Source organism: Aristaeella lactis (assembly GCF_018118585.1).
GTDB classification, from domain to species: domain Bacteria; phylum Bacillota; class Clostridia; order Christensenellales; family Aristaeellaceae; genus Aristaeella; species Aristaeella lactis.
The window spans coordinates 2357191-2414861 of sequence record NZ_CP069421.1 but is presented as its reverse complement, the minus strand read 5'-3'; the positions used below and the strand labels follow the sequence as shown (position 1 = coordinate 2414861).

46 protein-coding genes (2 of these 46 only partly in view) are annotated in these 57671 nt (G+C 55.6%); 24 read left to right on the top strand and 22 right to left on the bottom strand.

The features are described 5' to 3' along the window. The 3 genes from JYE50_RS11245 to JYE50_RS11235 form a co-directional block, all read left to right on the top strand. Positions 1-4 carry the end of an AEC family transporter gene (locus tag JYE50_RS11245; RefSeq protein ID WP_084097273.1) on the top strand. Its footprint begins 944 nt before the window's first position, so only the last 4 of its 948 coding nucleotides appear in the window; its start codon lies off the left edge, out of view; it ends in the stop codon at positions 2-4. A gap of 726 nt (positions 5-730) precedes the next feature. Continuing rightward, a complete protein-coding gene (locus JYE50_RS11240) occupies positions 731-1051 on the top strand; it encodes a hypothetical protein (RefSeq protein WP_084097271.1) in 321 nt (106 codons plus the stop codon). A gap of 224 nt (positions 1052-1275) precedes the next feature. Beyond that, complete coding sequence (locus JYE50_RS11235) at positions 1276-2397, top strand: GGDEF domain-containing protein (RefSeq protein ID WP_084097269.1); 1122 nt, start codon at positions 1276-1278, stop codon at positions 2395-2397. Between the two features lie 22 nt (positions 2398-2419). Here the strand turns inward: JYE50_RS11235 and JYE50_RS11230 are convergent, their stop codons facing one another. The 3 genes from JYE50_RS11230 to JYE50_RS11220 form a co-directional block, all read right to left on the bottom strand. Beyond that, positions 2420-2863, bottom strand: a complete 444-nt coding sequence (locus JYE50_RS11230) for a hypothetical protein (protein WP_084097267.1) — start codon at positions 2861-2863, stop codon at positions 2420-2422. Then, a complete protein-coding gene (locus JYE50_RS11225; RefSeq protein ID WP_084097265.1) occupies positions 2850-3065 on the bottom strand; it encodes a helix-turn-helix transcriptional regulator in 216 nt (71 codons plus the stop codon). The genes JYE50_RS11230 and JYE50_RS11225 overlap by 14 nt, the downstream gene beginning before the upstream one ends. 95 nt (positions 3066-3160) lie before the next feature. Further along, a complete protein-coding gene (locus JYE50_RS11220; protein ID WP_084097263.1) occupies positions 3161-4546 on the bottom strand; it encodes an MATE family efflux transporter in 1386 nt (461 codons plus the stop codon). 401 nt (positions 4547-4947) lie between these two features. Here JYE50_RS11220 and smc point away from each other — a divergent pair, with 401 nt between their 5' ends. The 3 genes from smc to JYE50_RS11205 are packed head-to-tail and all read left to right on the top strand — an operon-like array spanning position 4948 to position 11127. Continuing rightward, positions 4948-8514: a chromosome segregation protein SMC gene (gene smc / locus JYE50_RS11215; RefSeq protein ID WP_084097261.1), complete on the top strand. Its 3567-nt coding sequence runs from the start codon at positions 4948-4950 to the stop codon at positions 8512-8514. Positions 8515-8530: 16 nt separating this feature from the next. Further along, complete coding sequence (locus tag JYE50_RS11210; RefSeq protein WP_084097260.1) at positions 8531-9850, top strand: hypothetical protein; 1320 nt, start codon at positions 8531-8533, stop codon at positions 9848-9850. Positions 9851-9864: 14 nt separating this feature from the next. Next, entirely contained in the window at positions 9865-11127 is a 1263-nt protein-coding gene (locus tag JYE50_RS11205) for a diaminopimelate decarboxylase (protein ID WP_084097258.1), read from the top strand. Here JYE50_RS11205 and JYE50_RS11200 read toward each other — a convergent pair. Continuing rightward, positions 11100-12266 carry a radical SAM protein gene (locus tag JYE50_RS11200; RefSeq protein WP_084097256.1) on the bottom strand — a complete coding sequence of 389 codons (1167 nt, stop codon included), beginning with the start codon at positions 12264-12266 and terminating at the stop codon, positions 11100-11102. The two genes, JYE50_RS11205 and JYE50_RS11200, sit on opposite strands and share 28 nt — an antisense overlap. Positions 12267-12404: 138 nt before the next feature. Between JYE50_RS11200 and JYE50_RS11195 the strand changes: the two genes are divergently transcribed. Then, positions 12405-13424 carry an SH3 domain-containing protein gene (locus JYE50_RS11195; protein ID WP_084097254.1) on the top strand — a complete coding sequence of 340 codons (1020 nt, stop codon included), beginning with the start codon at positions 12405-12407 and terminating at the stop codon, positions 13422-13424. A gap of 81 nt (positions 13425-13505) precedes the next feature. Here the strand turns inward: JYE50_RS11195 and JYE50_RS11190 are convergent, their stop codons facing one another. Genes JYE50_RS11190 through murA form a run of 3 tightly spaced genes read right to left on the bottom strand, consistent with a single transcriptional unit; the run spans position 13506 to position 16540 of the window. Next, the gene (locus JYE50_RS11190; RefSeq protein WP_143763692.1) at positions 13506-14708 is read right to left on the bottom strand and encodes a PIG-L deacetylase family protein; all 1203 of its coding nucleotides are present in this window, start codon (positions 14706-14708) and stop codon (positions 13506-13508) included. 26 nt (positions 14709-14734) lie between these two features. Then, positions 14735-15259, bottom strand: coding sequence for a J domain-containing protein (locus JYE50_RS11185; RefSeq protein ID WP_084097250.1), 525 nt, complete (start codon positions 15257-15259; stop codon positions 14735-14737). A gap of 18 nt (positions 15260-15277) precedes the next feature. Next, a complete protein-coding gene (murA, locus tag JYE50_RS11180) occupies positions 15278-16540 on the bottom strand; it encodes a UDP-N-acetylglucosamine 1-carboxyvinyltransferase (RefSeq protein WP_084097248.1) in 1263 nt (420 codons plus the stop codon). A gap of 149 nt (positions 16541-16689) precedes the next feature. On the opposite strand from murA, the gene JYE50_RS11175 reads away from it, so the two are divergent. Together JYE50_RS11175 and JYE50_RS11170 are read left to right on the top strand one after the other, a co-directional pair. Next, entirely contained in the window at positions 16690-17775 is a 1086-nt protein-coding gene (locus JYE50_RS11175; protein WP_179138449.1) for an extracellular solute-binding protein, read from the top strand. Positions 17776-17951: 176 nt separating this feature from the next. Beyond that, positions 17952-18095: a hypothetical protein gene (locus JYE50_RS11170; protein WP_179138448.1), complete on the top strand. Its 144-nt coding sequence runs from the start codon at positions 17952-17954 to the stop codon at positions 18093-18095. A 2-nt stretch (positions 18096-18097) separates the two neighbouring features. On the opposite strand, the gene JYE50_RS11165 is transcribed toward JYE50_RS11170, so the two are convergent. Next, positions 18098-18232, bottom strand: a complete 135-nt coding sequence (locus tag JYE50_RS11165) for a hypothetical protein (RefSeq protein ID WP_283399255.1) — start codon at positions 18230-18232, stop codon at positions 18098-18100. Between the two features lie 291 nt (positions 18233-18523). Between JYE50_RS11165 and JYE50_RS11160 the strand changes: the two genes are divergently transcribed. Then, entirely contained in the window at positions 18524-19114 is a 591-nt protein-coding gene (locus tag JYE50_RS11160) for a rhomboid family intramembrane serine protease (protein ID WP_084097244.1), read from the top strand. An 80-nt stretch (positions 19115-19194) separates the two neighbouring features. On the opposite strand, the gene JYE50_RS11155 is transcribed toward JYE50_RS11160, so the two are convergent. Together JYE50_RS11155 and JYE50_RS11150 are read right to left on the bottom strand one after the other, a co-directional pair. Beyond that, positions 19195-20349: a hypothetical protein gene (locus tag JYE50_RS11155; protein WP_084097242.1), complete on the bottom strand. Its 1155-nt coding sequence runs from the start codon at positions 20347-20349 to the stop codon at positions 19195-19197. Then, entirely contained in the window at positions 20339-20857 is a 519-nt protein-coding gene (locus JYE50_RS11150) for an RNA polymerase sigma factor (protein WP_084097240.1), read from the bottom strand. The genes JYE50_RS11155 and JYE50_RS11150 overlap by 11 nt, the downstream gene beginning before the upstream one ends. Positions 20858-21093: 236 nt before the next feature. Between JYE50_RS11150 and JYE50_RS11145 the strand changes: the two genes are divergently transcribed. Beyond that, positions 21094-23148 (top strand): leucine-rich repeat protein, encoded by a 2055-nt coding sequence (locus JYE50_RS11145; RefSeq protein ID WP_084097238.1) that lies wholly within the window; start codon positions 21094-21096, stop codon positions 23146-23148. Positions 23149-23202: 54 nt separating this feature from the next. Here the strand turns inward: JYE50_RS11145 and JYE50_RS11140 are convergent, their stop codons facing one another. Further along, positions 23203-24591: an MATE family efflux transporter gene (locus JYE50_RS11140; RefSeq protein ID WP_084097236.1), complete on the bottom strand. Its 1389-nt coding sequence runs from the start codon at positions 24589-24591 to the stop codon at positions 23203-23205. A 681-nt stretch (positions 24592-25272) separates the two neighbouring features. Between JYE50_RS11140 and JYE50_RS11135 the strand changes: the two genes are divergently transcribed. Next, entirely contained in the window at positions 25273-27543 is a 2271-nt protein-coding gene (locus JYE50_RS11135; RefSeq protein ID WP_084097234.1) for an AMP-binding protein, read from the top strand. 213 nt (positions 27544-27756) lie between these two features. Here JYE50_RS11135 and JYE50_RS11130 read toward each other — a convergent pair whose 3' ends face one another. Beyond that, the gene (locus JYE50_RS11130) at positions 27757-29703 is read right to left on the bottom strand and encodes an EAL domain-containing protein (protein WP_084097232.1); all 1947 of its coding nucleotides are present in this window, start codon (positions 29701-29703) and stop codon (positions 27757-27759) included. A gap of 339 nt (positions 29704-30042) precedes the next feature. Here JYE50_RS11130 and JYE50_RS11125 point away from each other — a divergent pair, with 339 nt between their 5' ends. The 3 genes from JYE50_RS11125 to JYE50_RS11115 all read left to right on the top strand — a co-directional run bounded on the left by JYE50_RS11125 (position 30043) and on the right by JYE50_RS11115 (position 32929). Beyond that, complete coding sequence (locus JYE50_RS11125; protein ID WP_084097230.1) at positions 30043-31641, top strand: sensor domain-containing phosphodiesterase; 1599 nt, start codon at positions 30043-30045, stop codon at positions 31639-31641. A 185-nt stretch (positions 31642-31826) separates the two neighbouring features. Continuing rightward, positions 31827-31997, top strand: coding sequence for a hypothetical protein (locus tag JYE50_RS11120; RefSeq protein ID WP_179138447.1), 171 nt, complete (start codon positions 31827-31829; stop codon positions 31995-31997). Between the two features lie 173 nt (positions 31998-32170). Continuing rightward, on the top strand, positions 32171-32929 hold the full coding sequence (locus JYE50_RS11115; RefSeq protein WP_084097226.1) for a nucleoside/nucleotide kinase family protein: 759 nt from the start codon (positions 32171-32173) through the stop codon (positions 32927-32929). Here JYE50_RS11115 and JYE50_RS11110 read toward each other — a convergent pair. After that, positions 32904-34046: an MFS transporter gene (locus tag JYE50_RS11110; RefSeq protein WP_084097224.1), complete on the bottom strand. Its 1143-nt coding sequence runs from the start codon at positions 34044-34046 to the stop codon at positions 32904-32906. The two genes, JYE50_RS11115 and JYE50_RS11110, sit on opposite strands and share 26 nt — an antisense overlap. Before the next feature lie 229 nt (positions 34047-34275). Between JYE50_RS11110 and JYE50_RS11105 the strand changes: the two genes are divergently transcribed. From JYE50_RS11105 to JYE50_RS11095, 3 genes are all read left to right on the top strand, one after another. Further along, positions 34276-34695, top strand: a complete 420-nt coding sequence (locus JYE50_RS11105) for a PPC domain-containing DNA-binding protein (protein WP_179138446.1) — start codon at positions 34276-34278, stop codon at positions 34693-34695. A 104-nt stretch (positions 34696-34799) separates the two neighbouring features. Then, positions 34800-35024, top strand: a complete 225-nt coding sequence (locus JYE50_RS11100) for an aspartate dehydrogenase (RefSeq protein ID WP_436197991.1) — start codon at positions 34800-34802, stop codon at positions 35022-35024. A gap of 53 nt (positions 35025-35077) precedes the next feature. Then, the gene (locus JYE50_RS11095) at positions 35078-35260 is read left to right on the top strand and encodes a hypothetical protein (protein WP_084097218.1); all 183 of its coding nucleotides are present in this window, start codon (positions 35078-35080) and stop codon (positions 35258-35260) included. A gap of 65 nt (positions 35261-35325) precedes the next feature. Here JYE50_RS11095 and JYE50_RS11090 read toward each other — a convergent pair whose 3' ends face one another. Continuing rightward, on the bottom strand, positions 35326-37578 hold the full coding sequence (locus JYE50_RS11090; RefSeq protein ID WP_084097216.1) for a helix-turn-helix domain-containing protein: 2253 nt from the start codon (positions 37576-37578) through the stop codon (positions 35326-35328). Positions 37579-37901: 323 nt separating this feature from the next. Between JYE50_RS11090 and JYE50_RS11085 the strand changes: the two genes are divergently transcribed. The 3 genes from JYE50_RS11085 to JYE50_RS11075 all read left to right on the top strand — a co-directional run bounded on the left by JYE50_RS11085 (position 37902) and on the right by JYE50_RS11075 (position 41967). Then, complete coding sequence (locus JYE50_RS11085) at positions 37902-38855, top strand: ABC transporter permease (protein WP_084097214.1); 954 nt, start codon at positions 37902-37904, stop codon at positions 38853-38855. A 30-nt stretch (positions 38856-38885) separates the two neighbouring features. Next, positions 38886-39809 carry a carbohydrate ABC transporter permease gene (locus JYE50_RS11080; RefSeq protein ID WP_084097212.1) on the top strand — a complete coding sequence of 308 codons (924 nt, stop codon included), beginning with the start codon at positions 38886-38888 and terminating at the stop codon, positions 39807-39809. Between the two features lie 586 nt (positions 39810-40395). Further along, complete coding sequence (locus JYE50_RS11075; protein WP_084097210.1) at positions 40396-41967, top strand: extracellular solute-binding protein; 1572 nt, start codon at positions 40396-40398, stop codon at positions 41965-41967. 129 nt (positions 41968-42096) lie between these two features. On the opposite strand, the gene JYE50_RS11070 is transcribed toward JYE50_RS11075, so the two are convergent. From JYE50_RS11070 to ppk1, 6 genes are all read right to left on the bottom strand, one after another. Next, on the bottom strand, positions 42097-42789 hold the full coding sequence (locus tag JYE50_RS11070) for a hypothetical protein (RefSeq protein WP_084097208.1): 693 nt from the start codon (positions 42787-42789) through the stop codon (positions 42097-42099). A 142-nt stretch (positions 42790-42931) separates the two neighbouring features. Beyond that, complete coding sequence (locus tag JYE50_RS11065; RefSeq protein ID WP_084097207.1) at positions 42932-46945, bottom strand: hypothetical protein; 4014 nt, start codon at positions 46943-46945, stop codon at positions 42932-42934. A gap of 16 nt (positions 46946-46961) precedes the next feature. Continuing rightward, the gene (locus JYE50_RS11060) at positions 46962-48344 is read right to left on the bottom strand and encodes a sensor histidine kinase (protein WP_084097206.1); all 1383 of its coding nucleotides are present in this window, start codon (positions 48342-48344) and stop codon (positions 46962-46964) included. After that, positions 48341-48997, bottom strand: a complete 657-nt coding sequence (locus JYE50_RS11055) for a response regulator transcription factor (RefSeq protein WP_084097204.1) — start codon at positions 48995-48997, stop codon at positions 48341-48343. The genes JYE50_RS11060 and JYE50_RS11055 overlap by 4 nt, the downstream gene beginning before the upstream one ends. Before the next feature lie 150 nt (positions 48998-49147). Next, on the bottom strand, positions 49148-50107 hold the full coding sequence (locus JYE50_RS11050; RefSeq protein ID WP_084097202.1) for an ROK family protein: 960 nt from the start codon (positions 50105-50107) through the stop codon (positions 49148-49150). 151 nt (positions 50108-50258) lie between these two features. After that, the gene (ppk1, locus tag JYE50_RS11045) at positions 50259-52424 is read right to left on the bottom strand and encodes a polyphosphate kinase 1 (protein ID WP_084097200.1); all 2166 of its coding nucleotides are present in this window, start codon (positions 52422-52424) and stop codon (positions 50259-50261) included. A gap of 238 nt (positions 52425-52662) precedes the next feature. Between ppk1 and JYE50_RS11040 the strand changes: the two genes are divergently transcribed. The 3 genes from JYE50_RS11040 to JYE50_RS11030 all read left to right on the top strand — a co-directional run bounded on the left by JYE50_RS11040 (position 52663) and on the right by JYE50_RS11030 (position 56512). Beyond that, entirely contained in the window at positions 52663-54459 is a 1797-nt protein-coding gene (locus tag JYE50_RS11040) for a Na/Pi cotransporter family protein (RefSeq protein WP_084097198.1), read from the top strand. Further along, a complete protein-coding gene (locus JYE50_RS11035; protein WP_084097196.1) occupies positions 54456-56069 on the top strand; it encodes a sensor domain-containing diguanylate cyclase in 1614 nt (537 codons plus the stop codon). The genes JYE50_RS11040 and JYE50_RS11035 overlap by 4 nt, the downstream gene beginning before the upstream one ends. Before the next feature lie 173 nt (positions 56070-56242). Continuing rightward, on the top strand, positions 56243-56512 hold the full coding sequence (locus JYE50_RS11030) for a hypothetical protein (protein WP_084097194.1): 270 nt from the start codon (positions 56243-56245) through the stop codon (positions 56510-56512). Positions 56513-56813: 301 nt separating this feature from the next. Here JYE50_RS11030 and JYE50_RS11025 read toward each other — a convergent pair whose 3' ends face one another. After that, a complete protein-coding gene (locus tag JYE50_RS11025; RefSeq protein ID WP_179138445.1) occupies positions 56814-57473 on the bottom strand; it encodes a peptidoglycan-binding protein in 660 nt (219 codons plus the stop codon). 10 nt (positions 57474-57483) lie between these two features. Further along, a protein-coding gene (locus tag JYE50_RS11020; RefSeq protein WP_179138444.1) for a hypothetical protein crosses the window boundary here: on the bottom strand, positions 57484-57671 show its end. Its footprint extends 250 nt past the window's final position; 188 of the gene's 438 nt are visible here — the last part of the coding sequence; its start codon lies beyond the right edge, outside the window — the gene reads right to left on this strand; the stop codon is at positions 57484-57486.

Genomic DNA, 57671 nt, shown 5'->3' with positions numbered 1-57671 from the left:
CTGAAACTGAGCAGACTGAGAAGGGATACGATCTCCCGATACTGACGGTATGAACTGCCGTCAGTTTTTTCATACACACAGAAGAAAAAATGAAATTTTAAGGATTTGTACGGTCAAAATCTGTAAAAACCTCTGAAAAACCCTTGACACTCCTTTGTATACATTGTATAGTCTTCCCAATCTTTCAGAAAGGAGCCCTTTGTATGAAGACTGCATGGATTATGAACCAGAAGCTGATTACCGCAGAGAAGACTGCTGTTAAGGATATCCGTGTCGGGTGTGCGTCCGTCAGGCTGAAGGGCTCCGGTGTATAATTTCCGGAATTCTTTCAGTGATCACGGCCGCTTATCCGAATCGGACAAGCGGCCTTTTTCTATCCTTTTCTCCAGGGGTGGGGAGAAAGTGAAAGTATAACGGGAAAAACAAGAGGAAGAAATCCGGCGCGCGGCGCCAAAGGAAAGGAAATGATGAATTGAGAAAGATCAGGGCAGGACAGTTTCAGCGGATACCGGACAATGGTCCGGCAGGAAACTCCCTGGCAGCAGCATAAAGCGGAGAATTTTGATCCGGTCTGAAACAACATAATCCGCTGCAGCGGCAGCGGGAACACAGGCTGAAACCGTACCGGACGAAACCGGCAGGATCAGGCGGTGTGTTAAGGTTACCCAAAAAGCAACAGAAAAAAGCCCGGAAAGACGGGCAATAAGCAAAGAGAAAAGAGGAAACAGACATGAATCGCTGGGAATATATAGGACCTGTATGGAATACGGAAACGGTCTACCGCATCATTGAGATCTTCAGGGTTGAAAAAATCCCTTACAAAATGCCCTTCTCAGACGTATTTTTCACAAGCTATTTTCACCCGGTTTCCAAAGAAAGGCGCTGGGGGATCATGGTCAGGCGGAAAGACTGGGGAAAGGCGGTGGATGTGCTTGCGCGGGAAGGTCTGGTTCGCAGGGAAATGCTTCCGGCCGTGGAGCCGGAAACACCCGCGGCCGGCCGCGGACAGGAAAGCATGTCTTTCGCGGCGGCGCCGTCCGGGTGCAGATAAAACAGGGAGTATCGGCCTTTTGTACACACAGCCTGTTCATCAGGGCTGTGTTTTTTGCCGTTGCCGGAAGAGGTTTTTTCAAAAATGAAAACGTTTTAAAAACAGTATGCTCTTATTTGTCCCTTTTGCTTCCTGCAAACGCATGCTATAATATATAAATCGGAAAACTGTATCCGCTGCAGGCAACTGTATATCCGGATGACGGGGAAAGGAAGGGCCGGACAGTGACATATTTGCTTGATAAGCATTTTATCACGATCTTCCTGATCATCGGCTTTTCCATGAACATCTGGCGTCAAAGGCATGCGGGGGAAGAATACCGGATCTACTGGATGACGATCGTCAGCACGATCATCCTGATCGTGGCGGACTGCTTTGTGGTCTGGGCGGAGGGAGACCGCGCACGCTGGCTGTGCAGGATGATCTTCACGATTGTCGGCTATGTAATGCGGCCGGTGGCGGCGCTGAGCGTTACCCTGATCGTTTATCCCAAAGAGCGGAAACCCGTTTATCTCCAGATTCCGATTTATTTTAACCTGCTGGTTTACTGCACGGCGTTCTTTTCTCCGATCGCGTTCAGCTATCGGGATACAATTGATGGTGGCTATGAGATGGTCATGGGCCCCATGGGGTATACCGTGTTTTCCGTTTCCTTCTTCTATATCCTGTTCTCTGTCCTGACGGCCTGGGACCGGTTCAAGCATGAGGACCACGGCCGGGAACGGTATATCCTGTATATCTGCGCAGTGGCTTGTGTGATCGCGGCCATGATCGACGGCGTGGAGGACGGGGATCATGTCAACGCGGCCATCATGGTCAGCAGTATCTTCCTGTATATGTTCCTGCGGTTCTTTGACGCGAACCGGGATCCGCTGACCAACCTGCTGAACCGTATGGCGTTCTATGATGACTGCGACCGCTACAATTCGATCATCAGCGCGGTGGCTTCGGTGGATATGAACGGGCTGAAGAAACTGAATGACGCCAAAGGACACGAAGCCGGGGATGAGGCCCTGATCTCTATTGGAAAGAGCCTGAAGGCCGTCGCCGGAAGGAGTATCCTTCCTTACCGGATCGGCGGGGACGAATTCACGATGATTTTTATGCGCCAGGAGGAAACAGCCGTGCGTGATATCCTGGACAGGCTGAAAACACTGATCCAGGAGGCCGGCTATTCTGTTTCCATTGGCTATGCCATGCGGAGCGGCCGGGAGGAAACCGTTACGGAAATGCTCCGGAGATCGGATGAATGGATGTACACGGACAAGGCGGAATACTACCGGCAAAACGGCCGGGACCGGAGGATCAGGGAGCAGGATGATACAGAAAAAGGAGCGGATCAGTGATCCGCTCCTTTTTCTGTCAGCGTCAGTATTTTTTCCGGATATGTGCGACGGCAGCAATGCCGGCAACGACCTGGAGAATCAGCAGTCCGCCCAGAATGAGGATGGTAAAGGAATGCTTTTCGGCGATCCCGGCGGCATACAGCACCGTAAGGATGAGCATGGTGCAGACGATGAGCAACAGGCTGAAGTTATAGGCAATACGGCCGGCACGATCCATTATTATCCGGTTCAGTTCGTCGTGCTGCGCGATCTCCTTGTTCTCCTGCAGTTCTTTCAGCCTGTCTGCCTGCGCCGGGGAAGACCAGTGGAACCAGCTGATTACCCTGCCGACGCCAAGACACAGTCCGGCCCCGGCAATGCCCCAGAAGATGCCGTCAAAAGAGGTTTCAGTCAGGAGGGCGGCTATGAGGGCGGCGACTCCTGCCAGCGTCAGGATAATGCCAGATATCAGTTCACTTTTTTTCATGATTGTTTCCTCCGTCCCGTATAAAGATTTCCTCAATGGTCTTTCCGAAGAAGTCGGCTATGTCAAAGGCCAGATCCAGGGAGGGGTTGTACCGTCCTGTCTCAATGGAACTGACGGTCTGCCGGGATACGCGGATCGCACGGGCAAAATCCTCCTGGCTCAGTCCCTGTTCCTTGCGGAACTGTTCAACCCGGTTTTCCAACAGCTTTCACTCCTTTCACAAGATGTAAAGGTTCCTTTACATAAAGAAGCATAACATACCGACTTGAACATGTCAAGGTTCCTTTACATTTTTTTTTATTCCTCGTTGACCACGTTTTGGGCCCAGAAGTCGGATTTCAGCATCAGCAGGCCGATGAGGACCTTTACGATGTCAATGAACTGCACGCAGAAATAGATCTGTGTGATGGAAAGGTCTGTATACCGGGTGAGGATATAGGCCAGCGGTACGGCAATAACCCAGGTATAGACCGCGTCGAACAGGAAGGTGATCACTGTCCGGCCGCCGGAGCGGATGGTGAAATAGGTCACATGCGCGAAGGAATGGATCGGGATGGCAAGTCCGGCGATCATCAGCAGCTGCCGGGTCAGATCCCGGACTTCCCCGCTTACGTTATACAGCTGCGGGACCAGCGGGGAGCAAAGGATCATGGCCAGGCCGATGACAACATGGATCACTTCGGTCAGGAAGATCAGCTTGCGGTCCACGTCTCGGGCCTCATCGATCTTGCCGGCGCCGAGGCGCTGCCCCACCATGATGGATACGGCGGTGCCCATGGCGAACATGATCACGCAGAACAGGTTCCATACGGTGCCGTTGATGTTCAGCGCCGCCACGGCGTTCAGTCCGCGGGAGGAATAGAACTGGGTGATAAAGGTCATGCCCAGGGACCAGAGAATCTCGTTGAGCAGCAGCGGGGTTGCCGTGCGGAAGATCTTCGCTGCCAGTTTTCCGGGAACATACAGGCTTTTATAGGCGCCGGACAGGAACCGGTATTTGCCGGTGTGCAGGTGGGCATAAACCGCCGCGATCAGCAGCTCCACATACCGGGAGATCACTGTCGCGATGGCGGCGCCTTCCACGCCCATGGCCGGGGCGCCGAGGTGGCCGAAGATCAGTACCCAGTTGCCGAACAGGTTGGTCAGGATCGCGCAGATACCGGCGAACATCGGAACCCGGGTTTCCCCGGCCTCCCGCAGCGTGCCGGCATAGACCTGCACCAGCGCGAAGGGCGGAAGCCCCCACAGCATGATATACAGGTAGTTGCAGCCGCTGCGCAAGGTCAGGTCCAGGTCGCCGCCGTTGCTTTCCCCTTTCAGGAAGGAAGCAATGAAGTTTTCGCCGAAGATCAGGTAGATCAGAACGGCCGCGGCGCTGATGAGTACGCCGAAGTACATCTTGAACCGGAAGGTGTGGCGCATGCCGTCCATGTCGCCCTTGCCGAAGAACTGAGCGCCGTAGATGCCTGCGCCGCTCATGCCGCCGAACACGGCCAGGCAGAACACCATCATCACCTGGTTGGCGATGGAGGCAGCGGAGATAGCCTCTGTGCCGAGACTGCCCACCATCACGTTGTCCAGCAGGGAAACGAAGGAAGTGATGAACTGCTGGATGATGATGGGGATCAGCAGGGTCAGGACGCTTTTATAGAAGGCCTTGTTGCCGATATAGCGTGAAAACATAACAACCTCAGGATTAATTCAGAATTCAGGATTCATAATTCATAATTATGAATGGTTTGACGGGAATACGGCATATTGTACATGAACGGACATCACAGGTCAATCATATCTTTGGTATGGGTGGGCGGATTGAATTTTGCTACAGTAGATATAATTATGAATTGTTGAGGAGTCATCCGCACTTCAGTGTGGTTCATGACTCCCATGCTACAGCTGTCAAAATGCTGAAAGCATTTTGGTAACAGCGATCGCAGAATTATGAATTGACATTTGACACGGAAAAAACAGCAGTTTTTACGATTGTTTTTTCCGTGTCAAACGTTTGTCCCTGTGTTCCGTTCATGGTATAATAAACCGTTATTGCAAAAGGCAGGAGAGAGCCTGCCTGACCGGAGGAAATCATGCGCTTAAAGAAGCTGGAGCTTTACGGGTTCAAGTCCTTCGCAGAGCGGACTGAGATTGTCTTCAAGGAAGGCATCACCGCGATCGTGGGACCTAACGGATCCGGAAAAAGCAATATTGCCGACGCGGTACGCTGGGTGCTCGGGGAACAGAGCGCCAAAATTCTGCGCGGCGCCAGCATGCAGGACGTTATTTTCGGCGGTACCCAGCGCCGGAAGCCCCTGAGCTACTGTGAAGTTTCCCTGGTCTTTGACAATGAAGATAAAAGCCTTCCCCTGGATTACGCGGAGATCCTGGTGACCCGCCGGGTCTACCGCAGCGGGGAAAGTGAATATTTCCTGAACCGTGCCTCCTGCCGCCTGAAAGACGTTGTGGACCTGTTCCGCGATACCGGTATCGGCAAGGAGGGTTATTCCATTATCGGCCAGGGCCGTATTGACGAGATCCTGTCCCGCAAGGGAGAGGACCGCCGCCAGGTCTTTGAGGAAGCGGCAGGTATCGTTAAGTTCCGGGCCCGCAAGGAGGAAGCGGACAAGAAGCTTGCCCGCACCCAGGAGAATATCTCCCGGGTGGACGACCTGCTGGAGGAACTGAAAAACCGCCTCGGCCCGCTGGAAGAGGACGCGAAAAACGCCCGGGTCTACCTGGACCTGTCCGCCCGGCTGAAGGTGCTGGACCTGAACCTCTTCCTGGTTCGTTCTGAAAAGATGGAAACGAAACTGCGCGAAGCGGATCACGAACTGCAGAACATGCAGGCGGTCCTGGCGCAGAATGAGCAGACCATAGAAGAAAAGACCGGGGAACGGGATGCCCGCCAGGCGGAGATCCAGGACCTGGATGAAAAGATCACTTCTGCCCATACCGCCCTCATGGAGGGAATGGAAACAGTCCATAAGGCGGAGAATGCCGCCCGGGAGCTGGAGGACCGCCGGCAGCGCCGGCAGGAAGACCGCCAGCGGATCACGGAGGAACTGCGGGACGCGGAGGAACGGATCACCGAACTGGACGCCCTGGCTTCCGAATCCTCCGGAGGCAGCGAAAGCCGCAGCGCGTCCCTGGAGAAACTGACTGCCCGGCTGGAAGCCGCGAAGGCCGCGGAAGAGCAGGCCCGGACAGAGGAAGCTGCCAAAGAGGAAACGCTGGAATCCCACAAGAGCGCGATGCTGGACGAAATGAACCGCCGCGCCTCAGCCCTGAGCAACCAGACGCGCCTGACCACCATGCTTAATGCCATGGAGAGCCGCCTGGAGGAGGTGACCGCCTCCTGCGAGGTTATGCGTACTGAAGGGGAATCCCTGACCGCCGCCGTGACCGAAGCCCGCGAACGCCTGGAGAAGGAAACCGCTGAGCAGGACCGCCTGGCTGCTTCCCTTCAGGAAGCCCGCGCCGGGCTGGAAACCGCGGACGCGGAAGTGATCGGCGCCCGGGCTGCCTATGACAAAAAACTTGCCGAAATGCGGGAAATGGATGCCCGCCGGAAAATCCTGGAGGACCTGTCCCGTGAAATGGATGGCTATTCCCATGCCGTGCGGCGGGTTATGCGCCGCGCGGAGGAAAGAGGCGACAGCCGCATCCGCGGACCGGTCAGCCGGCTGATCTCCGTTCCGGAAAAATATGAAACCGCACTGGACATGGTGCTGGGCAATACCCAGCAGCATATTGTGACCGAAGACGAAGAAACCGCCAAGGAACTTATTGAGTACCTGCGGGAAAGGAACATGGGCCGGGCCACCTTCCTGCCCATGACCACCGTCAAACCCCGCCTGCTGACACCGCAGGAAAAGGAAGTCCTGTCCATGCCCGGCTGCCTGGGGGTGGCCTCGGATCTGGTTTCCTGCGATGAGGACTACCGGGGGATCGTGGAGAACCTGCTTGGACGCACGGTGGTGGCGGAGGACCTGTCCTCCGGTATCCCGATCATGCGCCGGGGCGATCATGCTTTCCGCCTGGTCACCCTCAAGGGCGACGTGATGCACTCCGGCGGTTCCATGACCGGCGGTTCCGTTGCCTCCGGAAACGTGAACCTTTTCACCCGGGAACGGGAACTGAAGGAACTGACGGAAAAACAGACTGCCGGCCAGGATGAACTGGAGAAGCTGCTGCGGCAGATGCAGGACGGCCAGAAGCGCAAGGACGAACTCAAGGCCCGTTCCGCTGACGCACTGGAACAGCTGCATCAGCAGGAGATCGCGGTGGCCCGTGAAACGGAGCGGCTGCAGAACGCGGAAGCGGACGCGGCGACCCACGACCTGCGCCTGCATGAATCTGAAGCGGCCCGGGAACAGCTCATGGAATCCATGATGCAGATCCGGGAGCAGCTGTCCATGGCTGCGGACAGTACAGAAAAGACAGACAAGACCCGGGAGGAGATGGAGGCGCAGGCCGCGGAACTGCAGCAGGCGCTGACCGAAGCCCGGAAACTGACCGCTGAAAAAGCGGATGAAACCCTGCGCCTGACGCTGGAAGTCAACGACCTGAAGCACGAGCTGGAAACCCTGCAGCGGGACCGCGCGCGCTATGAGCAGGACCGGAAACGGATGACCGCGGAGCAGGAACGCCGCCGCACACAGCTGGCGGATATGGAGAAAGCGGAAGAGGGCGACCTGGAAGCTTCCGCGGCTGCCATGAAGGACCTGGAACAGGGAAGGCTTGAACAGGCCCGCCGGGAGCAGATCTGCAAAGCCCTGGAAGAGGACCGCTCCGGAAAACAGGAGCGGCTGAAGGAGATCCTGGCGGAGATCGAGGGCCTGCATGAATCCCGGCAGCGGGATACAGACCGTGCCCACCGGCTGGAACTCAGCCGTGCCCGGACAGAGGGAGACCTCAAGGCCCTGCGGGACCGGATCTGGAATACTTACGAGATTACCGACGCCGGCGCGGAAGAATTCCGCATGACCGAAGGCTTCAGCCTGACCGAGGCGGACCGCGAGGCGGCACAGCTTTCCGCGGAGATCCGTGCCCTGGGTCCGGTGAACGTTCGGGCGGTGGAAGAATACGCGGATACGAAAGCGCGGACGGATGAGATTATCGCCCAGCGGGAGGACCTGGAAAAGGCGGAGAAGGACCTGAAGGACCTGATCACCCGCCTGCTGGCCAGCATGAAGGAAACCTTTGTGGAGCAATTCTCGCTCCTGCAGGGATATTTCTCTGAAACCTTTGAACGTCTCTTCGGCGGCGGCCATGCCGAGCTGATCCTGATGGATCCGGAGGATCCGCTGAACTGCGGGATCGAGATCAATGCCCAGCCCCCTGGAAAGAAGCTGCAGCTGCTTTCACTGCTTTCCGGCGGCGAGCGGACACTGACCGCCATTGCTATCCTCTTTGCCACCCTGAAGCTGAAGCCGACGCCCTTCTGTATCCTGGATGAGATTGAGGCGGCGCTGGATGACGCCAATATCGGATATTTTGCTGATTACCTGGCGGAGTATTCCGCGTCCACCCAGTTTGTGGTCATTACCCACCGCAAGGGAACCATGGAACGGGCGAACGGCCTCTACGGCGTAGCCATGGAGGAACAGGGCGTCAGCCGGATGGTATCTGTTTCCCTGCAGGATTACAGGGAGTAGCGGAAAGGAGAAACACATGAAGAAATGGACGCTTCTGCTGCTGGCGGCGCTGCTGCTGGTTTTCTCCTGCTCCTGCGCGGAGGAAACAAGGCCGTCGGAGCTTCTTGACCTTTGGGATTACGGGGCGGAGAGTCCGGTATGGGTTTCTTCCGCTGTACCGGTTACCGAAGGAATCGCCGTGATCTCAACGGTTTCCCTGCCGGATAATACGGATCAGCTGGTTGTTTCGGACGGGGTGAATTTCTGGGAAGTGCTTGCGGTGATCCCGGACCGGGACGGCCGGCTTGCCACCGTCTGCTTTGACGAGGATGAAACCAAGCCCTGCCGGTATACGGCCTGGCCTTTCCTGTTCCCGCGGGACAACCTCCAGGTTTCCGACTGCATCGTCCGGGACGCGGACGAGTGGGGATCCCGGATCAACCGCGGCGTACTTGGCGCGGAGGAAGTGATCCGGAACGGAGAGCCTTGCTGCCTGCTGACCCTGACGGGCCCGGTGTCACCGGGAAGCCCTGTGCTTGGTACGGATGGCCGTCTGCTGGGTATCATCACCGCTGAATGGGCGGAAGGTGTCAACCGGTACCTGGCGGAACTTCCGGAAACCCTGGCGGTCAGCCTGACGGACGCGGCGATGCTCCTGGACGGTATACCCGGATGGGGAGAAGCACCGGAGGGGCTGACGGTGACCCTGCGCAAAAACCGGGTGGTCATCGACTGGAGTGAGATGACCCTGCCGGAGAAAGCGGAAGGCGAATCGCTGTACCTGCTCCTGGTGGACTCAGGCAACGGCTATTTCAACTATGTTCCCGCGGAAACGAACATCCGTACCGTTTCGTACCTGCTGACGCCCGGCCGGCTCTACTTTACCGGCATTGTGGCTTCCGCGGGGATGCCGGACAGCGTGCCGGAAAAATATGTATGCTTCTCTGTTCCCAGGGTGAAGCCTCTTACGGATTACAACTTCCGTCCGTTGGTGACCGCGATCGCGGAAGAACAGGAAGAAGGAAAAGCCCCGGTTCCCGTTACGGAAGTGACGGAGGAACTGCTTCGCAGCGGACGCGCGTTCTTCTATTCCTCCTCCACATACTTTGTAACGGAAGCGATAGAGGGGAAATCCCTGCTGGTTTCGCTGACTGATCCGCAAAACGTCAACTACCGGTATGAGAGCAACTGGTTCTACGGACCGGAGTATATGAAAGATGATACCTGGTATATTTCCCTGAAAGATATGGGGCTGTTTTCCTTCCTGGAAGAAAGCGGTTATCCGAAGGGCATTTACCGTATGGCTTACTATGTGGACGGCGATCTCGCCGATTCCTTTGAATTTGAATTAAAGTAAGGGGGGGCTTTCCCATGCCTAACTTTTCCCTGGACGATGAGGTCTTTGTCCGCGCCGCGGAGCAGTTCCCGACGCCTTTTCATCTCTATGATGAACAGGGGATCCGCGCCCGTGCCCGCCGACTGAAGGCGGCGTTTGCCTGGTGCGGTGATTTCCGGGAATACTTCGCGGTCAAGGCACTGCCGAATCCGTCCATCCTGCGGATCCTGAAGGAGGAGGGCTGCGGCCTGGACTGCTCCTCAGCCACAGAGCTGACCCTGGCGAAAGCCTGCGGTTTCTCCGGGGAGGGGATCATTCTTTCCGCCAACGCCATGCCGCCGGAGGAGTTCACCCAGGCGCGCGAGCTCGGTGCCTTTATCAACCTGGATGACCTGACGGATGTGGACCTGCTGCGGACCCACGGCGGATTCCCGTCCTGTGTCTGCCTGCGGTACAATCCCGGCGGACAGTTCTCTATCGGTAATACCATTATGGGCAATCCAGGCGAAGCAAAATACGGCATGACCCTGCCCCAGCTGCGGGAGGCCCTGACCATCCTGAAGAAGGAAGGCGTGACTTCCTTCGGTCTTCATGCTTTCCTGGCTTCCAACACCATTGACCCGGCCTATTATCCGGGCCTGGCGGAAGTGCTGCTGACCCTTGGCCGTGACCTGGCTGCGGAGCTGGGTATGAAGTTTGCCTTTGTGGACCTGTCCGGCGGCATCAGCATTCCCTACAAGCCGGAAGATAAGGAACCGGATATTGAGCAGGTGGGCGAAGGCGTACGGAAAGTCTATGAAAAGATCTTCCCCGAAGGCGGCGTCGCGATCAAAACGGAGCTGGGCCGCTGGATGACCGGCCCCTGCGGCTGGCTGGTGACCCATGCCGTGCATGAAAAAAAGATCTACCGGGATTACATCGGCGTGGATGCCTGTGCGGTCAACCTGATGCGCCCGGCCATGTACGGGGCTTACCATCATGTGACCGTCTGCGGCAAGCGGGATCTTCCCGCGGACCACGTCTACGATATCACCGGCAGTCTTTGTGAGAACAATGATAAATTTGCCTGGGAACGGAAGCTTCCGGAGATCAGAATCGGGGATCTCCTGCTGATCCATGATACGGGTGCCCACGGCTCCGCCATGGGCTATAACTACAACGGCCGCCTGCGCGGCGCGGAAGTGCTGTATACCGCGGAGGGTAATTACCGGCTGATCCGCCGGGCGGAGACCGCCGCGGACTACTTTGCCACCCTGGATGTGGATCCGGCTTACAGCACGATTTCTCCCGGACGGTAACCCCGGGGGAGTTCTTCCTCTTCCGTAAACACGAGGGTTTCATCCTCCAGGGACGGCAGGAATGCCGCGTAGGGGATGGCACCGATCTCACGTCCGTAAACGCTCCGGCCGAACCAGCCGCCCTCCCGGGCAGCCAGGTTCAGGTCGCGGGCGATTTTTGTTTTATTGCTGCAGTCATGCACCGTGATGGGCCACTGCTCTTCCGCCGCGGTTTTCATCACCTGCAGGGTCAGGTCCCGGCTGATGATCGGGCTCAGGTAGCCCATGCGGCAGAAGTACATGGGTTCACCGGCGTAGTTGGCGATGTTGTTGTCGTTCAGGTGCAGTTCGGCGCAGTTCATAAAGTCGATCCCCGTTGCGAGGATCTTTTCTTTTTTGGCATTAAGCGCCTTGAAGAACTCCCGGGTCATCGGGGTCTCAATACCCACCTGGGGGATATATTTCTTCGCGGCAGCCATGGCGTCGATGACCCGGTCTGCCGCTCCGCTGGCCCCGAGGTTGAACCGCAGCTCATCAAGTCCGGCTTCTCCCAGGGCCTTCAGGTTTTCCTCGCTGGCATTCACGCCGTTGGTATACATATGCTGGTGCACCCCGGCCTCATGAAAGCGGCGGATGATGCCATAATATTTTTCAATCTCCATAAAGGGCTCCAGGTACACATAGGCAATCCCCGTAGGCTTTCCCTGCAGGGCAAACAGCAGCGGCAGGTCCTCCTCCCGATACCGGCCTCCGCCGATCTCCCACAGGCCTTCCCCGATGGGTTCGATTTCGTCCAGCATACCGTAGTCATAGCAGAAAGGGCAGGCCATGTTGCAGCGGTTGGTTTTCCGGACAGCGGAAAGCCCTGTGCCCAGCAGGCAGCTGCGGCATCCGGCGGGGAACTGTTTCTCCGGGCCGACAAACAGGGTGCACACCGGTATATCCGGTTCCCAGGGCTTTACGCCTTCCGTGCCGGGCACAACGGCCCTGAGCCCGGGAATGGCCGCCAGCATCTTCTTCCGCCGAGCTTCCACGGCAGTTTCGATCTGGCTGAACACCGCCAGGGAGATTTCCTGCTGGCGGCAGCCCAGGGGTTCATCTTCGGGCAGTTCCGCGAAGAACCGGAACCAGGTCAGGGCGTCTTTTTTGGAGATTTTCATGCTTCGGTCATCCTTTCAGAATGTTACAAAACCATTTCACTTTTGTTGACAAAAAAGGGTATATCCGGTATCATAAATCTGTTGTTTATGATTCAGAAACCCCTTCTCCGGAGGGGGACGGAAGGGAGGAGCACACGGATGAAGCTGATGAAAAACGGATGGAAAACACTGCTTCTGCTGATACTGTGCGCCTGCCTTTGCGTGCTGCTGTACACTGCTGCCCTGGCCTCCGGTGTTGAGACGGACGAGGACGGCGGCATCTGGGACTATGGCAAGGGAACCTATACCGACCCGACCGGAAAGGTCCATACGATCACCCCGGGCGGTGTCCAGGATGACAATAATTCTCCCGGCTCTTCCACCGTCAAGAACGATGACGGCAGCATGACCGTTGTGACCAACGACCAGGACCCCGTGAAGAAAAACGAAGACGGGAGCATTACCGTCGATTCCGGCCAGATCCAGATCGATGTGGAGGACGGGCCGACCCGCGCTCCCCTCACCGGCGAGGAATGGGACGCGCTGCTGCAAAGCGTGGCGGCCCGCAACGGATCGGAAACTCCTACCTTCTGGACAGATCCCGCGACCGGCAACACAGTCCAGGTCGAGGTCAAATACATGGGTATCGGCCGCTCCATGGTTGTGGTGGACGGGAAAAACACCCTTGTCAACACAGTGGAACTGACCTGGCAGACCGAAGCGCCGGAGGACAAGGTTCTCGCTGCGGTGGACGCGCCGAAACTTGGGTATGCCTGGCTGCGCAAGGCTCCGGGTAACGATAAGAAAAACGCGAAGATCCGGCAGATCCGTACGGGTACGGTGCTCCGCGTTATCAACACAGGCAAAAACTGGACCCTGGTGGATTGCGAAGGCCTGCGTGGTTATGTTCAGACCTCCTCACTGGAGTTCTTCATGAATGACCATACAGACTTCGATACCGGTTATGTTTCCGTCAAGGGAAGGATCACCGGCAGGGATACCGTCCATGCCCGCTCCAGGGATAAGGGCTGCCGGGACCTGGGAGAATACAAGCTCGGAACGCCGATCACCGTCTTTGATATTATCGACGAATGGGCGGAAGTGGATATCTGCGGCTGGCACTGCCGCATCCTTTCCAAGTATGTTACCCTGGAAAAGGAACTGACCGCCAAAGAATAAGATTAATAGCAGCTGGAATGGAGTGTTTGGGGGACAGGACTTTTACCTCCTACCTTATATAGTGAATTCTGATCTCAGAATTCACTTTATTATGTTCTCGAAAAAGTCATCCTTCGCCTCGTCCGCTCCCACCAGTGACCGGTACAGCCCGAACAGGCTGTTGTCCCAGGGCCCCCAGTCCTCCACGTGGTAATCGGTCTTCTGCTGGGATACATGGCAGCGGAAAGCGGCTTCAGCTACCTCAAAAGAAGTTTTCCCGCCGAAGGAATCCAGCGGCTGGCGCCAGTCCATATCAATCCCGTTTTCCTTCCACAGGTGAATATAACATTTCGGTGTATCCCAGGTTCCGTATTTCTTTGCGGAGGAGGAATACTTTTTTTCGTCCGCCGCGGCCTGGAGGCAGTTCATGACCGCGTCCGCGCATACCCGGTGGGCGCCGTGACCGTATTCTCCCTGCAGGTCATGGGTCAGCAGCACATCCGGCTGGAACTGCCGGATCCAGCCGGCCACGGTTTCATATACCCTGTTCTTATTCCAGTGTTTATACTGCTTCTTCAGCGTGAAGGAGAAGGCATCTTTAAAGTTTCCCCAAACGGGATAGTTCTTCACACCGCAGGTCCACAGGCTGTCCAGGAGCTCCAGCCGCCGGTAGGGCATGGAGGGCACCATCATACAGACCTGGCAGACCTTGCCTTCTTCGCCGGCATACCGGGGCAGGGTGCCGCCGAACCACAGCACCTCATCGTCAGAGTGGGCCACCAGCAGCATCAGGTCCGCTTTTTCAGCGCTTGGCTGCCATTGCTGCGCTTCCGGAGGAATATCTCCCTCTCCGTAGATCCGCAGCTCCGTCATGTTGAAATGGCGCTTCTCCCCGGGAGCGTTCGCCACCCGGAACACGGTGGTTCCTTCCGGCAGGGGAAGGTATTCCGCCAGGTAGCTGCCGTCTGTATGGCCGGCGTCTGTCCAGGTACCGCTTTCGTCCTTTACCTGCACGCCCCAGGCATGGGGATGCTCATACCACTGCACCATCACGCCGGAAGCGCTCTGGCCTGCGGGTACGGTGACCTCAACATAACACTTGTCTCCGTTGTTGGTTCTCCAGTAGGTTTTGTAATCCCTGTCCTTGCATCTGGAAAAGGTTTTGCGTCCGGACCCTGCGTTGAACTTGCAGTTTCTGGTGATGTCCGGTGCCGGTTCCGCTCCCGCGGCGGCACAGCAAAAAAGAGCCGCGATCATCACCATCGCGGCAATCAATGAACGCTTCATCCAACGCCTGTCTTTCAATTTCAGACTCCCTGATACACGATTCGTCAGAATTTCTTCGCTATGTGTTTGAATACTTTCTTTACTTTGCCGGGCAGTTTCTGTTCCTTCTGCTGTGCCACGGCGGCGGCCAGGGCACCGGCCCGGAATACGTTATTGTCCGGATCCAGCCTGACGGCTTCCCGGAAGGACTGATGGGCGCTGTCGTATTCATCCATCGCCATCAGGACTTTTCCCTGCATGTAGTACCATTCACCGTCCCGCTTTTCGCACCGCACCAGGCTGCGCAGCGCGCCTTCCGGGTTGTCCCGTGCCATGGCCCGCTGGGCCATTAAAATGGCTTCGGCGCTGGAAAGCTCCGGGGTCACGGAACCGGTCCGCGGGGAAGCCAGCCGGAGGGCTTCCTCATACGCCAGGTTCAGGGCGACCATCCGCCTCTGGGCGGCTTCTTTTTCAGCGGGATCCTGGATCATGTCGGGATGGCACTGCCGTGCCAGCGTCCGGTAGGCGCTGCGGATCTCATCCGGTCCTGCCCAGCCCTTCAGCCCAAGGACCTCAAATGGATTGTTCATTCAACTCCACCCCACAGGTCACAGTACAGGTTCCCGCCTGATATCCGCTCCAAGGGAACGGAGCTTGTCTTCAATGTGTTCATAACCCCGGTCGATATAATGGGGTTCGTAGATTTCGGAGGTACCCCTGGCCATCAGCGCGGCCACGATCAGCGCGGCACCGGCCCGCAGGTCGGAAGCGGTCATCGGCGCGCCGTACAGTTCCGGTACGCCTTCGATGATGGCGGTCCGGTCCATCACGCGCACATGGGCGCCCATGCGGCGGATCTCATCCAGGTGGCGGAACCGCTGCTCAAAGATGGTTTCAGTCACCAGGCTGGTGCCCTTGGCTGTGGTCAGCAGCGCGCTCATGGGTTGCTGCAGGTCCGTGGGGAAGCCGGGATAAACCTGGGTTTTCACGTTGATCGCGCGGCGCGGGCCGACCACGTGAACCCGGATGGCGTCATCGCCGTCTGTCACTTTCACGCCCATTTCCAGCAGCTTTGCGCTCAGCGCGTCCATATGGGTGGGGATGCAGCCGTCGATAATGACGTCTCCGCCGGTCGCGGCGGCGGCGATCATCAGCGTGCCGGTTTCGATCTGGTCGGGAATGACGGCGTAGGTGCTGCCATGCAGGCGCTGTACCCCGCGGATCCGGATGATATCAGTACCGGCGCCTTTGATCTTTGCGCCCATACTGTTCAGGAAGTTCGCAAGGTCAACGATGTGCGGCTCTTTTGCCGCGTTATAGATGAAGGTCTGGCCTTTGGCCTTGACGGCGGCGAGCATAACGTTCACCGTCGCACCGACTGTAACCATATCAAAGAAAACGTCTCCGCCGGTCAGCGGGCCCTCGGCAGTCAGCATACCGCCGATCTCTTCGGCTTCCGCACCGATGGAACGGAAACCCTTCAGGTGCTGGTCTACCGGACGGGAACCGATCTCGCAGCCGCCGGGCGTGGGCACTTTGGCCTTGCCGTTGCGCCCCAGCAGGGCACCCAGCAGGTAATAGCTGGCCCGCAGGCGCTGGGCGTTGTGGTAGGAAACCTCTGTGCCGTCCGCGGGACGCGGATCCACACGCATGCAGCGGCCGGGTTCATAATCTACTTTTGCGCCAAGCTCAGTCAGGATATCCGCCAGGGCATGGACGTCTTCTATATCAGGAAGGTTTTCGATGGTGCAGGGTTCATCGCTCAGCAGGGTAGCAGGAATTACGGCCACGGCAGTGTTTTTACCGCCGCTGACCCGAACCTCTCCTTCCAGTGCGTGCCCGCCGGTGATCAGCATCCGCTCCTTGCCCATCCGGTCAATCCTCCCAAGACTTTACTGTTCAATTATTATACACGTTTCGTCGGAAGCTGACAAGATGACGCATGCGTTGATGAACTCCGCATTGTATGGTACAATATATACGTTATGGAAAAAACAGGAAATTGGGGAGGAATACTGCCATGAGAAGGCTTTTGGCGCTGCTGATCGCACTGGTACTGCTTCTGCCGGCCGGAAGTTCGCTGGCGGACAACGCGTATGTCCGGGGCGAACTGGTGATCTATTCTTCCATGTACCAGTTTGTTCTTGATATGCTGGATGAAGCGCTGCGAGAGGAATTCCCGAACCTGAAACCGGGAAACAACGGCAGCTTCTTTGTCTATGGCGGTACCAGCCGCCTGATCAACCAGATATACGGGGAGATGGAGGACGGCGTCCTCGGCTGCGATATGCTGCTGGTGGCGGAACCCGCCCTGAGCCTGGAACTGAAGGAAGCGGATTACCTTGAACCGGTACCGGTTCCGGACGCGGCCTCCCTGCTGCGCTTTCCCTATGATGAGGATGGCTGCTGGTATCCCGTCCGTGTCTGCAACATGGTGCTGGCATATAACCCGGAGCTGGAGCAGCAGTGGGCGGAGAAGGGGGTAACCATCCCGAAAACCTTCCAGGTGTTCGCGGCGGATCGCAGCCTGAAGGGCCTGATCGCCATGGGCGATCCCCTGAGCAGCGGTACCACTTTCGCGGCGGTTGCGTCCCTGACCCAGAGCAACCATTACGGCCGCCAGTACCTCAAAGGCCTTGCTTCCAACGAGGTGCAGGTGATCTCCGGCTCTGATTCCCTGGCGAAGATCCGCAGCGGCGAGATTGCTGCCGCCATGATCCTGGAGGAATCGGTGCTCAAAGCCCTGAAAGACGCGGAGGACGCAGGCGCGCCCCTGACGGATCTGGCCTGTATCTATCCGGATGACGGCGTGATCCTGATTCCATCCACGGTGATGACCGTATCGGATGCCCACAGCAAAAACGCCAACGCCGCGGCCTGCAAAGCCGTGGAACAGTGGTTCCTGAGCGAGAAGGCACAGAAGCTTATCCTGCAGGGCTATATGCATTCTGTTTTCCGGGAGATGGAGCAGGTTCCCTTCGGGTCCATTGACACGAACGAGCTGATCCGGAAGGATATGGGGGTCAACTGGGAAAACGTCTTCCACAGCCGGGAAGAAATTAACCTGGCCTGGATGGAAATCGTTGCCAACCACCAGGGCCGGTAACTGCTTATATATCCGGTTTTTGACCTCCTACCTCCAACTTCCTACCTTCTACCTCAGGCAAAAAATACCGTCTCAGTACGAACGCGGGTATTGTCTTTTTTCACAAGATGGAGTACACTTTCTTACAGACATGTGCCAGATATGGTGAATCCATCATTCGAAAGAAGGATTGTTTCATGCGGGAAAATGAGCCTCTGAACCAAACGGAGACCGAAAAAAAACCCCGGGAGACGGATCATCCCTGGGTGGATTTGCCTGTTGAGGACGACTCTCTGGGCGAATCAGTCCGCTATAGTCTGGATGAGATTCGTTACGCCTGATCTCAGGCTTCGGAATCCTCATCGTTGGTCTGCTTAATGCCGGTGACGGCACTCACTGCTGAGACCACGCAGATGATGACGGCGATGATCGCCACGAAAAGAACTACGCTGATTGCAACAATGGCTCCCGTTTCCATAACAATGCGCTCCTCATTTAAAGACTGACGAAATTATATCACGAACCGCTTCAGTGTACAACCCGAAGCGGTTCGCTGTATATTATCTGAAGTGATAAGACTTAATGAGGCAGGAAGAAAGTGTACACAGGAATTGGGGACAGTTGGTTTTTGCTGGAATAGATCTCTCCACGCGGCAGCATAGCTGCCTTGGTCGGGATGACAATGGGCGGCGAGTGGGCTGCCGCAGTAAATATAATTATGCATTATGCATTATGAATTATGCATTAGTTCTGATAGGGGGTATTGAGCATGACAAAATCGAAAGGGTTCCGCGTGACCTTTAATGCGCCGCTGGTGCTGGCGTTTGCGCTCCTGTGCACCCTGGTCACGATTCTTGACCAGCTGACCGGCAGGAAAAGCATATCCATGATCTTTTCCACCTACGCCTCCTCCTTTTCTGATCCGATGACTTATGTCCGCCTGTTCACTCATGTGCTGGGGCACGCGAGCTTCGCGCACCTGGTGAGCAACATGGCGTATATTCTGCTTCTGGGACCCATGCTGGAAGAAAAATACGGGGCGAAGAAGCTGCTGCTCGTGATTGCGGTGACCGCGGTGATTACAGCCCTGGTCCATAACGTGCTGTTTCCCAATACCAGGCTCCTGGGAGCCAGCGGTGTGGTCTTTGCCTTTATCCTGCTGACCTCCTTTACGGAGTTCCGGGAAGGGGAGATTCCGCTGACCACGATCCTGGTGGCCCTGATCTACCTGGGCCAGCAGATTTGGGATGGTATCACGGTCAAGGACAATGTGTCCAACCTGTCCCATATCGTCGGCGGCCTGGTGGGCGGCTGCGCCGGCTTCCTGCTGAACCGGCGGAAAAAAGAGGATGTCTTCTGATGAAAAATACGGCCTGTTATACAGGCCGTATTTTATTATGCCGCGTCAGCTTCCGCCGGTGCAGGGGAGAAGGCACAGACTTAATTGTTGTTTTGGATCTGGACCATGCTGATCGGGAATTCCACGGTCCAGTCATAATTCATCAATTCCCGGTAATTGGCGTATTGCTGGGTAAATTCTCCGAATATCCGGTAGCTTTCCATTTCTTCGGGAGAGAAGGGGAAGAAGTATTCATACCATATACCGCCATTGTTATCTTTCCATCCCATTTCCTTAACATGGAAGGGATAACTGTCAGGTTTTTCGTCCGGATATTCTTCTGTGGCGGGGTTATACATATTCAGAAATTGGATAACCCTCACAACTTCGAAGAAACCGGAATCCGGCGGCGTGTCAATAAGATACTGAGGATCATGAATCTGTATATGCAATACGCCGTCAACCCAGCCTGCTCCGGAAAGCTCCACTCCAAAGGCAACCGGAATCTTCAGATTGTTTTCGGGATTCAGGATGGGAGGATATTCTTCTCCGACGGGGGTATCAGATGATTCCACAATATAACCTGTATGGACTGGCGTCTTAACGGGAAGCGGAACAGTTTCCACAGGATAATCCAGGCCGGATATGAGCGGCATAAGATCAACGATGGATGTGCTGGGATTGGATATTCCATGGATGTTGATATATATCTTATTGTCAGACACGAAGTTGTCACCCGATACGGGTATATATTCCGTATGGCCGACATAGGTGGCCTGGTGCTTTTCAGGATCATATGAAATCAGTTCGGTCGAACTGCCGGCTTCTGAGACAATATCGCCTGACAGAGCACCTTCACATTCGGTATTCTCATTGATTCTCCGGCCGTCGCCTACCCGATCTGTGAGGGTGAAGGTAACGAGCATCTCATCATCGATCACGGAGGCTGAAAGCACATCCAGGCGGATACCGGCTTCCTCAAAACTAAGGTTTACCGGCCGCAGGGCCAGGGCGGCTTCAGGCCACCACTGATACAGCATCTGGTTGATATCTTCATTGAAAGCGGCCAGTGCCGTAGCCATGCCGAGAACCAGTACCAGGGCAAAGGCAATGACAACGGAGATCCGTCGCGGTGCCCGGCTGCGGGCGGGTTCAGCGTTCCGGATCCCGTTCCAGACCCGCAGGCGGTTCTGCTCCTTCCAGCTGACATCCGCCATGGAGCGGTCCAGCGATTCACTCAGTTTTTTATTCTTCATCAAAAAACCATCCTTTCAGCTCTTTCTGCAGCTGAGCCCGGGCTCTGGATATCCTTGTTCTGACTGTCGTGCCGGGGATGCGCAGGGCCCCGGCAATCTCATTCACGGACAAGCCCTGGTAGTAATACAGCACAACGGGCATACGGTATTTGACCGGCAGCGCGTTCACGGTTTTGTAAACCGTGTCATCGGGATATTCATCCGGCGTTCCTGTTTCATGAACGGATTCATCATCATAAAGGTTCTTACCCATATCCCGGTAGGCGCGGCTTTTCAGCATTGACCGGCAGACGTTTGCCGCGATGGCCAGCAGCCAGGCTTTCTCGCTTCCGTTTTCCTTCAGGCGGTCCATAAATCTCCAGGCGCGGATGAAGGTTTCCTGGGACGCGTCTTCCGCCAGGGTCCTGCTCTGCAGGAAAAGCAGACAGGTTCTCATCACCGGATCGCCGTAGGCGGACATCAACCGCTCCAGGGTGTTTTCGCGGTTTTCCGCCGGGGATCTTCTCATCCTTCATCAACTCCTTACACCTTATAATACTCAATAACCCCAAAAGATGTTTCATTCACGGGAAAAAAGTGTTTGAAACCGTTTTTACATGTTCACCGGAAGAGTTGAAGCTGACTGTCATACCGGGATTGCTGAATTTACAACAATGTTACATCCCCGTTACCCCCTTGTTTCACGTTTCATGCTATGATTTTGGCACAGGGTTGTAAAACAATCTGTGGAAAGGAAGATGTGAAATGAAGAAGATTCTGGCTTGTCTCATGACGTTGGTACTGTTATGTTCCTTCCTGTTTACCGCGTCCGCGGAATCAGGTGACCTGACTTTTGAGCTGCTGGAGGATGGCAGCGGATACATGATCACCAGCTGCGACAGCAAAACGCTGGCGGTGACCATTCCGGCCGCCTATGAAGGCCTGCCGGTGAAGGCGGTTGCGGACAGTGCCTTTACAGGCTGCAGGATGCTGCGGAAATTCGAAGTGGAAGAAGGAAACGAGTTCTTCTACGCGGAGGACGGCCTGCTTTACACGGATGCTCCGGTGAAAACGCTGGTCCGGTTTCCGAACTGTAAAGGTGAACGGGGATATGCCTATCAGCTGCCTGAAGGCACTGTAGCCATCGCACCCTGGGCTTTCTCCGGATGCACCAATCTGGAATTCCTCCATATTCCGGAAGGCGTGACCACGGTGGGCGATTGTGCTTTTGCGAACGTGGAAGCCCCGTTTAATATGAATATTTATTTCCCGGCCACCATTAAGAAGATTGGGGAGAACCTGCTGCAAAATCAAAAGGATAATGTTGTTTTTAATATAAAAGGCAACACTCCGGTTGTCGGATATGCCAGGAAGAACAAGATCCCTTATACATTGATCAAGGATAAAAAGCCTGTAAAGCAGACGGCACAGGTACATGAACCGGATCTCGCGGATGCCGGGGTGACGGAACTGCCGGATCCGGAGACCAGGGTGGAGTATCCCGTTCCGACAGCATATAAATTTATGGCTGATGTCTGCGCGGAGCATTATGACCTGGCCAAGTATCAGGCGGGGGATCCTTCCGAAGTCCTGATCCCGATGGCGAAAAGGTGGCCTATGCTGCTGCCGGACGAAGAAGGAAAAACAGTAAACGGCGACGCGCCGATCGAAGGCCTGTATGGTATTGGCTATACGGAGACGGAAACCATCCTGCGCGGTTATGACGCGGCGGGAAATATTACGGGAACCCGCAGGGTGAACGGTGATTTCGGCTTTGCGCTGCCCGGTGCTGTTTCAATGGGTGTTTCCGGTGGAAAAGGCACAGCTGTGAGCATTGTTCCCTATGAGCCGGTTTTTGTATCCGGTTCGGGAGTTATACCGGTTTCTCCGGAAGCTTTCCGGAAGGGATCCGGAGAGCCTGTGATCATTTACGCGCTGGAATTCGGCAGCGCCGATTATTCTCCTGAAATGCACGCTTCCCTGAATGTGCTTGGGTCCTGTATAACGGATACGTATGGAAAGCAGGAGGATACTTCCACCCATTACAGCACCCTGATCCTGAGTCTGCGGGATCCTTACCTGCAGGATAAGATGGATCAGTATACGCTGCATTTCCATGGCCTGGACAAAAAGTTTGAAAACGAGAAGATGATACTCTGGGTCAGTTCTGAATATGACAAGATCGAAAAAGACTTTGGAGACAAAATGTGGGGCCTGTATTCCAAAGTGGCGGAGATGATGGACGGTACCTATGTTCCGCAGGGCTCAGAGCTGAATAAAGTAAGTATTTTACTGAGCAGCAGTCATCCCAGTGTTACCAGTACAGACGGAGGGCTCTCCATTGTAATGCTCGACAGGAACAGCATTCCCTTCAGAAAGGGAGCGACGACAGACGCGCATGAATTTGTCCATGCGGTAGACTGGTCGTTCGGGATTATGCATAACGTGTTTATACCGCGGGCGTGGACGGAAGGCAGGGCAGAATGGATCGGAACCCAGGTCAGCAAGGCCATGAAGCTTTCTACCACCAATCCCTATCCGGCCAAGTATAACTGGTCTTTCCTGACGGAAGAGGATAAGGCGGATTTCTACCGGTATTACTTCGAAAACGGAAACAATGACGTTGTGTATCCCCTCGGATACTTCTTTATCAAGTATCTGTGCGAGACCTACGGAGAAGACGTGAACGCGAAGATCATGGACAACATTATCCATTCTGATATGAATCAGGATAATGCCATGGAAGTCTTCAAGGAGTGCGTGACATCCGTAACGGATCCGGACGTGTTCCAGAACTTTGTCCGGGATGTGATCGGATAATCCGGGCTCGCAATTCAAAAGGCGGTTTCAGAAATGAAACCGCCTTTTTCCAATTTAGGGTTCTTCTTCTGTTTCCTCGCGCCGTTTATTCCCCATATGTTTCCAGGAGCCGGAGATCAGGTATACCGTACCGATCAGGAAAGGCACCAGGCCGGACAGGGCGTTGCCGTACCAGAAGCCGCGGATGCCCATGCCGAGCGTTACGCCCAGCAGCAGGCTCAGGCCGATCCGGGTGAAGATGCCGTCCAGCAGCGCCACCGCCAGGTTTAGCCTGGAGTTGCCGGAACCGTTGATCAGGGCGAAGTTCGGCGGACGAAGGACGCAGCCGAGATACTGGATCATGGCGATGGGAATGTAGGTGATTGCCATGGCCAGCACGGCGGGATCCTGGGAGAAAAGGCCGAACAGCCATTCCGGCTTGAACAGCGTGATCACCGCGAAGACAGCGGCAGGAATTGCCACGATCCACATGGCGTGCCCAACGACCTTCGGCACCCGTTCCGTTTTGCCGGCGCCCAGGGCCTGGGATACCATGGCGCCGCCGGCGGAGGAGATGGCCTGGCTGACCACGCCGATCATGTTCTCCAGTTTCCGGGCAACGCCGGTAACCGCCACCGCGACGGTGCCGTAGGTATTGATATAGGAATTGACAAACAGCATGGAGAAGGTGATGGCGGCGCTCTGGATCACCATGGGGATACCAAGGCTCAGCAGCTGCCGGATCACATTCTTATAAATTCGGAAATGACGGAAATGGAAGTCGAAATGGATCTGCTCCCGGTTTTTGTAAAGGAGCCGCAGGGCGAACAGGAAGCTGACCGCCTGTCCGATAACCGTTGCCAGCGCGGCACCCTGGGGACCCATGCCCATGGGACCGACAAACAGGATATCCAGGATGACGTTCAGGACAGAGGCTATGGCGATGAAAATGAAGGGATGTTTGGAATCGCCCATGCCGCGCAGGATAGCGCTGACCAGGTTATAGCCGTAGATAAACACCACGCCGTATACGCAGGTAATGCAGTATTGCCGTGTATATTCCCAGATCTCTTCCGGTGTGTTCAGCCAGCGGATGATCCCCTGGTAGGTGAACAGGAAGACAACCATGATGATGACCGCCAGGCCTTCCAGCAGGGTAAACAGGGTGCCCACCATCTCGCCCACCAGGTCATGGCGCTTTGCGCCGACGTAGCGGGAGATCAGGATCTGCCCGGCGTTGGAAAAGCCCATGGCTACAAAGGTGATCAGCATCAGCACCTCACCGCCGATGGATACGGCGGAAAGACCGTTGGTGCCGACAAAGTTGCCGACAACGATCATGTCCACCATGTTGTAGACCATCTGCAGCAGGCCGGACAGGAAAAGGGGCATCGAAAACGTCAGCAGCGTTTTCGGCACGCTGCCCGTTGTCAGATCCCGGATCAGTGCGTTCTTCTTCTCCATCTCAATCCCCGTAAAACTTCATATTCAACATCTTTCATCATATCACATTTTCCGGGGAATGACAGGAGCCATTTCTTTATGAATCGGGGACAAAAATAATTAAGAATTAAGAATTCAGAATTCAGAATGTGCAGGAGGCCAAACTGCTTCGGTATCATCGGAATTGCTGACAGACAGAGCATATGCAGGTGTGAACCGGTTGCTCAGATATAAAGAACAGGACACTGATAAGAACTGTTTCAGTATATATAAATAATGAATTATGAATTGTGAATTATGAATTAAACAAATGCCGTTCGGCGCTGTTTTTGTGCTGTATTTGTTACAAACCCCTTGACACCTTATTTCCCGCGTGCTACACTTCAGGCAATTTCATACAAGGCTGTGACGAAGACGGAACAGCAGGAGGCCCCGCAGAGAGCCGGGTATGGTGTGAACCGGCGGGCTGAAGCTTCATCCCATCGCTTCCGAGCCGGAGATCCGAAAGGCGTTGCCCGGTAGGCGTCTCCCGTGACTGCTGCGTAAAGGCATAGGACATGATAGTGTCTGAAGTGGTGTGCAAAGGCGCACAATTTGAGTGGTACCGCGAGCCAACATGGCCCGTCTCAAAAGATGAGACGGGCCATTTATTTTTTCCCTATTATTCTGAATGGCGCATTGTTAAGAGAGGAGTGTTCCCGGATGACAACCCAGACCGATCTCAGTCAGCTCAGTGCAATAGCTTCCCGACTTCGCGAGATGCGGGAGATTATGGGCTGGACCCCTGAGGAAATGGCGGAAAAGACAGAGGTAACCCCTGCGGAATACCTTGATTATGAAGCCGGCCAGACCGATATGCCCTTCACCTTCATCTACAAGTCCGCCCAGGCCTTCAACATGGAGCTGACCGAGCTGCTGGAAGGCCACAATGCCTTCCTGTCCACCTATACGGTCACCCGCCGCGGCAAGGGCGAAACCACCGCGAAGGAAGAAGGCATTGCCATTTCGAACCTGGCTCCGAAATTCCGGGATAAGGTGGCTGAACCCTACTGGGTCCGCTACGAATATTCCGAAAAGCAGCAGAATGAGCCGATCCATACGACGACCCATAAGGGCCAGGAATTTGACCTGGTGCTTTCCGGCAGCCTGAAGGTTCAGGTCGGTGACCATACCGAGATCCTGGAGGAAGGCGACAGCATCTATTACAATTCCTCCCTGCCCCATGGCATGATCGCTGTGAACGGGAAGGACTGCGTTTTCCTGGCGATGATCCTTCCGGTCGAAGGACCGCAGGCCGGGACTGATTTTGCGGCAGTGCCGAAGGCCGCAAAGTATGAAGGCCATCTGGTTGCCGAGAAGTTCATCGACGCGAAGGAAGACGAGCAGGGAAGGCTTACTTCCATCAGTTTCCCGAACCGGGAAACCTTCAACTTCGGTTTTGATATCGTGGATGAGATCGCCCGGAAGTATCCGGACAAGATGGCCATGCTCTATGTGGACAAGCACCACGAGGAGCGCCGCTTCACCTTCAAGGACGTGAAGGATGCCTCCAACCAGTGTGCCAACTACTTCACCTCCCTGGGCATCAAAAAGGGCGACCGGGTCATGCTGGTGATGAAGCGGCATTATCAGTTCTGGTTCTCCATGGTGGCCCTGCACAAGCTGGGCGCTATCGCCATCCCGGCCACCAACCAGCTGAAGGAGCATGACTTTGAGTACCGCTTCAACGCCGCGGGTGTCAAGGCCCTGATCTGTACAGCGGACGGGGACACCGCGGAGATCGCCGAGCGGGCGGCCGCAAAGTGTCCCAGCGTGGAAACACTGATCATGGTCAACGGTTCCCGGGATGGCTGGCATGATATGAACGCGGAGTATCCGCTCTTCACCCGCCGTTACCGCCGTCCGGAGGACGCTTCCTGCGGCGATGACCCGGCCCTCATGTTCTTCACCTCCGGTACCACCGGAAACCCGAAGATGGCGCAGCACAGGCACACCTACGCCCTGGGCCACTATGTCACCGCGAAATACTGGCATTGCTGTGAGCGGGACGGCCTCCACTTCACCATTTCCGATACCGGTTGGGGTAAATCCCTCTGGGGCAAGCTCTACGGCCAGTGGCTGTGTGAAGGCGCGGTCTTTGTCTATGACTTTGACAAGTTCGATGCCGCGGACATCCTGCCCATGTTCAAGAAGTACAATATTACCACCTTCTGCGCGCCGCCTACCATGCTGCGGATGTTCATCAAGGTTGACCTGGCGAACTATGACCTCAGTTCCATTCACCACATGACCACTGCCGGTGAGGCCCTCAACCCCGAGGTGTACCGCCAGTTCGAAAAGGCCACAGGCCTGCAGATCATGGAAGGCTTCGGCCAGACGGAGACGACCCTGACCATCGGTAACCTGGCAGGAACCGTGCCGAAGGTTGGTTCCATGGGTAAGGCCAATCCGCAGTATGACGTGGATATCGTGGATCCGGACGGCAATCCCGTTGCCACCGGTGAAGTGGGCGAGATCGTCATCCACACGGACAAAAACGTTCCCTGCGGCCTCTACCGGGAGTATTACCTGGACGAGGAGAAGACGAAGGAAGCCTGGCACGACGGTATGTACCATACCGGCGACACGGCCTGGCGGGATGAGGACGGCTATTTCTGGTATGTCTCCCGGATCGATGACGTAATCAAATCTTCCGGCTACCGTATCGGGCCGTTTGAAATTGAGTCCGTTATTATGGAGCTTCCCTATGTGCTGGAGTGCGGCGTGTCCGCCGAACCGGATGAAGTCCGCGGCCAGATCGTCAAGGCTTCCATTGTCCTGACCAAGGGCACCGAGGGCACGGAGGAACTCAAGAAGGAGATCCAGCAGTACGTCAAGGAGCATACAGCGCCTTACAAGTATCCGCGGAAGATCGTCTTCCGGGACGAACTCCCCAAGACCATCTCCGGCAAGATCCAGCGGAACCTGCTGTAATATACCTGTTCAGAAAAAGACTGGCTCTCGAAAAATAGAGGGCCAGCTTTTTGGTGAATGCAAAATACAGCTGCGGCAGGATATATGCCGGGGATGACGCTGTGTGAATACAGGCGGGAGCTTATATAATTATGAATTATGAATTGAAGAAAAGGGGCCTGCCTCCTGTGATCCTTTCGGATCATTCTGAGGGAGCCCCTTTTCTTCGCTTTTTCAGCCGGCTTTGTTTACGAGGGTTGTCTGGGCAATGAACTCATCCATCGGCACGGGCTGGGAGAAATAGTAGCCCTGCAGGTAGTCGCAGTTGATTTCCTTCATGGCGCCGGCCATTTCTTCCGTTTCGATGCCTTCCGCCGTGATGCTCAGGTTCATCTTCTTGAAACCGTCCACCAGGGCAGGCAGCAGCACGTCCTTCTCCCGGCAGTAGCTCCAGACCACTTCCATGTCGATCTTGATGTTGGTGAAGGGGTACTGGCGCACGCGGGAAAGGTTGGAATAACCGCTGCCATAGTCGTCCAGGGAGAACTCAAATCCGTTCTTGTGCAGGCCTGTGATCTGGTCCCGCAGGAGCGAGAAGTCGATCATGCTCTGTTCTGTGATCTCCAGGTGGATCATCCGCTCGTCCACGCCGTATTCCTTCAGGATCTCGGCAAAACGGGAGGGAACATCCCGGCTCATGAACTGCACCGGGCTCAGGTTCACATTGATCCAGTGGATGCCGATGGACTCAATGTCGTTATCCCGGATGAACCGGCAGACCTTGGCCAGCACCTGTTCGCCCAGGCGGACAATGTAGCCTTCCTGTTCCGCCATGGAGATGAAAAGATCCGGACGGATCAGGTTGCCGTTGTCATCCCGGAGACGGACCAGTGCTTCCGCGGCGATCCGCTTGCCGGTGCGGCTGTCCATCAGGGGCTGCAGGAACACTTCCAGCGTATCGTTATCCAGCGCTTTTTCCAGGCAGCGGCGGATGTCCAGCTTCCGGTTGATCTCCTCGATGGAGTCCATCAGGGAGCGGCTGGCGTCCGGTTCTGCTACCCGGCTCAGTTCGTCCAGGGAAATCATCAGCGTGTTGACCAGCCGGTCGGAGGGACAGTTCAGCACGTCCATATCCGCTTCCACAAAGGAGATGCCCAGCCGCAGTTCGCCGGCGCCGGCTTTCCAGGATCCGGTGAAGCGTTCGGACAGTTTCTGCCGGATCTCTGACAGATCCGGATGGTTCTGGCCCACCATGGCGTAGGAACCGCCGCGCAGGTAGAAGCTGCTCAGGTGGGGGAAGGTTTCAGAAAGGTATTTGTTGATGCCGATCAGGGCGTCATCCATCTGCTTGCCGCCGAAGATCTCCCGGTGCTCGTTGTAGTTCTGGATGGTGAAGCCCAGCACCCGGCAGGACCGCTTCCGCTGCCAGCATTCGCCCAGCAGCGCGTGGAAGGCCGGGAGGTTATACACATGTCCCCGTTCGGACAGGTAAAGATCCGGATTCAGGAAGGAAATGAAGATGACCACGATCGCCATCAGGCAGAAGGTATTCATGACCAGGAAGGTCGGAAGCAGGAAACGCGCCAGGTTTCCGGCCAGCAGCACGGCCTGGATGGCCAGCAGGCTGATGATCTCATGTGCGCTCAGTTCCTTTATATGGCGCAGGATCCCGATGGTGGAAAAAGCGATATAGGAACAGCCGCAGGCATACAGGATCCAGAGGAAGGGCCCGGAATGGAAGCCTTCCTCAATCCGGAACAGCCAGTGGGTCCAGGGGGTGGACAGGGCCACCAGGACGCAGGGAATATAGACAATGGGGGCAAAGACCCGCAGTTTGGACCAGAGCAGTGTTTTCGCGTCCAGCACGCTGACGGTGAAGATGAAGAACATGTAGGAACGGATAAAGGTGAAGATATAATAAAGGACATTGATCACCCACAGCAGTTCGGGAGCATGCTCCGTCCAGGTTTCGTTTAGCCGGAAGGAAGCAACCTCCAGGATCTCTGTGCAGATGTCAATGACCAGAATGGCAAGGAAAGCCCGGTTCAGACGGATCGGCAGTCTCGGCCGGAAAAAGTAGTAACCCATGATGACCAGCAGGATCAGCATGCTGGGGAAAATGAAGCTGTAATTCATCCTTGGGGTTGGCACCATCTCCCGCAGGGGGAGTCCTTTCTTCATATAGGGTTCCAGGTACCCGGGGCCGTATCAGATTTTTGCGTGAGGTGCAAAATTACCTGAATTGACCGCACAAATATAACATAGGTTACATGTAATGTAAAGCATTTTTTCGATGTGTCGCTAAATTTCCTAAACCGGTTGAGTACTATATATTTACTTGCTTTGCGGTGAATTGCCAGAAAATGGAAAACAAGAGGTTTTTATCATTTTTTTTGAGTTTAATGTCCGGACAAATTTAATGTTTGCCAAGAAACCCGGAATCCCCTATAATATACGCTGTATCCCTTCGCGGCTAAGCGCCGGAGCCACTACACAGACCTCCAGGAAGGAGACTGAGCAATGCATCGACAGATGACGGAACAGGAAATCATCAGTTCATTCGATCAGGCCATCAAAGAGGGCCAGATCTATGTTGAATATCAGCCGAAGTATAATCATTCCACCGGCCGCCTGATCGGCGCGGAGGCGCTGATGCGCTGGAACCACCCGGAATTCGGGGAGCAGGTTCCGAATGATTTCATTCCGGTTCTGGAACAGTATGGCCTGATCCACCGGGCGGATCTCTATGTTTTTGAGGAGATCTGCCGTTTCCATAACAGCTGCCCCAACTATATGCTGCCGATTTCTTTCAATATTTCCCGCCACGACCTTTTCGGCCACGATTATGTGAACGAAGTGGAAGCGATCCGCAGGAAGTATGAGATCCCGGTACAGTATTTCCATGCCGAGATCACCGAGTCTTCCGCCATCGGCGGTTTTGATCTGATCTCCAACGCCGTGAAGCAGTTCCACGAAAAGGGTTACCTGGTGGAAATGGATGACTTCGGGAGCGGATATTCCTCTCTCAGCATCCTCAAAAATCTTCCTGTGGACTTCCTGAAGCTGGACCTGCGTTTCCTGGCCGGTGAAGGCCTGGGCGGCCGGGGCGGTATCATTGTGAACGCGGTGGTGCTGATGGCCCGCTGGCTGAACACACCGACCCTTGCCGAAGGGGTTGAGACGATCGAGCAGGCAGACTTCCTCAAGAGCATCGGCTGCAACTATGTACAGGGCTACCTGTATTCCAAGCCGCTCCCGAAGGAAGATTTCCTGATGCTTCTGCTGGCTCACGATATTGAACCGACCAAGCCCTCCCTGCTGCTGATCAAGGCCATGGAAGCGGAACGGTTCTGGGATCCGGATTCCCTGGAGACCCTGATCTTCAACAGCTACGTGGGAGCTGCCGCGGTGTTCTGCTATGAGAACGGTGATGTGAATGTCCTTCGCGTGAACACCAAGTATGTCAGCGAGATCGGCATGAACCAGACGGAACAGGAGATCCTGTCCGCACCTGCCTGGGAATCCTTCCCGCCGGAAAGCCGCGAAATCTACGAGCAGATGATCCACAGGGCGATCCAGAACGGGACAGAGGAAAGCTGTGAAACCTGGCGGACCTTCAATTCCAAAATCTGCGGAAAAACGGACATCTGTGTTCGCAGCAACATCCGCGTGATCGGCAAGTCCGGAGACCAGGCGATTATTTACGCGATTATCCAGAACGTCACCGAGGAGAAGCGGAGCTACCAGGCCCTGGAGGAAAGCGAGAGGATCTTCCGCCATGCCGGCGAGCATGCCGGCGTGTATGCCTGGGAATACAATATCGACACCCATGAAATGCATCCCTGCTTCCGCTGCATGCGGGACCTGGGGCTTCCGCCGGTCCTGAAGAACTATCCGGAACCGGTGATCGAGAGCGGCCTGTTCCCGCCGGAAGTCGCGGATATGTACCGCGACTGGCACCGGAAGCTGGAAGACGGTGTCGGCGAACTGGAAGCGGTCATCCCGCTGACGGCGGACCGCATTCCCTTCCGCGTGAGATATACCACGGAATATGATGAGAACGGCCATCCGCTGAAAGCTTACGGTTCCGCGACACCGGTGGAGAATCCGGAAAAATAAAACCATAAAGAGGACGGAGCGTCCTCTTTTTTTCTGCCCCCGGATCATCTGACGCCTCCCGGAAAAATAGAAGGCCTTATTTTTCGCTTCCGGTCCTGTTTTCCCGGCCGGGGTCATGCTATGCTTTCCTCACGGTGAATGAATTCACCGAATCAGACGGAAGGAGGGCATAAAGGATGTTCGGCATGAATAAAACCAGGAACGCGGGCCTGATCATCGGAGCTGCCGTGCTGGTTCTTCTGGCGGCAAGGGGTGCCCGGGGGCTGCTCTGGCATGTTGTCAGGATGGGCGGCAGTCTTTTCGTCCTGATCGGGATCGCGGCTGTGGTCTACGGATTCATCCGGAGGAACGGATGAAGGTAAAGCCGTAATACCGGAACCGGCTGAAATGCTGATATATCCGGCGTCGGGGATGATTCCCCGGCGCCGGTTTTATATTCCTGCTGAACCGGGACTGCCGGTGGAAAAGGAAAAGACAGGCCGGGGGAAGAAAAAGAAAAGGAAATCTTTTTCGGAAAAAGGGACTGCCTATGACAGAATATACAGTTCAGATCAATGGATTAAAAGTATCCGCCCGCTACAGCGAGCGGGCGGTCAATGAAATCTTTGTCCCGCTCCTGGAAAAACTGACAGCAATGCAGCGGGCCGCCGGACGGCGGATCCTTGTGCTGCTCGCTGCTCCGCCCGGAGCGGGAAAGAGCACGCTGGTGAGCTTCCTGGAGAAGCTTTCCCGGGAGCGGCCCGGGCTGTGTCCGGTGCAGGCTGTCGGCATGGACGGTTTCCACCGGCGGCAGGAATACCTGCTGACCCACAGCACTGTCCGGGACGGCATGGAGATACGGATGGTGGAGATCAAGGGAGCGCCGGTCACCTTTGACCTGGAGAAGCTGGCTTCCGCAATCCGGCAGGTCAGGAGCGGGGAAACCTGCGGATGGCCGGTTTATGACAGGCTGCTCCACAACCCGGTGGAGGATGCGATAACTGTAGACGGCGATATTGTTTTACTGGAAGGGAATTACCTGCTGCTGGATGAGGAGGGCTGGCGGGATCTTTCCGCAAACGCGGATTATACGGTTTCCGTCAGCGCCGGGGAAACGCTCCTGCGGAAGCGGCTGATTGAAAGGAAAATACTGACAGGCGTCGCGGAGGACGCGGCGGTCCGTTTTGTGGATTTCAGCGATATGCCCAATGTCCGGTTGTGCCTGGAGGAATCCAGGCCTGCCGACCTGCGCCTGCTGGTCGGGGAGGATGGGGATTACCGTATTATTTCGCCGCTTTCCGGCAGCTGACGGTAAAGGCGGCCAGTGCCGCCAGGCAGCCGGCACAGCACAGGCCCAGCGCCAGGGGCAGGGAAGCGTCCGCCGCACGGCCGATGCCCATATCCAGCAGGATGACAAGGCTGTCGGTGATGATGGCGTTCAGGCTCAGGGCGGTGGCCCGGTCCTTCACAACGACCATTTCGTTTTCCAGGGTGCCGGCCAGCGGACCGAACAGGGCGGAGAGCAGCGCGACCAGGACGATGAGCGCAATGGACAGGATGCCTGAAGTGGTGAAGACCAGAACTCCCATACAGAGGGCGGCAAGCAGGATCAGTCCCTTTCCGGTCCTGCGGGAACCGAAACGCTTTGTGACGCGGGTGGAGAGGGGACCGGCCAGTCCTGTGACGGAGACCGCGATGAAGGCGATACCGATCATTTTGTCGCTGAGGCCGCAGCGCAGGTATTGCAGCTGATTGAAATAAACGGTCACCTGGTGGACAACCTCAAAGAAGAATGCGCCGCACAGCACAAGCGCGATCATGCCCGGTGCCCGGAAGTGTTCCCGGGCCAGCGAACGGAAGCTGCGCTTCCTGTGCAGTTCCTCCTCCGGCCTGACTTCAGCCAGGAAGAAGGTCAGCACGGCCGCGATCCCATAGACAACCATGGTCCAGAAGGCGGCGGCGCGGTACTGCCCGCTGAGCATGACAGTATACAGCATGCCGGACAGGAGCAGGCCCGCTTCACCGGCGGCGCTGCACCAGCCCGCGTTGCGCTGGGCTTTTTCCGGCGGCGCGGAAAGCCAGAGCATGCTGGAGCTTACGCCGGACAGGCCGCTGATGACCACGGCCAGCAGCAGACGCTCTGCCAGGAAGCCGCCGAAGCTTCCGGTCTGCCAGAAGATGAACTTGGTAACAAGAAACAATACATTGCATACGATCATGGTTTTGCGGTATCCGATCCGGTCCGCCAGCCAGCCCCAGGGCACTTCCAGCAGCATGGACAGGGCCATGTTGGCGCTTTCAATGACCATGATCTCAAAAATACCCAGGCCCGCCTCCTGGCGGTACAGTGTGGCGACGGCCGCGTAAAACACCATGCCCTGCAGGAATTCGATCAGGCAAAGCAGGACAATATTCTTTTTTTGCATATGAAAAATACACCCTTTCTGATTGGAAAGCACAGCAAATAAACGTTTTTATCCGGCTGTTACTTCAATCAGGTGGGCGTACACATGGCTCAGGAATTTCCTTTCCTTTTTTTGTCAGTATACAGGGGATCATGGGATGTGTCAAGAAAAACAGGGATACGGGATACAGACGCAGAATACTATAAACAGGAGCCCTGCGGGAAGACGCCGCAGGCGCAGGGAGGATAAAATGGAATACAGCAGGATCGGAGACACCTGTGTGGTGCGGATGGATAAGGGCGAAAACATCATGGAAACGCTGAAGGCGCTTTGCGCAAAGGAGGATATCCGCCTGGCCCAGGTGGACGCGCTGGGGGCAGTGGATCACGCGGAGATCGGCGTGTTTGATCCGGAACAGCGGGCATACTGCCGGGAGGAACTGAACGAGTTCCTGGAGATCACCAGCCTGGCCGGAAGTGTTACGCGAATGGACGGGCAGGTATACCTGCACCTGCATACGACCCTGGCCGGGCAGGACCATACGGTCCACGGCGGCCATGTGATCGAAATGCGGGTCGGGCTGACCTGTGAGATGTTCGTTCGGGTATTACCGGGTGAACTGACCCGTCAGCCGGACGCGGAACTGGGGATCAACACCATCCGGTTCTGAGGCGGGCCGTATCCGGCTTGTGCGAAAAACGGAAAAATGGTATACTTTGCGGGAAGCGCGACAGTTTTACAGCATACCGGAACAGTATGAAGGAGGGACCGCCTGTGGCCTTTTCCCTGTTTCATAAAAAGAAGGCCGGGCAGCCTGTCCATATGGAGTATCACGGAACCCCTGTAATCCGCTGCAGTATCTGCACGGGGGAGCAGGTGGCCGGTTTCCGCAATCCGGACGGGCATGTTGAAGAGGTGATGCTGCTGCGTACCCCGGAAGACCTGGAACAGTTCCGGAAACGGTACGGCATTACCGGCGAAATAGAGAAGATATATTGATTATTCCCGGAAGAAGGTCTTCCGGAAAGATAAAGAAAAAGGAGGGGCTGAAGATGAGCGAACGGCTGTCAGACAAACTGGCAAAGGACTGGACCGACGAGATTCCGGACGAGGAAGAAGAAAGGCCTTCTCCGTATGAGAAGACCTACCGGGACGGAACCGCTGTGAATGAATGCTGGGACGCGGACCGGGAATGGCCGCCGCGGGAGGAAAAGACTTCCCGTGAAGATCTGTGATTTCATAGCAGCAAAGACGGGGCGCCTGTGAAAAGGCGTCCCGTCTTTTATTGTCAGGAAAACTTTTACTCCGCAGTGTTCCGGTTCTGCTTGCGGTACTGGCCGGGAGTGATCCCTGTCTGCTGCTTGAAGAAGCGAATGAAGGAGGACACGTTGGGCATGCCCACCTTTTCCCCGACAACTTGCACGGGTTCGTCAGTCTGTGACAGGAGCCGGCAGGCTTCTTTTTTGCGCCGGGACTGGACGTATTCCAGAACGCCCTGACCGGCGCAGCTCTTGAAGTAGTGGGACAGGTTGGAAGGCGTCAGGCTGAAACGGTCCGCCATGGCCTGCAGGGAGAAGATCTCATCAAAGCAGTTCTCCTCAATATAGGCTTTCATTTCCTGCAGGCGGTCATAGCCGCTGTCCGGTTGGAGGGTTTCCATGGAGGCGCAGGTTTCATCCACAAAGGTTTCCAGCTGACCCACCAGTTCCGGTACTGTGTCAAAGGAGAGCAGCTGTTCCAGCATCTCGGGCCGTACAGCCGGGGCGGGAGTTCCTTCCCGTCCGGTATAAAGGGTGCGGACAGTCATGTTGACCACGTCAAAGCAAACCATGCGGACAAAGTTGAATGAAACAGAATCTTTCTGCAGGCTGCCCAGCAGGCGGTGGAGAAGCCGGGAAACATTTTCCGTATCCCGCTGCAGCAGGTACCACTGCAGCTGCTCCAGCTGTTCCCGGGGATAGTCCTGCAGGGAGGAAACGGTCCCCGGATCCGCGGAATAGACCACCAGACATCCGCTGCCCCGCACCAGGCGGAACTGCAGCGCGCGGACTGCCTGGGAATAAGCTTCGCCGATATCCTGTGCGGAACAGGGCAGGCTGAGTCCGACTGAGACCGGAACGCCGCAGACGTCCTCCAGCCGGTCCTTCAGGCTGTAAAGGCTGTCTTCAATGCCGTCATCTTCCCCGGCACCGGGGAACAGGATGGCGAAGCAGCCTTCTCCGGGAAGGGAGGAGCAGAGCACCGCGTCCTGGTTGCCGAAGGAAAGGGAAGCCATAAAGACGTCCGCTTCCTCCCGCAGGACGGAAAGTCGGGTTTTGTCACAATCCAGCACAGCCATCCGGTACATTCCTGTATCGGAAAGGGACAGGCCGTTCCGGGAAAGCTCTTCTTTCAGGGCGGGAGTATATTCGCCGGACAGCAGCCGGTGCAGGCCGTTCTGCAGCAGTACGGACCGGCTTTCCTCCAGTGCCATGCGGCTGGACCGGCTTTCCTGGGCCAGGGCATCCAATACGGCTTCCACCTGGCGCATTTCATCCGCCGGACCGCCGCGGGACGCGCCGGGCTGCGGGTCGTGGCTGCTCAGGGCTTTTTCGGTCAGGCGTTTGAGGGGTTTGTAGTGCAGGTTGGAAAGGAAATAGACTGCCGTGGCACCAATGACGGACACGGCGATCAGCAAAAGGATCATCAGCTGGCGCATGTGCTGCATTGGCGCTTCGATGACCCGGGAGGGGATCAGTACGGTATAGTCCCAGCCGGCCACAGAGGAATGGGCGGAGGAAAGCAGGTACTTCTCCCCGCTGAGGGAAACAGTGTCACCGGCGGCAGGCGTTCCCGCCTGCAGGTATTCCTCCCGGGTGACCGGGCCGATGCCCAGCAGCAGGGTGCCCTCCGGATCGGTGATCTGGATGCTTCCACCGTATTCTTCCGTAATGCTGCTGACGCTGCTGCGGATGCGGGAGGAGGGGATCAGGTAGGCGGTGCGGAGCTTCGGTGTCCTGACGCCGCCGGAGGCGGAGATAAACAGCGTGATATATTCCGTTTCCTGTCCGCCGTACTGTCGTACTGTATCCGCGGGCCAGGTAAAGATGTTCTCCGGCCGGTCCACAGCGGCGTAGAAATCCTCCAGGGTATGGCTGGCGTAAACCAGCTGGCTGGTGAAGAGCTTTTCAGGACTGATGCGGGAGGACGAGGTAAAGCAGTAATCCGTACCGGAACGGTAGGTGACCAGGTGATCCGGCAGGGAGGAAACGGAATGAAGGACGCCTAAGGTCTCCACCGCTTTGCGGGCCGCGACCACGTCGCCTTCGTTGGTACGGAGGTTGACCACGGAGTTGTTCTGGATCATATAGGAGATGTTGACTAGCTGTTCCAGCTGGGTATCCAGGTTTTCCTGCATCTGGCCCAGCAGGCGGGAACTGCTTTCGGCAATTTCATGGCTGTAACGGTCAAAAAGAAAGGAATTGAACAGCGTAAAAAGCACGGCAACCGGCAAAAAGAGCACCAGCGCGTAGGACAGGATATAGCGATAAAAGGTTTTGCTCTTGCTTTTCATCGGAACCGCTGCCTTTTTTTCGCCGGAAGGGGATTCTTCCGGCTTCTGTTTATTTCAGAACGTACTCTGATTGGGGTATTATATCATTTTGCCGTCTCCGGGGACAATGGCGGGAAAGGGAAACGGACGATGAATTGGCAAAATTGATGATTCAAAAAATGCATACTTGCGCACGAAAAAAAGTGGATTTTCAATAAATGAATATCCATTCAAAAACTGAAGATTGACTATCTGGCACAAAACACATACGATTTTGACATCAAAAGGAGCACGGGTTCCGAAAACAGTTTTCATAAAAAAGCGAAAGGCGCGGTGGAAGCGGAATGACAACGCTGGCGAAAGACCCGGGCAGGGATCTGCGGCTGACCAGGGGACAGAGAAGGATAAAAAAGATTCTTTGCAACTGGCAGCTTTATCTTTTCCTGCTGCCTGCCCTGGCATATTTTATCGTCATGCGTTACATCCCGATGTTTGGACTGCAGATTGCCTTCAGAAGATATAAGGCCAGCGAAGGGATCTGGGGCAGTGCCTGGGTCGGAATGAAATATTTTGACCAGTTTTTCCGCGGCCCCAATTTTGTCCGGCTGCTGACGAATACCCTGATGATCAGTGTGGGAAGTCTGCTGCTCTCTTTCCCGGTACCAATCATTCTGGCATTGCTGCTGAACCAGATGCCGTCAAAGAAATATAAGAAGCTGGTGCAGACAACCATCTATGCGCCGCACTTCATTTCCACGGTAGTGCTGGTGGGCATGATTTTCCTGTTCTTTTCCCCGCGGAACGGTATTGTCAATCACCTGATCGCGGCTTTGGGCGGGGAACGCATTCACTTTACAGGCGAACCTTCCTGGTTCCGGCCCCTGTATATCGGTTCGGAAATCTGGCAGAATGCCGGCTGGGGCAGCATCATCTACCTGGCGGCGCTGTCCGGGATTAATCCGGAACTGCATGAGGCGGCCATCATGGACGGAGCCAACAAGTACCAGCGGGTCTGGCATATTGACCTGCCCGGCATTCTCCCCACAGTGGTGATCATGTTCATTCTCAGCGCCGGTAAAGTGATGACAGTCGGTTTTGACAAGGCTTACCTGATGCAGACATCCCTGAATAAATCCACAGCGGAAATCATTTCGGTTCATGTTTACCAGAGAGGCTTGCTGGAAAACCAGCCCAGCTATTCCACGGCTGTAGGTATGTTTGAATCCGTTGTGAATCTTGTGCTGATCACTACCGTGAACTTTATTTCCAAGAAAGTATCCGATTCTTCGCTCTTCTGAGCGTATTCCGGCAGAAAGGAGGGGGCACGTATGCTGCATACAGAACTGGCGGTAAAAAACGAACGCCGGGCAAAAATCAGCGAAACCAGGGCGGACCGGGTGTTCGACATCATGAACTATGTGATCCTGACGATCTGCCTGCTGGTGGTGGCCTATCCACTGTACTTCATCGTGATCGCTTCCATTTCGGATCCGGTGGATGTCAATGCCGGTAAGGTGTTTCTGTATCCGGTTAAAGTGACCCTGGACGGATACAGGCGTATCCTGGACTATGAATCTTTCTTTACCGGTTACCGGAATACGATCATGTATACCGTGGTGGGTACGATAGTGAATATGGTCCTGACGGTTCCGGCGGCTTATGCCCTGTCCCGGAAGGACCTGGTTGGCCGGAATTTCTTCATGATGCTGATCACCTTTACCATGATCTTCTCCGGCGGCCTGATCCCCACATACCTGCTGGTGCGTGACCTGAACATGCTGGATACGATATGGGCGCTGATCATTCCTGTGGCGGTGAGTTCCTGGAACCTGATCGTTGCCCGGACTTTCTTCCAGCAGACCATTCCGGATGACCTGCTGGAGGCAGCCCAGCTGGACGGAGCAACCAATGTACAGTTTTTTGCCCGGATCGTGATGCCGCTGTCCATGCCTATTATCGCTGTACTGATCCTTTTTTACGCGGTGAACCACTGGAACAGCTATTCCAACGCACTGTACTACCTGCGGACAACCGGTAAGTATCCGCTGCAGCTGGTGCTGCGGAGCATCCTGTTTGAGAATTCCATGAATGATATGGTGGACGACGCGGCGAACCTGGCGGCCCAGATGCGGCTGGGTGACCTTATCAAATACGGCGTGATCATCGCCAGTTCCCTCCCGCTGCTGATCCTGTATCCCTTCCTGCAGAGGTATTTCATTCAGGGGGTAATGATAGGCGCAGTGAAAGGTTAAGCCTTTCACAAAGCCTATCATTTGATCGGGGAGCGAGGGAAGCGGTGTCACAGTGGGTCATTTGTCGAAGACAAAAGCGATCCGAACGAGTCAATCGAAACGAGCAGTGCGACCGCTCCAAGGGAGCAATGCGACGATTGAGATTGCGGGGCAGTAAAAGGCTGAAAGCCATTCACTGCGACGATTGAGGTTGCGGGGCAGTGAAAGGTTAAGCCTTTCACAAAGCCTATCATTAACTGAAAACTCTTCACTCTTCACTGGAAACTCATCGCTGGCGTCCCGGATTTTTCAGATTTCTCCGCGCGGCCTGCGGCCTTGGTCGAAATGACACAAGGGGAAGCTTTTCACTCTTCACTTTTCACTGGAAACTCTTCACTCTTTACTGTCGTCCCGGCTTTTCAGATTTCTCCGCGCGGCCTGCGGCCTTGGTCGAAATGACATATGGGGAGCTTCTTCACTCCAAACTCCTCACTGTTAACTCTCATGCGGTATGACCAATAATTCTGAATTCTGAATTCTTAATTCTGAATTGGCTTTAAGGGCTGTCTGCCCTGCAATAAATCATTTTTTCAAGGAGGAGAGACACATGAAACGGTTCCTGGCAATCATCCTGGCCCTGGCCCTGATGCTGTCCTGCGCGGCAGCGCTGGCTGAAGGCTACCCCCTGGTGGATTCCCCTGCGGAATTCAACCTGATCATCCGTATCCGGCCGCTGCACGGCAATCCGGATGAAATGGTGTTCTTCAAGAACCTGGAGGAACTGACCGGCGTACATATCAACTGGGAACAGATCCAGCAGGCGGAATACGATGAGAAGAAAAACCTGCTGCTGGCTGCCAACAAGGACCTGCCGGATGGATTCTTCGGCAAGTTCTCCCTGAGCTCTTCCGACCTGGTTGTTTATGGCTCCCAGGGCATCCTGATCCCGCTGAATGACCTGATCGAGGAGTATGCTCCCAACCTGAAGGCGCTGCTGGAGCGCCGCCCGGACATCAAGTCCATGATCACCGCTCCCGACGGCAACATCTACTCCACCCCCTATGTGCAGGAAGGTGAAGATGGCACCATCGCTTCCAACATCATGATCAACAAGACCTGGCTGGAGCGCCTGGGCCTGGAAAAACCCACCACCCTCGAGGAACTCGAAACTGTACTGACCGCTTTCAAAGAGCAGGATGCCAACGGCAACGGAGATCCTAATGATGAGATCCCCATGACCTTCAAGTTCCTGGGATCCCAGCGCGACATCGGCGGCTTCTTCGGCGCGTTCGGCTATGCCGACACCCTGGCCGCGGGCAACACTCATATCGTTGTGGGTGAAGACGGCAAACTGGTTTTCGTTCCGGCTACCGAAGGCTACAAGGAAGGCTGCAAATACCTGTATGAGCACTTCTTTGCCAAGGGCCTGATCGATCAGGAAGGCTTTACCATGGACAAGAAGACCTACAACTCCCAGAACCAGGGTGAGATCGCCAACATCGGCGTGTTCATGTGCTGGAACAGCTTCGATCTGGGCACCGTCCATGAGGATGAGTATGAACCCATGAGCCCCCTCCTCGGACCGAACGGCACCACATCCTGGGGCACCTCTCCCGACTCCACCATGGCGGCCACCGGTTTCTCCATCACCAACGTCTGTAAGGATCCTGCCCTGCTGATGCGGTGGGTGGACACCTTCTATGATCCGATCCAGTCCATGCAGTGCGACCTGGGCCCCATCGGTATCAACATCAAGGACAACGGCGACGGCACCTATGACTATATCGATACCCCCGAAGGCATGAGCTATGACGAGTTCCGCTATAAGGAAGCCTTCGCGTCCGACGGCCCGATCGCGCTGACCAGCGACTTCTTCGGCAGCAAGATCCCGCGTTCCGCCGGTCACCAGGCGAAGTTCGACCGCAACGAGAACTACTACCGCAAGTATGCCACCAGCGTTTACCTGCCCAGCATGATCCTCAGCGAAGAGGATACTGATGACCTGAACCTGATCAAGACCGACATCATCAACTACGCCGAGGAAATGCGCGCCAAGTGGCTGTCCAGCGGCGGTGTTGAAGAGGAATGGGACGATTATATCGCCCGCCTGAACAGCATGGGCCTTGAGCAGTACATGGAAATCTATCAGCGGAACTACACCGCGACCCACTCCAACTGATGTTCCGGCGACCGGCTGACCACCGGTCCTTGGTAACCTCCTTTCTCCCCCGGCCGATCACCGGGGGAGTTTTTTCTGTGCCTGAACAGAAAAGCCCCGGCATCTTTTGCAGATACCGGGGAAAGTGGTTTACGTTGTGTAGTTTTTCGGCGCTTCATTATACCATTTTCGGGAATAGAATACAGCCTCGTAGTATCTCATGCTGTTCGGATACAGCCACAGGCTGATCTCCCAGTCCGGGGTCATCAGGGTATACTGGACGATCTGATAATGATTCCAGGTTTCATTTGTCAGGCCCCTGGTCCATTCTCCCTGAAGGTCCTCCTCCGGAAGCAGAACATAATTCCGTGCCCATTCGCAGGCGACAGCCTTCCGTGCTTCGTCGGTGCTTTCCGGAAAATCTGTGTCCCGGAAGCTTTCCCAATAGGGATAGAAGAGCTCCACGCGGCTGACTTCCGGGTTCTCCCCGGGGATCTGCAGCTGGGAGACGGACATATGGGAGGGACGCCGGCTCCAGGTTTCATTGGGGATAAACCAGTCAAGCATGAAGGCACATCCATAATAGTTCAGTCTTTCTTCGGTTGACTTATAGTATCCGCATGCTCCGGGGAAAAAATGATAACGCATGTCGCCCTCCTCATCTCTTGTTGCTTCCGGAAGACGATACAGTTTCTGTGCTGTTTCCAGGGCATCCTTTCTGAGAGAATCCGGAATATGTGCCTGTTTGCTTTCGGCCAGCACCGCGCCGGGGAGAAGCGCCAGCATCAGCATCATGGCCAGCAGGCGCTTCAGAATATGGGGGTTCCGTTTGTGTCCGATCATGGTCGAATCACTCCTTTCCGGTACAGCATACCGGAAGGGCTGTTTCAAAGTATTCAACACCGGGTAACAAAGCTGTAAAACCCGGACGGGTGTTTATACACAAAAAAACGGCACCCTTTCGGGTGCCGGAGGAGGAGTTGCCTCAGAAGAAATAGCCGTTTGCCAGCTTGTGGGATTCGATCAGCTTCGAGACGCGTTCATCAGTCAGGTCGGTATAGCCTTCCTTTGCAAACCAGTCAGTTATTTCGGTCAGGTCCGCATCGTCCAGGGTGTACCATTTCCGGGTATAGAGGTAACATTCGTCGGGCTGGAAGGTGCCTTTGGTAACCCACAGGCGGATATCCCACTGGTCCAGCAGCAGCTGGAGCTGTACCCTGTCCCCGGTGTCGCGGTTTTCGTCCACAATAACCCATTCCGCGTTCCTGACGGGAATCATCAGGAAATCCCTTGTCCATTGTTCGGCAGCCTCGATGGCGTCCGCGGACTGGATCTGATTTTCCATGCTGAAGTAACGCAGGCGGATACCGGACAGTTCAGGGGCTTTACCGGTTTCCTGCATGTGCTTTACTGCCAGCCATCCGCCGGGAACATCGGACTGGTTGTCTGTGCGGAACTCAAAGGTGTACTGGGTTACGTCCCTGGAGAAGAAATCCATGGAGGCTTTGGAAACTTTGGTATTCATGGCGGCAGTCGGAAGCTTGAGCAGGTCCATGGCGGACAGGATCGAGTTCTCCATGACAGCTTCCGGATCCGCGTCCCATCCGTCCAGTTCCGTAAAGAGGAAGGCGGCCAGTTCGTCATCCGTCATTTCCCGGTAGGGATAGAAGCGGAACAGTTTGGTGTCGGTTCCCCAGACCCGGCGGGTGGTTTTCTCCACAACCTGTACGGATACGCCGGCAATATCCTGCCTTGTGATTTCGCCGCTGAGGATCTTGTCCCGGAGGTTGTCCATCCGGGACTGTTCGTCACCGGAAAGAGACCGGGTTTGCAGTTTGTTGCAGTGCCGGCAGCAGTTCCGGCTGGTCAGGGAATCCGGATCAAAGGAGATTCCAAGTTCTTTAAAGGCGGAGAGCAGTGCCAGCAGGTCCTCGTCACTCATGGACATGCTGTCCGGCAGGAAGACATAGAAGGTTTCTCCATCAAAGTCTTCGGGATTCACAGTATAAACCGCTGCGCCTTTATCGGCATAGGGAATATTCACAACAGAAGGACCGTTGTAGCTCTTTTCCCCGGATTCAAGGGCGGCCATCAGGACGCGAACCCTTGCCAGTTCAGTGTCTGTCAGCCAGGGGGAAACGGTGTCAACGAAATGTGCTTCCAGGGGTTCGTCAGCGGTTTCCTCAGAAACGGATTCCCGGGTATCAGGCTGCTGGTCATAGGGCAGGTAGCTGTCGGATTCTTCGCTGCTTTCAGCGGAGGACAGTCTGCTGTAATCATAGTCCCTGAATTCTTTGGCCCACATGTAGCATACCGCGGGCTGCGCGTTGCTTTCATGGACCCAGAGGATGATCTCCCAATCATCGGTGTCCGCATACAGGTAGACGTTGTCGTTATCTTTGTGGTTGATCGTCCAGTTGTCCGGACGCTGAGCTTCGGGAAGCGTGAGCTTTGTCCGGGACCAGGTTTCCGCCGCGGCCAGGCAGGCTTCGGAGTTGTCTCCTGTAAAGACTTCGTCCGAGGGATAATTGACCCAGTATCTTACGCAGAAACCTTCTGTCCGGGGAGCGTTCCCGTCTCCCTCCAGCATCCAGACCTCGATGTCGGCCAGTTCTCCGGTCACAATGTTGCTGTAATTCTGTCCGGCGTCGTTTTCAAAGTACAGATCATACCGGTTGACCGTATCACCGGAAAACGCTGTCCAGGTGTTTGTCTCAATGGTCATCTTGGAATCTGTTACGGTAAGGTTATTGGGAAGCGGTACAACGCGGCCGGTTTCCAGCTTGGCGATGCGCTGAACGAGGATCGGATCGCTGCTCCACGCGGTGTGATCAGCGAACAGGAACGCGGCCAGTTCATCATCCGTCAGGCTTCTGTAGGGGTAGAAACAGAAGGGTGTATAGCCGGGAATCGAATCCGTGTAGAAGCAGGCGGATTCCGGGGTAATGCTGTCCTGTGTCAGGACGCCGCGGGCGATCATGTCCTGCAGGGTTGCCTTACGGGACTCTTCCTCCTGGGTAAGGTACCGGGTAACGCCGTTATAAGCCATGCGGGTGCAGTTCCGCTCATTCAGGGAATCCGGATCAAAGGAGATTCCCAGTTCCCGGAAGGAAGCAATCAGGGAGAGGATCTGCTGGTCGCCCATATTCTGGTTGTAAGGCAGGATAACGTAAAGGGTTTCACCGGCGAAATCCTTTGGATCCAGGGGATAGACCCCAACAGTGGTGTCATCCATGTCCTTGCGGTTTATGCAGGTGGGGATATCCTTCAGGGACAGGGTTCCGTTTTCAACCTGCTCCAGGAGCTCGTTGTACCTGGCCAGTTCGCCGTCGGACATCCTGGGCAGCTTATACTGGCTTTCCTCGGAAGTCGTTCCCCGTACGGGGAAGTACTGCTCATAGGGCAGGTAGGGCGATGCGGCAAAGAATGTGTCAATGTCGTCAGTATCGGTGTCATCCGCGGCAACCAGCCCGCTGATACCCGCGTCAGCTGTATCAGCGGCTGCTGTAACAACCTGGCTGTTGTTTTCCGTGGAAGAATAATCATCATAATTTAAGTCCCGGAAGGCCTTGGACCACAGATAGCATACCGTGACCTGCGCATTGTTTTCGTGGAGCCACACGACAAATTCCCAATCCTTGGTTTCCGCGCCAAGGTAAATCGTGCTGTCATCCCGGTGGTTTATCTTCCAGCTGTCCGGGAGCTGGTCTTCGGGGAGTTTGAGCTTTGTCCGGGCCCACTGATCTGCCGCGGCGGCACAGGCTTCGAAATTGTCGCCTGTGGTCACATCATCCGCGGGAATACTGACCCAGTACCTGATGCAGAAACCTTCTGTCCGGGGCACTTTTCCGGGTTCCCCAAGCATAAAGACATATACGTCGGACAGTTCTCCGATGACGTGGTCCAGGGAATAGTCGATAGCGGGGGGTGTCTCGAGAAACAGTTCATACTCGTTGACCATATCACCGGACAAAACGGGCTTCCAGAAATTTTCCTTTTCGGTTACCTTTGAATCTGTCAGGGAAAGGTCATCCGGAAGCGGGACAACAGCTCCGACTTCCTGCTCGGCGATCTGCCTGATAACGTCCGGGTTCATTTCCCAGGCGATATGGTCGGAAAGAAGGAACGCGGCCAGTTCATCATCGCTCAGGCTTCTGTAGGGGTAAAAACAGAAGGGATCGCAGCCGGGAATACTGTCTGTGTAGAAACAGGCGGATTCCGGGGCAATGCTGTCCTGTGTCAGCAGGCCGCGAGAGATCAGGGCCTGGAGCGTTGCTTTGCGGGATTCTTCCTCACGGGAAAGGAACCGGGTACCGCCGCTATAGGCCATACGGGTACAGTTCCGCTCGTTCAGGGAATCCGGATCAAAGGAAATGCCCAGGTCGATAAAGGAAGCGATCAGGGAGAGGATCTGTCCGTCGTCCATTTTCTGTTCATAGGGCAGGATGACATAGAAGGTTTCCCCGTCAAAGTCTTTGGGATCCAGGGGATAGACGCCGACAGTGGTATTATCCATGTCTTTGCGGTTCACACAGGTGGGAACACCTTCCAGAGACCGGGAACCGTCAGACAGCTCACTGAAAAGCTCCTTATACCTGGCCAGTTCGCCGTCGGACATCCGGGGCAGTTTATACTGTTCCGCCTCGGGTGTTGTTCCGCGCTCGGGGAAATACTGCTCATAAGGCATGTAGGGGCTGTATTCTTCCACATTCTGTGTGGAAGACTCTTCAGCAGGCGCGGCTTCTTCTGCCGGAACATCTTCAGTTGCCTGGGGTTCCTCTGCCGGCAGACTCTCTTCCGCCGCGGGAGCCTCTTCCGCTGCGGGAACCTCTTCTGTTGCCTGGACGGCTGCCGTGACCATTACGGTAGGAGTCACTTCCGGTGCTGTTTCCAGGACGTTTTCCGTAACAGCCAGGGCGGAGAAGGGAAGAAGGGTTAATGCCAGCATCGCTGCCAGCAGGGAGATACAAAAACGTTTCATGTGTTTGTGTTCGAACATGATCGAATCACTCCTTTCACTGACAGGATACCTGATCCGCTGTTTCAGAGTCTTCAACAGGATGTAACGGAAATGTAAATTCGATGGTGGTTCCTTTGCCGGGTGTGCTGTGGATATCCAGCTCCGCGTTGTGCAGTTTCGCGATGGAATCACAAAGGGTCAGCCCCAGGCCGGCACCGCCGGAAGCACGGGTACGGGCCGGGTCTGCTTTCCAGAATGGCTGTTTGCAGTGGGCCACTTCTTCGGCGGTCATGCCCCGTCCTTCGTCTGAAACCGAGAATCCGCATGGATTCAGTGTAACGCGCACAGGTGTCTCGGTTCCGCTCTTCTTGGCGTTGTTGACCAGGTTCCGCATCAGGTGGATGATGAGGGACCGGTCGGCTGTGACGGTGGTATCCTCACCGGACAGTTCCACATCCGGATGGACCGCCAGGGCTTCCTGTGCCATTTCCTTCAGGGAGAAGGTTTCCGTTTTCAGTTCTGCACGGTTCATCTGGGTCAGCTTCATCAGGTTGGCATCCATATCGGAAAGGCGCCTGGATTCTTTAACGATCAGGTCGCACATCTCATTCCGCATCTCATCATTGGATGTATCCTTCTGGATCAGCCTGGCAGCACTGACCACGGAGGTCAGGGGGGTGCGCATTTCATGGGCCAGGGCATCGATCAGCTGCTGACGCTGGCTGGACTGCACCCGCAGGGATTCCTCACGCTCCTCCACAGCTTCGTGCATGGAGATGAACCCGTTGGTGAGCCTGGCGATTTCATCCCGTTTTCCGGAAGGCTCCAGGCTGAGCTTTTCTCCGCTGCGGACCGCGTCGGCGGCGCGGGAAAGGATCCGGAGCCGCCGGGTGATCCGGCCGGAGATCAGCAGGGAAAGGATGGTAGCCAGCACAAGTCCGCCCACGCAGAGCAGGACACCGTAGGTGGTCTGCTGCCGGCGCATAGTATAGAAACCGGAATAATCAGATTTGGTGATCAGGGTGGTCCGGTTATCCAGCGGATGGATCACATACAGGGATTCGTCCGCGGAGGACAGATAGGTGGAGCGGGATTTGGCGTTCAGCAGGAAAACCGTCCGCTCTGTCAGGGGACCGGTCAGGGGGGTTCCGTCCAGGAAGACGAGGATGTCCAGCTGGGGAGAGCCAAACTGCTGGGCGATCTGCTGGGAAACCTGCATGACGATGTCATCGGTCTTATCCCGGCCACCGGTGGCGCTGCTTTTTCTCTGCTGGAGCTCCAGCATCATGACGCGTGAAATGGCGGCTTCCTCCCGCAGCGAGCTTTCCCGCGCGTTATCAACGGACAGGCTGAAGCTTTGGTTGATCTGCATGTATACTGATATAGGAAGAATGAGCAGGATCAGCAGCAGCATACCGCAGACGATCTGTTTTCTCATACATCCTCCCTGAAACGGTAACCAAACTTCACAAGGGTTTCAATGCGGTTGTTGCCGATTTTGCCGCGCAGGCGCTGTACATGCACGTCTACGGTCCGGGTTTCACCGGTGTAGTGATAACCCCATACGGCAGTGAGCAGGTCTTCCCGGCTCATGGCGGTCTTTCCGGCATCGATCAGTGCCTTCATCAGGTTGAATTCCAGCGTGGTCATGGATACGGGGACACCGTTTCTCCATACTTCACGGGTTTCAAAGTCGATCCGGAGATCACCGTTTTCATAAATATGGGTGTCAGGCCTGGATCGTTTCAGCACGTTTTCCACCCGGGCCAGCAGTTCCGCCGGCTCAAAGGGCTTGAGGATATAGTCATGGGCACCCATGCGCAGACCCCTGACCCGATCCGGCACGGCTGTCTTTGCGGTCAGGTAGATCACGGGGATTCCGGCTTTGATCAGGTCTTCACCCAGGGAAAAACCGTCCTCTCCCGGCATCATAATATCCAGAAGCACCAGCGCGGGCTTTCCTTCGCGCAGCGCGTCACGGGCACAGGCGGCGTCTTCCAGTTCTTTCACATCATATCCTGCCAGCTGCAGGTGCATTCCGGTCAGTCTCCGGATATTCGGTTCATCTTCAACAAGAAAAATGGTTTCCAAAGTCGTTCGTCCCTTTCGTCATAACGTTCCGAGGATATTGTATCATTACAGAGAGTGAATAGGTGTAACAAAACTGTAAATTTTGTAACAGCGGGACGGAAAAAGAAAGGACCGGTACCCGCGGGTACCGGTCCGTAACTGAGAAACTGTTTACAGGCCTTTGATCATGGCCAGGTCGCCGTAGAGGATGGAATCATCGCCCAGGGACGCGTTTTTGATCTCCACCGTGGAGCGGATCTGCGGCATGCAGTAGTGATCGACTTCCGCCAGGATCTTTTCCAGGAAAAGATCGCCCAGTGCCTCAATGACGCCGCCGCCGTAAAGAATCAGATCCGGGGAGATGGTGTTGATCATGTTGCCGGTGGCGACCGCCAGCCAGTGGCAGGCCCGGTCCACCGCTTCCATGGCCACCTTGTCTCCGGCTTCCAGGGCCTTTACCAGTTTCTTGGAACGGAAAACGCCGTCCTGCACCGCTTCGGCCATCAAGGTCTCCCGGCCGCGGCTGATCTGCTGGCGGATGTAGGCGCTCATGCCCTGCTTGCTGGAGAAAGCCTCCAGGCATCCGCGCTGGCCGCAGTTGCACAGCGGGCCTTCCGGATCCAGCACCATATGGCCGTATTCAGCGGCCTTGAACTGGTTGCCGGTGAACAGGGAGCCGTTCAGGATCAGGCCGCCGCCCAGGCCCGTGCCCACAAAGAAACCAACGATGTTTTTGTATCCGCGGGCCGCGCCGAAGTGGTATTCACCCAGCACACCCAGGTTCACGTCGTTGCCCACATAGAAGGGGACGCCGAACTGCTTGCGCATTGCGCCGGCCATGTCGTAATCCCGCCAGGGGAGGTTCGGGGTAAAGAGCACGATCCCGTTCTCCTGGTCAATGACGCCGGGGGCGCAGGAAGCGACAGCGTTCAGCTTTTTGCGGTCGATGCCGGATTCTTTGATCATCTCTTCCACCACGTCAATGATGACCTTTTCCACATCGGCGGAGGCGGAACCGCCGCTCTTGGAGCGCTTTTTCAGGCGGTAGATGATTTTGTCGTTTTCATCAAAGATCGCGCCGAGCACCTTCGTGCCGCCGACGTCCAGGCAGATGTTGTACTTTTCAGACATAAGCTCTTACCTCCAGTCACAACAATTCATAATTCATAATGAATAATGTAGAAGACCTCCCCGCCGCAGCGGGCCATTTTTAAGTTTTAAGTCTTCAGTTTTCAGTAGTTCCCGCCCGTGGGTGGATCTCCTACTTCCTACCTCCTGCTTCCTAACTCATGAAAACGCGTTTCAGCCACCCCAGCAGCCCGCCTTCAGCAGGTTCCTTTTCTCCGGCTTTCGGGGCTGCTTTGGTTTCGGGCTCTTCCTGCTTTTCCTCCAGGGATACTTTCCGGGTGCTGAAATACCGGTACAGCGCTTCCTGGGAGGACGTGCCTTCTCCGCCTTCCTCCCGGACGTAGGTGCCGTCCGGCTGCATGGTCCAGGATTTTTCCCTGTCATTCCGCAGGGCATCCAGGATCACGTTGAGCTGCTCCCGGGTATCCGGAGTCACGGCTTCAATAAAGGCTTCCACCCGGCGCTCCAGGTTCCGGTTCAGCAGGTCGCCGGAGCCGATGAACAAACGCTGGTCCGGGCCTTCGCCGAAACTGTAGATACGGGAATGCTCCAGCCACCGGCCGATGATCCCGCTGACCGTGATGTTTTCTGTCAGGCCGGGTACGCCGGCACGCAGGGAGCAGATGCCGCGGATGAACAGTTCTACCTTTACGCCGGCCTGGGAGCACTCGATAAGCTTTTCCATGACTTCCCGGTTGTTCAGGGAATTGATCTTGATGGCCACCCGGCCGTTCTCGCCTTTTTCGATCTCCCGGTCCAGCAGCTCCAGCACCCGGGGCTTGAAGCTCAGCGGGGCGATCCACAGGGCATGGGCTTCCGGCGGGAGCTCGCCGTTCTCCAGGGCAGCGAAGACTGCCTCGGCTTCCCGGCCCACATCCTCCCGGGAGGTGATCAGCGACAGGTCGGTATACTGCTCGCCGGTGACTTCGTTATAGTTGCCGGTTCCTACCTGGGTGATCCGGCTGAGGATCTTGCCTTTCTGCCGGGTGATCACACACAGCTTGCTGTGGACCTTCTGGTCCGGCAGGCCGTAGATGATACGACAGCCTGCTTCCTCCAGCATTTCGGAATAGTCAATGTTGTTCTGCTCGTCAAACCGGGCGCGCAGCTCCAGCAGGCACAGTACATCCTTGCCACGGTCAGCGGCGTAGGCCAGGGCCGCGGCAATCTTGCTGCTTCCGCTCATCCGGTACAGAGTGATTTTCACGGAAAGCACGTCCGGGTTGTCTGCCGCTTCGTAGATCAGGTCCACAAAGGACATCATGCTCTGGAAGGGGAAGCTCATCAGCAGGTCGTGCTTATCGATATAGGAAAAGTATTCCCCCTTCTTCAGGCCGAGATCCCGGGCGGGTTTCCTGTCCGGATAACGGAAGGAGGCGGGACCGCTGATGCAGGAACGGAAGGACAGGTCAAAGGGAACGGCCTGCGTGAATACACGTTCCTCCGGTACCCGCAGCTTCCGGATCAGCATGGCCCGGAACGGATCAGCCAGCTTGCCCTGGATACGGACGCGCACGGGCATTTCCCGTTTCCGCTTGCTCAGCATGCCGGACACCTTGTCCCGGAAATTATCGTCTGCCCGGTCCTCCATACTGGAGAAGAAGACGTCCGCGTTCCGCGTGACGTCCACAATGGCGGACTGAACAATGGTTTCCTTTTTCAGCAGCTGCGGCAGGAAGTGCCTTACCAGCGGGGCGGTCAGCACGATCTTCTGGCAGCCGTCGATCTCAAAACTCTGGTAGGCCGGAACACGGTGAAGCGGGATGATGCAGATCTTCTGTTCGGTTCCGCGGCCCAGGAAGGCGATAACGTTGGCCTCGCCGTTCCACAGGAAGGGCAGGGGCTGATCCGCCGGGATGATCTTCGGGAACAGCAGGTCCCGGATGTCACCGAAAAGCTTTTTGCTCATCAGCTCATCCACCTTGCTGATCTTCCGGAAGTCCAGCACGTCAATTTTGTTTTCGTGCAGTTCATCCCGGATACCCTTCCAGATATCCTCCATCAGCTCCTGCTGGTCCCGGGTGATCTGCAGGGCGGCAGTGATCTGCGCCTCCGGCAGCATACCGGAAACCGGGTCTCCGCTGTCGGGCGTCAGCATGGCCCGGTGGGTCAGGATACCGATGCGTACCCGGTAGAACTCTTCCAGGTTGGACTGGTAGATCATCAGGAACTTAAGGCGCTCCAGCAGGGGGACGTTCGGATCGGCCGCTTCCAGCAGCACGCGCCGGTTAAACGCCAGCCAGCTCAGTTCCCGGTTGATATAGATATTGTCGGGGGACAACTGCCCGTTATGCTTGTTTTTCTTCTCCCTGGATGACATAAATGCTCCATTCCTTTGGCTTTCAGGTTTTTACAGAGGGAATACATATAAGGTATATTTTATCTTATCATAGCATGGAATAAAAAGGAAGGAGAAAATACAGGCGGGAAAACGTGCAGCCCCTTGCGCGTCAATGGATTCCTGTGGTACAATCCACCCGGAACGAAGGATGGAAAGAAGACTGCGCCGGCGTACAGGGGTGCGCTGATGATGAAGCGCGCAGACGGAGGGTATCAATATGACAATACTGGATTTCGTAATGCTCCTGGGCGGGGTGGCGATGTTCCTTTACGGTATGTCGCTGATGGGTGACGGGTTGAAAAAGGTGGCCGGCAACAAGCTGGAGCTGATCCTTTACCGTCTCTCCTCCACACCGCTCAAGGGCATTTTGCTTGGTACGGGGGTCACCGCGGTGATCCAGTCCTCTTCCGCCACCAGCGTCATGGTGGTGGGCTTTGTCAACTCGGCCATGATGAAGCTGCGCCAGGCTATCGCCATCATCATGGGCGCGGTCATCGGCACCAGCATCACCGGCTGGATCATCTGCCTTTCCGGCATGTCCGGCGGCGGTTCCCCGTTCCTGGACCTGCTGGGCACGGAAAGCCTGGCGGCCATGACGGCTGTCGCGGCGATCCTGATGAAGCATATCTCCAAAAAACGCAGTGTGCATCACGCGGCGGATATCCTGATGGGCTTTTCGGTGCTGATGTTCGGCATGAAGACCATGAGCGGCGCCGTGTCTGTCCTGAAGGAGGACCCCGGCTTCATTTCCTTCCTGACGAATTTCTCCAATCCCGCGCTGGGCATCCTGATCGGTATTGTCTTCACCGCGGTGCTTCAGAGCGCCTCCGCTTCCGTTGGTATACTGCAGGCGCTGTCCGCCACGGGCCTGATGACCCTGGACGAAACGCTGCCGATCATCCTGGGTATCGCTGTCGGCGCGTCGGTGCCTGTGCTGCTTTCCGGTATGGGTTCAGCCCGGGACGGAAAACGCACCGCCTGGTCCTACCTGGTGATCGAAGTCCTGCGGGTGATCCTCTTTGCGACGGTGTTCTACGGGCTGAATGCTTTCATGCAATTTGCCTTTATGCATAACACAATGGATATGTTCTCCATCGCGCTGCTGAACACCCTGTTCAGGATATCCACGGTCATCGTGCTGGCGCCTTTTATCGGACTGATCGAAAAGCTGATGATCCGCCTGGTTCCCGGGAATCCCGCAGACGAGGAAAACACCCGGGATATGGACCGGCTGGAGGAACGTTTCCTCGCTTACCCGACCCTGGCTGTGGAGCAGACCCGCCTGACCATCAACAAAATGGCGGAGCTGACCCGGAAATCCATGGACAAGGCCATCGACCTGCTGGACAACTATTCGGAGGCAGGCTTTGCTGAAGTGGGAACCCTTGAAGGCATTGTGGACCGCTATGAGGATAAGATCGGCAGTTACCTGATGAAGCTGACCGGCCGTGAAATGACTGAGACGCAGAACAAGGCCGTCAGCCAGTACCTGCGCGCCATTACGGACCTGGAGCGCATCAGTGACCATGCGCAGAACATCGCGGAACGTGCCCAGGAACTGAAAGAAAAGAACATCTCCTTCTCTGACAAGGGAGCCAGGGAGATGAAGAACCTGACCGAGGCGATCACGGAAATCCTGAATATCACCTTTGAAAGCTTCCTCAATGACGATGTGGATGAAGCCTACCGGGTGGAACCGCTGGAGCAGGTGATTGACAAGGTATGCCGCAGGATGCGGGACAAGCATACCGCCCGGCTGCAGAAGGGCAAGTGCACCATCGGCCAGGGATATGTGTTCAATGACCTGATCGCGGACTTTGAGCGCGTCAGCGACCACTGCTCCAACATCGCCATTGTTATCGTGGATCTGATCAGCGACTCCCTGGATGTTCATGAGCTGACCGAATCCATCCATGAGGCGCATCCCCACCGCTATGAGGAATATATGGAGGAATACACCCTCAAATATATGCCGGGGAAGAAAGATAAGGACGAAAAGGACGAGAACCCGTGAGATCCATCAGAACCAAGATCACTATTCTGACCATAAGCTCAGTGATGATTGCCATCATCGTTGCGGCGCTGCTGGGAACCATGGCCATTCGCAGCATGGCTGACGAAAACGCGGAACGGACGCTTCATCTCCTGTGTGAGACCGGACAAAAGAACCTGGACGCCTATTTTGACAGTATTGAACAGTCTGTGGGGATGGTCGCCTCCTTCGCGGACAGCGACCTGAAAAACCTTGAAGAAGAAGAACTCAGGGCGCATGTGGACCGGACAAGGGACATCTTCGCGAAAGCCGCGAATCGGACCAACGGCGTCCTGACCTATTACTACCGTATAGATCCCGCTGTATCGGATAAGGTAAAGGGTTTCTGGTATACCAACCTGGACGGGGAAGGCTTTGCGGAACACGAAGTAACGGATATCACCCTTTATGATACGGAGGATACTTCCTCCCTGGTGTGGTTTACCGTACCGAAGGCCACAGGCCGGGCGCTCTGGCTGCCGCCCTATGTGACAGACAACCTGGATGTGCTGGTGCTTTCCTATAACGTTCCGATATACCTGCATGATACCTTTGTGGGTGTTATTGGTATTGAGATCGATTATTCCACCATGGCGTACCAGGTGGATCATATCCGCCTGTACACAAACGGCTATGCTTTTATCAATGACGCGGAGGGCATCATCATTTACCATCCGCGCATGACCCGGCAGGAGCTGGAGGAAGAGAATAAAAGGGAAACACCCTACGGCATGCTGGATGAGAGCGCGCTGATCCATTATACTTTCAACGGCGTGGCAAAACAGGCAGTCTGGCTTCCGCTGAGCAACGGCATGCGCCTGAATGTGACCGTGCCGCTTTCGGAGATCAACGAAGACTGGTACAAGTGGATCCGGGAGATCCTGATCATCCTTGCTGTCCTGCTGGTGCTGGCAGCTCTTGCCGCTTCGCTCCTGTCCGGCCATATCACCCGTCCCATCCGGGAACTGACCCGGGCGGCCGGGGAGGTGAACGCCGGGAATTATGACGTTGTGCTGGAAAGCAAAACCAATGACGAGGCGGGGATCCTGACCAAAGCCTTCAATAAGCTGATCACTCACCTGAAGGGATATATCCGGGACCTGAATGACCTGGCTTACGGTGATGCGCTGACAGCGGTGCGCAACCTGGGTGCCTTTAATCTGTTCATGAAGGATCTGGAAAAGGATGTGGAGGCGGATCCGGAGCATACGCCTTTCGCGGTCTGCTTCTTCGACTGCAATGATCTGAAGGTCATCAATGACCGGTATGGCCATGACAAGGGAGATATTTACCTGAAAGGCGCCTGCGCGACCATCTGCCAGGTCTTCTCCCACAGCCCGGTCTTCCGCATCGGCGGGGATGAGTTCGCCGCGATCCTGCGGAACAGGGAGTATGAACGCCGGGAGGAACTGCTTCAACAGTTTGACCAGCGCTGTTACGATCTGTGCGCGGTGAATAAGGAACCGTGGGAAAAGATTAAAGTGGCCCGCGGCATGGCGGTTTATGATCCGAAAAAGGACCAGAGCGTGGATGAGGTGGTCCGCCGCGCGGACCGGCTCATGTACGCGAATAAAGAGGAACAGAAGAAATAAAAAGAAGGCTTTGGCCTTCTTTTTATTTCAGTGAAATTTGCCCTTCGGTCCGCTCTGCAAAAATGCAAAATTTTGCAATTTTTACATCATTGTTACACATATTATGCTCAAACCATGGTACAATCTTTACCGGAATCCCCAAAAACCGTTTTGCGGAGGAAGGAAGAAAGACCATGAATATCAGGTATAAAAAGACGAAGATATTTCTCGACGTAATCCTGTGGATTGCCACAGCTGTACCTTTTGTCCTGCTGATCGCTGAATGTGTCCATTCCTTCCGTAACGGCATTGGTTCAGGACCTGACAGGACATATGGAATGCTCGCGTTCCTCGATACGCTTTGGCAGGGACTGCTCAACGGCGGTATGATCTGGCTGCCCCTGCTGATGCTGACCTTCATCTTCACGATTTACATTACACACAAACCTGAAGCCAGAGATTAAATAAAGCCGTGGAACATCTGTTCCACGGCTTCAATGAAATATTTGCCTACGGCAAATGTGATGATTACTCTGACTAAATCTCCGATGCTTTCGCGGGCCATGGGGACGGTTCGGCCGGCCCTATGGGCACATGGGCCGGTGGAACCGTCCCCGTGGCACTGCAGCCCGGAGCTTAACTCTCAGAAACAATTCTGAATTGTTGAGGAAGCATCCACGCTTAAGCGTGGTAAATGCTTCCCATGCTACAGCTGTCCAAATCTTTGATTTGGGTAACGGCGATCGCAGCATTCTTAATTCTTAATTATCTACTCACCCATCCCGTGAAGTTGCAGCACTCGCAGCCTTCCCCCATGCAGCAGCCGCAGATCATGCGGTTGTTTTGATCTGCCACCTTTGTTCTCACACTGGGCAGGGTCTGGGTGCAGGCTGGTGCTTTGTCAGAAAAGAGATACATCTGCAGTTCCTGCCAGGCTGTGCCGTCTTCCGTCATGCCTGCCTGCCGCTGGAAAAGGGTAACCCGCTGCGCTGTTTCTTCGGTATAGCGGTTGGTCAGGGCCGCGTTGCCGCGGATATAACCCAGCTCCTTCAGGCGTTTCTTCAGGGCGAGGACGTCATCTCCCTTATCGCCCTTCTGCAGCACCCGGTAATCCAGCAGGGAAAGATCCGCTTCCCGGAACATAACCAGGAATTCTGTCATGCAGTATCCGGTCTTGTTGTTCCAGCTGACCTCACACCATTCGCCGTCTTCGCTGTTAACCAGGATGCAGGTGCCGTTGGGTATCTCCCCGATGACTTTTCCTTTTTTGTCGGCGGTCTTCCGCATTTTCAGGGAACCTTTTTCCGTAGTCACTTTGGCCGGAAAACCTTCGGCTTTTTCTTCCCCGCAGGCAGGGAAGCAGACCATCCCAACCAGCAGCACAACCAGTGCCGCCAGCACTACTAATCCTTTATAATTTTTCATTGTGCATTTTTCATTGTTTATTCGTAATAACTTCCGCTTCCACCAGATGCAGGTAGCTGGTGCCTTCTTCCACATAGATCTCCAGCCGTCCGGTAACGGTGATGTCCGCGCTGTCTTCCAGGAAATGATCCGGGTCTTCCGGTTCAATGGCAGGAACAAACTCCATCCCCTGCATGCAGCAGGCGGTGGCATCCGGAA

Coding starts and splice junctions, on each gene's coding strand:
- JYE50_RS11240 (WP_084097271.1), top strand. CDS start 731: ATGAATCGCTGGGAATATATAGGACCTGTATGGAATACGGAAACGGTC.
- JYE50_RS11230 (WP_084097267.1), bottom strand. CDS start 2,863: ATGAAAAAAAGTGAACTGATATCTGGCATTATCCTGACGCTGGCAGGA.
- JYE50_RS11220 (WP_084097263.1), bottom strand. CDS start 4,546: ATGTTTTCACGCTATATCGGCAACAAGGCCTTCTATAAAAGCGTCCTG.
- smc (WP_084097261.1), top strand. CDS start 4,948: ATGCGCTTAAAGAAGCTGGAGCTTTACGGGTTCAAGTCCTTCGCAGAG.
- JYE50_RS11210 (WP_084097260.1), top strand. CDS start 8,531: ATGAAGAAATGGACGCTTCTGCTGCTGGCGGCGCTGCTGCTGGTTTTC.
- JYE50_RS11205 (WP_084097258.1), top strand. CDS start 9,865: ATGCCTAACTTTTCCCTGGACGATGAGGTCTTTGTCCGCGCCGCGGAG.
- JYE50_RS11200 (WP_084097256.1), bottom strand. CDS start 12,266: ATGAAAATCTCCAAAAAAGACGCCCTGACCTGGTTCCGGTTCTTCGCG.
- JYE50_RS11195 (WP_084097254.1), top strand. CDS start 12,405: ATGAAGCTGATGAAAAACGGATGGAAAACACTGCTTCTGCTGATACTG.
- JYE50_RS11185 (WP_084097250.1), bottom strand. CDS start 15,259: ATGAACAATCCATTTGAGGTCCTTGGGCTGAAGGGCTGGGCAGGACCG.
- murA (WP_084097248.1), bottom strand. CDS start 16,540: ATGGGCAAGGAGCGGATGCTGATCACCGGCGGGCACGCACTGGAAGGA.
- JYE50_RS11175 (WP_179138449.1), top strand. CDS start 16,690: ATGAGAAGGCTTTTGGCGCTGCTGATCGCACTGGTACTGCTTCTGCCG.
- JYE50_RS11170 (WP_179138448.1), top strand. CDS start 17,952: ATGCGGGAAAATGAGCCTCTGAACCAAACGGAGACCGAAAAAAAACCC.
- JYE50_RS11165 (WP_283399255.1), bottom strand. CDS start 18,232: ATGGAAACGGGAGCCATTGTTGCAATCAGCGTAGTTCTTTTCGTGGCG.
- JYE50_RS11160 (WP_084097244.1), top strand. CDS start 18,524: ATGACAAAATCGAAAGGGTTCCGCGTGACCTTTAATGCGCCGCTGGTG.
- JYE50_RS11155 (WP_084097242.1), bottom strand. CDS start 20,349: ATGAAGAATAAAAAACTGAGTGAATCGCTGGACCGCTCCATGGCGGAT.
- JYE50_RS11150 (WP_084097240.1), bottom strand. CDS start 20,857: ATGAGAAGATCCCCGGCGGAAAACCGCGAAAACACCCTGGAGCGGTTG.
- JYE50_RS11145 (WP_084097238.1), top strand. CDS start 21,094: ATGAAGAAGATTCTGGCTTGTCTCATGACGTTGGTACTGTTATGTTCC.
- JYE50_RS11140 (WP_084097236.1), bottom strand. CDS start 24,591: ATGGAGAAGAAGAACGCACTGATCCGGGATCTGACAACGGGCAGCGTG.
- JYE50_RS11135 (WP_084097234.1), top strand. CDS start 25,273: ATGACAACCCAGACCGATCTCAGTCAGCTCAGTGCAATAGCTTCCCGA.
- JYE50_RS11130 (WP_084097232.1), bottom strand. CDS start 29,703: ATGAAGAAAGGACTCCCCCTGCGGGAGATGGTGCCAACCCCAAGGATG.
- JYE50_RS11125 (WP_084097230.1), top strand. CDS start 30,043: ATGCATCGACAGATGACGGAACAGGAAATCATCAGTTCATTCGATCAG.
- JYE50_RS11120 (WP_179138447.1), top strand. CDS start 31,827: ATGAATAAAACCAGGAACGCGGGCCTGATCATCGGAGCTGCCGTGCTG.
- JYE50_RS11115 (WP_084097226.1), top strand. CDS start 32,171: ATGACAGAATATACAGTTCAGATCAATGGATTAAAAGTATCCGCCCGC.
- JYE50_RS11110 (WP_084097224.1), bottom strand. CDS start 34,046: ATGCAAAAAAAGAATATTGTCCTGCTTTGCCTGATCGAATTCCTGCAG.
- JYE50_RS11105 (WP_179138446.1), top strand. CDS start 34,276: ATGGAATACAGCAGGATCGGAGACACCTGTGTGGTGCGGATGGATAAG.
- JYE50_RS11095 (WP_084097218.1), top strand. CDS start 35,078: ATGAGCGAACGGCTGTCAGACAAACTGGCAAAGGACTGGACCGACGAG.
- JYE50_RS11090 (WP_084097216.1), bottom strand. CDS start 37,578: ATGAAAAGCAAGAGCAAAACCTTTTATCGCTATATCCTGTCCTACGCG.
- JYE50_RS11085 (WP_084097214.1), top strand. CDS start 37,902: ATGACAACGCTGGCGAAAGACCCGGGCAGGGATCTGCGGCTGACCAGG.
- JYE50_RS11080 (WP_084097212.1), top strand. CDS start 38,886: ATGCTGCATACAGAACTGGCGGTAAAAAACGAACGCCGGGCAAAAATC.
- JYE50_RS11075 (WP_084097210.1), top strand. CDS start 40,396: ATGAAACGGTTCCTGGCAATCATCCTGGCCCTGGCCCTGATGCTGTCC.
- JYE50_RS11070 (WP_084097208.1), bottom strand. CDS start 42,789: ATGATCGGACACAAACGGAACCCCCATATTCTGAAGCGCCTGCTGGCC.
- JYE50_RS11065 (WP_084097207.1), bottom strand. CDS start 46,945: ATGTTCGAACACAAACACATGAAACGTTTTTGTATCTCCCTGCTGGCA.
- JYE50_RS11060 (WP_084097206.1), bottom strand. CDS start 48,344: ATGAGAAAACAGATCGTCTGCGGTATGCTGCTGCTGATCCTGCTCATT.
- JYE50_RS11050 (WP_084097202.1), bottom strand. CDS start 50,107: ATGTCTGAAAAGTACAACATCTGCCTGGACGTCGGCGGCACGAAGGTG.
- ppk1 (WP_084097200.1), bottom strand. CDS start 52,424: ATGTCATCCAGGGAGAAGAAAAACAAGCATAACGGGCAGTTGTCCCCC.
- JYE50_RS11040 (WP_084097198.1), top strand. CDS start 52,663: ATGACAATACTGGATTTCGTAATGCTCCTGGGCGGGGTGGCGATGTTC.
- JYE50_RS11030 (WP_084097194.1), top strand. CDS start 56,243: ATGAATATCAGGTATAAAAAGACGAAGATATTTCTCGACGTAATCCTG.
- JYE50_RS11025 (WP_179138445.1), bottom strand. CDS start 57,473: ATGAAAAATTATAAAGGATTAGTAGTGCTGGCGGCACTGGTTGTGCTG.